Here is a 56,878-nt window from a genome sequence, read left to right as displayed (position 1 = left end):
GGGAACATCGCCCCAGACATTTTTTAACCCGTTCCCCGCCCAGGCATCTGCCTGCTCAGCCATGGTTGAACTTGGCGTAATTGGGTAGATGGCGATAACTTCGCTGGTACGGAACGCGACTGACGCGACAGCACCATTACCGTCAATAGTTTGCATAAGACGACACCCTTACATTGCGCAAAAAAGGGGACCCGTGAAACCGCTACGGATCCTGATAATTATTCCCTTATTTTAGCAAAGGTCGGGTTTTTCGATTTTCGCTTTTGTGTCCTCGGTATTCTCTGCATCAATGAGTAGATCAACTTTTTGGCAAAAAAAACGTGAGCATTTGTTTCCTGAATGCATAAATACGCATTCTGGCACTCGACGCAGCGCGGTGTGATGCCTATTATGCTTAGGTTTCGTTACTGTTGATGGGGAAAAAAGTATGCGTTTAGCGTTATGGGTGGGGTGTGCCGCATTATTGTTGTCGGCCTGTAGCAGTGAACCTGTGCAGCAAGCGACTGCCGCGCACGTTACGCCGGGGATGAAAGCGGCAATGACCAGCTCAGGTCAGGCCAATTGTGCGATGATTGGCGGCTCGCTATCCGTTGCCCGTCAACTTGACGGCTCCGCGATTGGGATGTGCGCACTGCCAAACGGCAAACGTTGCAGTGAACAGTCGCTTGCCGTAGGAACCTGCGGAAACTACTGATTACTCTGCCCGTTTAAAGGTCAGCGTTTTCTCCGCGGTTGCCAGCGTTAACTGGTCTTCAGTCAGGTCGACCTGCGCCCCTTTGCGCAGCATATTGCCGATCGCCTGATCCAGCTCGTTAAGCTGCGGCTCTGTACATAATTTGCGGGTCATGGCCAGCGTCTTAACCTTAAGCTCGCCTTCGGACAATTTCCCCTCGCCGCTAAAGCGATTACACATCACGCCGGAAACGGTAATGTTTTTGATCAGACTAATATCTGACTGCGCACCACTGAAGCTAATTTCAGGCCGCGTTGCGGTGGTCGTCACGGCTTTACCGTCCACATTTTCCAGAATGAAGCGATGGTTCTGGAGTTGATCTGCCTGAACGGACGCTTTACCGGGATTAACGCAGCCGGCGAGCACCAGGCTGAACAAACTTAACGCAACGAGCTTTTTCATATTTCTTCTCAAACTATAAATTCCGTGAATCAATTACAGTGTAACGATACTCCTGTGTGAGTTAATGGGGTTTATCTGAAAGTGCGAGAGAACACCGGGCCGCCTAATGCAGCCCGGTTTGTCGGTTAGTGAGATTTAAACCCAGCGGCAGCCATCAGCAGGCGAAAGACCATACTCACACCCGCCAGAGCCAGGACGCTGCTACCCCAGATGAGGGCCAGCCACATCAGGCGTTTCCAGACCGGTTGTTGCATCAGTGATAACCCTCCCCATGCTGTACTTTTCCGCGAAAGACGTAGTAGCTCCAGAATGTGTAGACCAAAATAACCGGAATAATCAGCAGCGCCCCCACCAGCATGAACCCCTGACTTTGCGCCGGGGCTGCGGCCTGCCACAGGGTAATCGACGGCGGAATAATATGTGGCCAGATGCTGATCCCAAGCCCGCTAAACCCGAGGAAAATCAGCCCCAGCGTCAGAACAAACGGCAGATTATGACTCGCTGGGTTATTCAGGCTGCGCCACTGGAACAGACTAAACACCACAACCAGCACCGGTACAGGCAACAGGAAGAACAGGTTCGGCAGCGTAAACCAGCGCGCGGCAATGGCGGAGTGCGTCAGTGGAGTCCAGGCACTGATCGCGGCGATAATCACCAGCAGCATCAGCAGCAGGCGCTTTGACACCTGGCGCATCCGCTGCTGAAGGGCGTTCTCACTTTTCATTACCAGCCACGTTGAACCGAGCAGGGCGTACGCCACCACCAGACCCACGCCGCAGAACAGATTAAACGCCGTAAACCAGTCGAATGGCCCGCCCGTGTAAGTGCGCCCGGTTACCGTAAATCCATTGATCACCGCACCCACCGTCACGCCCTGGGTGAAGGTGGCCAAAATCGACCCGCCAATAAAGGCTTTATCCCAGAAAGGACGGTGCGCCGGCGTAGCCTTAAAACGAAACTCAAAGGCAACGCCGCGGAATATAAGTCCGATCAGCATTAATGTCAGCGGAATGGTCAGGGCATCAATAATCACAGCATAGGCCAGCGGGAATGCGCCGAACAACGCTGCGCCGCCGAGCACCAGCCAGGTTTCGTTGCCATCCCAGACGGGCGCAACGCTGTTGACCATCACATCACGATCGTCGGCGTTTTGCGTTGCCGGGAACAGAATGCCAATCCCCAGATCAAAGCCGTCCATCACGATATACATCAGTGTGGCAAAGACGATGATGACAAACCAGATAACGGAAAGATCGATACCCATTATGGTTTCTCCTTCAGTTCAGTAACGGCAGAAAGCGGGCGCGCAGGGCGGCCATCGGATTCTGTGGCAAAAGTTTCGTGCGCCTGAGGGCCTTTCTTAATCAGCCGCACCATATAGCTGTATCCCACGCCAAAGACGGAGGTATAGACCACAAAGAACGCCAGCAAACTGACGCTCATATGCAAATCGCCGTGCGCCGATACGGCATCTTTTGTGCGTTGTAATCCATACACCACCCACGGCTGGCGACCTACTTCAGTGGTCACCCAGCCCGCCAGAATGGCAATCAGCCCGGATGGGCCCATCAGCAGGGCAAACCACAGGAAGGGACGTGAGGAATAAACGCGCTTCTTGTAACGCAGCCAGACGGCCACCACCCCGAGCAGCAGCATCAACATGCCCAGCCCGGCCATAATGCGGAATGACCAGAACACGATGGTGGAGTTTGGGCGATCTTCTTTCGGGAACTCTTTCAGCGCCGGAACTTGTTTATCCAGGCTGTGCGTGAGGATAAGGCTGCCCAGGGCCGGGATCTCAAGCCCAAAGCGCGTGCGCTCCTGCTCCATATCCGGCAGGCCAAACAGTAATAACGGTGTCGGCTCGCCAGGCGGATTTTCCCAGTGACCTTCAATGGCGGCGATTTTCGCTGGCTGATGCTTAAGGGTATTCAGACCGTGCATATCACCAATCATCGCCTGAATGGGGGCAACAATCAGGGTCATCCACAGCGCCATCGAGAACATGGCGCGGATAGCGGGCGTATTGTTGCCGCGCAGTAAATGCCAGGCCGCAGACGCGCCGACAAAGAGCGCGCTACTCAGGAATGCCGCTATCGACATGTGCAGCAGGCGATACGGGAAGGAGGGGTTAAACACCACGGCAAACCAGTCGACGGGCACAACCTGACCGTTGACGATTTCATAACCCTGCGGGGTCTGCATCCAGCTGTTCGAGGCCAGGATCCAGAAGGTTGAGATGATCGTGCCGAGCGCCACCATACAGGTTGAAAAGAAGTGCAATCCCGGCCCGACTTTGTTCCAGCCGAACAGCATTACCCCGAGGAAACCCGCTTCCAGGAAGAAGGCGGTTAATACTTCGTAGGTGAGCAGGGGGCCGGTAATACTCCCGGCGAACTGGGAGAATCCGCTCCAGTTGGTGCCGAACTGGTAGGCCATCACCAGGCCTGAAACCACCCCCATGCCAAAGTTAACGGCAAAGATTTTTGACCAGAAATGGTAAAGCGAACGCCATACCGGATTTTTCGTTTTCAACCACAACCCTTCCAGCACGGCGAGGTAGCTCGCCAGGCCGATGGTGATCGCCGGGAAAATAATGTGAAAGGATACGGTGAATGCGAATTGTATCCTCGCAAGATGAAAAGCATCTAAACCAAACATGCACAGCCTCAATGTCAAACGGTGTGCTGTTATGGTATGGGGTCGCGAAGCGCAGTATCAGACGCAGAAAAATGAAATTTATGTATAACAGTTTGCTAAAGGTATGTTTTTTTGGCATCTGATATAGCTGGTTTTGCCTGGAAGCATCAACAGAGAAGACATAATTCGATGGATTATAAAAAGATTATTCTTATGCATTTTATTTATTAATTCGCTTGCTTTATGGTCATCGCCGTGCGTTAATGTCCTTCTGGTTTTGATTTCAAATAAATATCTGACGTAGTTTTATAAAGCAGTTCTCATCACGTTGTGCCTCTCCGCAGCCTCTCTTGGGTCTTTTTCTACACTCCGATAAGTTTTGTTTCATACCACTATCGCCTGAATGGCCCATTAGCAATTTACGTTTTTTACGTTTACAGGAGAATCTTATGACTTCTTATATCCATTTCCGCTGCCCATGCTGTCATGGCTCGCAGTACCGCACTTCAGTTTTTGATGTGTCAGAAAAAAATCCACACGGTGCGAAATGCATTTTCTGCAAATCGTCGATGATTACGCTCGATCATTTAGCCGCTGCCCGCTTTGCCCAAAGCGCAGTGACTGAGTTCCGCAAGTAATCACACCGTTAAACCATAACAGTTAGCAAAATCTTCTCTTTTTCTTCTTCTGATATACACTATTGGTCAGCAAGGAGAATCTGATGAAAAAATACCAGCGTCTGGCGCAACAAATTATCTCGCAAATTGAGCTTGGCGCATGGCTGCCAGGCGATAAGCTGCCTTCCCTGCGTGAGCAGGTTGCGAGCAGCGGCATGAGTTTCATGACCGTTGGCCATGCCTATCAGATGCTGGAAAGCCAGGGAAGGATTGTCGCAAGACCGCAGTCGGGCTATTACGTTGCCTCGCGCCCGACCACACAACAGCCTTCGCCACCTGCCCAGGTGATGCGCGATGAAGTGGTGGATATCAACACCTATATCTTCGACGTGTTGCAGGCCAGCCGCGATCCTTCTGTGGTGCCTTTTGCTTCGGCGTTTCCTGATCCCCGGCTCTTCCCGCTCCAGCAGCTCAACCGCTCGCTTGCTAACGTCAGTAAAACAGCCACCGCCATGAGTGTGATTGAAAACCTGCCGCCGGGTAACGTCGATTTACGTCATGCCATTGCCCGCCGTTACGCCCAGCAGGGGATGAACATCTCGCCGGAAGAAATTGTCATCACCGCCGGGGCGCTTGAGGCGCTCAACCTCAGTTTGCAGGCGGTGACCGAGCCTGGCGACTGGGTTATTGTCGAAAACCCCTGTTTTTACGGCGCACTTCAGGCGCTCGAACGCCTGAAATTAAAAGCGCTGTCCATTGCCACTGACGTCCGCGACGGGATCGATCTGAACGCGCTTGAACATGCGCTGAATGAATATCCGGTCAAAGCCTGCTGGCTGATGACCAACAGCCAGAACCCGCTTGGATTTACGCTAAGCACCGAGAAAAAAACGCATTTGGTGGCGCTGTTGACCCGTTACAACGTCACTCTGATTGAAGATGATGTTTACAGCGAGCTCTATTTTGGCCGTGAAAAACCGCTTCCGGCCAAAGCGTGGGACACCCAGGACATGACGCTGCACTGCTCGTCATTTTCAAAATGTCTGGTGGCTGGCTTTCGTATCGGCTGGGTGGCCGCCGGGAAACATGCCCGTCGCATTCAGCAGTTACAGCTGATGAGCACGCTATCCACCAGTTCGCCCATGCAGCTGGCGCTGGTGGATTATCTGGCGACAAAACGCTATGACGCTCATCTTCGCCGCCTGCGGCGCACGCTGGCCGAACGTAAGCAGTTGGCGTGGCAGTCGCTTTTGCGCCATATGCCTGCGGGGGTGAAAATCCATCATAACGACAGCGGCTACTTCTTATGGCTGGAGCTGCCCGCGCCGCTGGATGCCGGGTTGCTGAGCGAAAAAGCGCTGGAGCACCACATCAGCATCGCGCCGGGCAAAATGTTTTCAACCTCTGACGCCTGGACACCGTTCTTCCGTTTTAATACCTCCTGGGCGTGGGGCGAGCGAGAGGAGCAGGCGGTCAGTCAGTTAGGGAAATTAATAAGCACGATGATGGAATAATAATTATCGCCAGATTTCCGGGGCGTAATGTCCCTTCAAAAATAAACAATCCTTATCTCAGATAAAGCACTGCGAATATCCCGCGGTGCTTTTTCTTTTGCATCATAGGAAATCTGCATACCGCCTCTCAGCGCTAACCCCTTGTCTATAATCCAGTTAACGGGGAATGCGCCCTCGGTCACAACCTGATGAAATTTCCTTAAGCCGCAGGGTGCGGCCCATTTGCGCGGTCTACGTTTAATTAGGGAGATATTTTTACGGCACGGCTGCCGCCAAATTTCATTGCGACAGGAGTAAATCTAATGAGCAAAAAATTTGCCCGCAGCAGCCTGTGCGCGCTCGGTATGACTATCATGACAGCGCAAGCCGCTGAGCCACCAAAGGCGATTGGCGAAGGGGAAGGTCGACTGGATATTATTGCCTGGCCGGGGTATATCGAGCGCGGTCAGACCGATAAAAACTATGACTGGGTAACGCAATTCGAAAAAGACACCGGATGCGCGGTAAATGTCAAAACCGCCGCCACTTCCGATGAAATGGTCAGCCTGATGGCAAAAGGCGGTTATGACCTGGTAACCGCCTCTGGTGATGCGTCCCTGCGTTTGATTGCGGGTAAACGCGTTCAGCCGATTAATCCTGATTTGATCCCCAACTGGAAAACCATCGATCCGCGCATCGTTAAAGGGGCGTGGTTTAACGTAGGCGGTAAGGTTTACGGCACGCCGTATCAGTGGGGGCCGAACCTGCTGATGTACAACACCAAAACCTTCCCGACGCCGCCTGACAGCTGGAAAGTGGTCTTTGTGAAACAAGACCTGCCGGACGGCAAAACTAACCAGGGCCGCGTTCAGGCCTATGATGGTCCGATTTACATTGCTGATGCGGCGCTGTTTGTGAAAGCCACCCAGCCGGCATTGGGGATCACCGACCCGTATCAGTTGACGGAAAAACAGTATGCTGCGGTCCTGAAAGTGCTGCGCGAACAACATGCGCTTATCCACCGCTACTGGCATGACACCACCGTTCAGATGAGCGACTTCAAAAACGAAGGCGTAGTGGCCTCCAGCGCCTGGCCATACCAGGCGAACGCCCTCAAAGCAGATAACCAGCCTATCGCCACCGTCTTCCCGAAAGAGGGTGTGACCGGATGGGCAGACACCACCATGCTTCATGCGGAAGCTAAACACCCGATGTGCGCCTACAAATGGATGAACTGGTCACTGACGCCAAAATTGCAGGGGGATCTGGCGGCATGGTTTGGCTCGTTACCGGTTGTTGCTGAAGGCTGTAAGGCCAGCACGCTGCTGGGCGACAAAGGCTGCGAAACCAACGGCTATAACTACTTCGACAAAATTATGTTCTGGAAAACGCCGATTGCAGAAGGGGGCAAATATGTTTCGTACAGCCGCTGGACGCAGGATTACATCGCCATCATGGGCGGCCGTTAATCGCCCGGGAGCAGAACATGACGTACGCAGTAGAGTTCAATGATGTTTCCCGTCTGTACGGTGACGTACGGGCGGTGGATGGTGTCACCATTGGTATCCGTGACGGGGAGTTTTTCTCCATGCTGGGGCCTTCGGGCTCCGGCAAAACCACCTGCCTGCGTCTGATCGCGGGGTTTGAGCAGTTAAGCGGTGGCGCGATAAAAATCTTCGGTAAAGAGGCCAGCGAACTGCCCCCGTGGGAGCGAGATGTGAACACGGTGTTCCAGGATTATGCGTTGTTCCCGCATATGTCTATTCTCGACAACGTCGCCTACGGCCTGATGGTCAAAGGAATCGATAAGAAAAAACGTCATGCTCAGGCGCGTGAAGCGCTGGACAAAGTCGGGTTGAGTTTTGCCGTCGCCCGTAAACCTTCGCAACTGTCCGGCGGGCAGCGTCAACGCGTGGCGATTGCGCGCGCGCTGGTCAATGAACCGCGCGTACTGCTGCTGGATGAACCCTTAGGCGCGCTCGATCTTAAATTGCGCGAACAGATGCAGTTCGAACTCAAAAAGCTCCAGCAAGAACTGGGTATCACCTTTATTTTCGTCACCCACGATCAGGGCGAAGCCCTGTCGATGTCTGACCGTGTGGCGGTCTTCAATAACGGCCGTATCGAGCAGGTCGATACCCCGCGTGAGCTGTACATGCGCCCGCGTACGCCATTCGTGGCGAGTTTTGTCGGCACCTCAAATGTATTTGATGCCGGGATCGCGCACCGCGTTTGCGGCATGGAAGGCATGTATTCGCTACGCCCGGAACATATTCGCCTGAATGAAAGCGGTGAAGTGCAGGTGCAGGGGGTGGTGCAGGCGGTGCAGTATCAGGGGGCGGCAACACGTTTTGAACTCAAACTGGCCGACGGTGAGAAACTGCTGGTGAGTCAGGCAAATCTTAGTGGTGCAACGGTGCCTGCGGGCGTGGAGCCGGGGCAGCAGGTACTGGCATCGTGGTCACGCGAGGCTATGGTCCTGCTGCATGAGGAGAGGTGAAATGGATATGAGCGTTTCACACACTCCGTCACACCACGGCAGGTTAAGTCGCATTACCGCGCTGTTCTGGCGCAAACCGTCGCTCGGGCTGTTCCTGCTGCTGATTGCGCCGTTAATGTGGTTTGGTATCGTCTATCTGGGATCGCTCCTGACGTTGCTGTGGCAGGGGTTTTATACCTTTGACGACTTCACCATGTCGGTCACGCCGGATCTCACTTTTGCGAACATCCAGGCACTTTTCAACCCGGCCAATTACGACATCATTGTGCGAACGCTGGTCATGGCGATCGCGGTCACCCTTGCCAGCGCCGTGCTGGCGTTCCCGATGGCCTGGTATATGGCCCGTTACACCAGCGGTAAGTGGAAGGCGTTTTTCTATATTGCCGTGATGCTGCCGATGTGGGCGAGCTACATCGTGAAGGCCTACGCGTGGACGCTGTTGCTGGCGAAAGACGGGGTGGCGCAGTGGTTTCTCAGCCATATGGGGCTGGAGCCGATTTTAACTTCGATCCTCATGCTGCCTGCAATTGGCGGAAATACGCTTTCGACCTCCGGGCTTGGGCGTTTTTTGGTGTTCGTCTACATCTGGCTGCCGTTTATGATCCTGCCGGTGCAGGCGGCGCTGGAACGGCTACCTGCTTCTTTATTGCAGGCGTCTGCCGATCTGGGTGCCCGGCCGCGCCAGACCTTCCGCTATGTGGTGTTGCCACTGGCGATCCCTGGCATCGCCGCAGGGTCGATTTTCACCTTCTCACTGACGCTGGGTGACTTTATCGTGCCGCAACTGGTGGGGCCTCCGGGCTACTTTATTGGCAATATGGTCTATTCCCAGCAAGGGGCGATCGGCAATATGCCAATGGCCGCCGCGTTCACGCTGGTTCCTATTGTTCTTATTTCACTCTATCTGGCGTTCGTGAAACGTCTGGGAGCGTTCGATGCACTCTGAACGCGCACCGTTGTTCCTGAAAGTGGCAGCCTGGGGCGGGGTTATTTTCCTGCACTTTCCGCTGCTGATTATCGCGACCTATGCGTTTAATACCGAAGATGCTGCGTTTAGCTTTCCCCCGAAAGGGCTAACGCTGAAGTGGTTTAGCATCGCGGCCGGGCGTGGGGATATCATCGATTCAGTGACGTTGTCACTTCAGATCGCGGCGTTATCGACGGGTATCGCGCTCATACTTGGCACGCTTGCTGCTGCGGCGTTATGGCGCAGTGAGTTTTTTGGCAAGAATGCCATCTCGCTGTTACTGCTGCTGCCAATAGCGCTGCCGGGGATCATCACCGGCCTGGCGCTGCTGACCGCATTTAAAACCATCAATCTTGAACCGGGCTTTTTCACCATTGTTGTCGGGCACGCCACTTTCTGTGTGGTGGTGGTCTTTAACAACGTGATTGCCCGTTTCCGTCGCACCTCCTGGAGCCTGGTGGAAGCGTCGATGGACTTAGGAGCAGATGGCTGGCAAACCTTCCGTTATGTGGTGCTGCCCAATCTTGGATCGGCGCTGCTGGCGGGGGGCATGTTGGCGTTTGCGCTGTCGTTTGACGAAATCATCGTCACGACATTTACGGCGGGACACGAGCGCACGTTACCGCTGTGGTTGTTGAACCAGCTTGGGCGTCCGCGTGACGTACCGGTTACCAACGTGGTAGCCCTGTTGGTGATGCTGGTGACAACCATTCCTATTCTGGGAGCCTGGTGGCTAACCCGCGACGGCGAAAATATTGCCGGCAGCGGGAAATAACTTCGATTTCAACAGGACAACGCTATGCAAAATCAACTGCTCATTAATGGTGAACTGATTACGGGCGAAGGCGAGAAACAACCCGTATTTAATCCTGCCACCGGAGAGGTACTGCTGGAAATCGCTGAAGCCTCTGCCGCACAGGTTGATGCTGCCGTGCAGGCGGCCGATCGTGCGTTTGCTGAATGGGGGCAAACCACGCCGAAAACCCGTTCAGAGTGTTTGCTGAAACTTGCTGACGTTATTGAAGAACATGCCGAAACCTTCGCTAAGCTGGAATCCCTTAACTGCGGGAAACCGCTGCACTGTGTGGCGGGGGATGAGATCCCGGCGGTGGTTGACGTGTTCCGCTTTTTTGCCGGTGCGGCGCGCTGCCTGAACGGGCTGGCCGCCGGAGAGTATCTTGATGGCCACACCTCAATGATCCGTCGTGACCCGGTGGGTGTCGTGGCGTCTATTGCACCGTGGAACTACCCGCTGATGATGGCCGCATGGAAACTGGCGCCTGCACTGGCGGCAGGGAACTGTGTGGTTATCAAACCCTCGGAAATCACCCCGCTGACGGCGCTTAAGCTGGCCGAACTGGCAAAAGATATCTTCCCGGCAGGCGTTCTGAACGTGCTGTTCGGGCGCGGTAAAACCGTGGGTGATCCGCTGACCGGGCATGAAAAGGTGCGCATGGTGTCACTGACCGGCTCAATTGCCACCGGGGAACATATCATCGGCCATACGGCATCGTCGATTAAGCGGACCCATATGGAGCTGGGTGGCAAAGCACCGGTTATCGTTTTTGATGATGCTGACCTGGATGCGGTCGTGGAGGGCGTGCGTACCTTTGGTTTTTACAACGCCGGTCAGGACTGCACTGCCGCCTGCCGCATCTATGCTCAGAAGGGAATTTACGCCGCGCTGGTGGAAAAACTCGGTGCCGCAGTTGCCACCCTGACTATGGGTGCCCCGGAGGATGAGTCCACAGAGCTTGGCCCGCTGAGCTCAGCTGCACACCTGTCACGCGTCTGTAAGGCGGTAGACGAGGCAAAATCCCAGAGCCATATCCGCGTAGTCACTGGCGGCAGTAAAAAAGAGGGGGCAGGATATTACTTCCAGCCAACGCTGTTGGCGGGGGCAAAACAGGACGATGCGATTGTTCAGCGCGAAGTTTTTGGCCCGGTCGTCAGCGTGACCGAATTTGACGACGAAGCGCAGGTGCTGGGCTGGGCGAACGACTCCCAGTATGGCCTGGCGTCATCCGTGTGGACCAAAGACGTGGGGTGCGCCCACCGTCTCAGCGCCCGTTTGCAGTATGGCTGCACCTGGGTCAACACCCACTTTATGCTGGTCAGCGAAATGCCGCACGGGGGAATGAAGCTGTCAGGCTACGGGAAAGATATGTCGGTGTATGGGCTGGAGGATTATACGGTCGTGCGGCATGTGATGATTAAACACTAAAAGTCTGATATTCGGGATTTTGCGTGTTACGTGGTGGCCGTGCTGTAGATGGGTGCCAGCTTGAATGATATGATTTTGGAAACTATCAGGCTGGCACTTTTTAATGAGAAACAACACCTTAGATTTCGCTAAATTTTTTGCGAGCTTTTTTGTTATCGTCGTGCATTCCGGGTCTTACCCTGAAATGTCACCGGCAAATGCTGACTTATTCCGAGCGGCGTCGCGCTGGGCTGTCCCGTTTTTCTTTTTGGCCTCCGGGTATTTAATGGGGGGGCTGGGAAACATCGATGTTGGTAAAAAACTGAATAAATTATTCGGAATTTTATTTTATTCATCATTGCTGTACGTTCCGATTATTTACCTCAGTGCTAATAGCGATATTACGACGCTATTTATCCGTGTTTTTTCGTTTGACACCTTACGGTCAGGAACCTTTTTCCATCTGTGGTTTATCACGGCGCTTATGTCAGGCGTAATGCTCACCAATTACATGGTTAAGAATGTAAAAACAGCAACGGGGCTGGTGATTGCGCTGTTGCTTTTAGCCGGGTACTGGCTCAGTGATATTGGGCAGGCGTTTAACATCCCGGCCGAGAGAAACTACGTGTTCTATGTGTTCAGAAGCCTGTTGGGTATTCCGCTGGTGTACATGGGATACCTTCTCGCAAAAGAGGGACTACTGAGTAAGATAAGCAACACAATGGCATGGACTCTGTTCATTGCGGGGATAATGCTGATGATGCTTGAGGTCCCACTGTGCCAATGGTTCATTGACGGGTATGCACGTGAAAGGCAATTCCCTCTGTTCAGCGTACCTGTAGCAGTGGCTCTGCTGGCGATTTGTGCGAATACCTCAACCAAAGAAAACCTGATTTCCAGAGCTGGGAGAGATTTTTCATTGGGTATTTATCTCATCCATCCATTCCTGCTTTATTTCATCGTTCCCTGGCTTGAATCGAAGGGGGTGAAAGTATCAACGGTGAATCTGGTTTCAGCTTTTATTTTGTCATGGTTCATTTTTGCCATCATGAAAAAAAGGCTGCCGGCGCTGTACGGTAAATTTAACGGCGCGGGTATTAAATAATGCGAAGAAAATCTGGCCGGGCTGTTCACCCGGCCAACAAACTACCAGCCACACACCTCGTGCTCATTTTCCGTATCGTAAGCACGTACGGTATTCACCAGGTCTTTAACCACGTCTGCGGCGACATCCGGAATTAACAGCTCCATCGGGGCTTGCGTTTCATAGTCCACCGAGACACCGTTGCTATTGTTGGTGACCGTGACGGTATAGGTTGCTTTGCCCATGATGTTACTCCTTATGCGTGTTAACCACTTTTCCGATGCCTGCGCCCTGGAGGGTGACATCCGGGTCGGCGAAAAAGTCGATATTAAACCAGGTATCGTCGGTCAACAGCTCAATACGATGCCATTTTTCTGGCGGGGAAATACCAAATGAACCGGCTTCAATCACCAGCTCCAGATCCGGTTCGGTGGCGTTACCATCCGGGAAGCCGAAATAGCGCACGGCACCCTGCATCACAGATAAACGGCCGTATACACCTGCTTTAGTATTGTGATGAGTAAAGAGCGCTTTTGGTGCTGTCTCGTGGTTCCAGAACGGCGTTGCGCGGGTATGAACAAAATTCTCAGGAATACGTAACATAATGGTTTCCTTATCAGTGTCAGACACTTAAAGAGACTTCAGCACATCAGGCTCGACAAAAAAGTCGATATTGAACAGGGTGTCGTCGCTCATCACCTCGATATGGTGCCAGCGTTCCGGGGGGAAGACACCGAAGTGGCCTGCGTGAATAATGAGTTCGCTATCCGGTTCTGGTGTGAATTCATCAGCATAGCCTAAATAACGTACTGCACCCTGCGAAACGGACAGGCGAGGGTAAATGCCCGGGCGTGTGCCCTTATCAAGATGACGCTGAAAAATCCCTGCGGGGGCAGTCTCTTTGTTCCAGAAAGGGGTGGAACGGGTATGAATACAACTTTGCGGAATGCGTAGCATGTTTCCTCCCTCTAAAGTCTGGCTTTATTAGAGCGCTTTCTGCGAGTGAGAATTTATCAAAAAATGCATTTATAATGCATGTTATCAAAAAAGGTGATCCCCCATCCTCATGAGATGTAACGCAAAGTACCTAATTGTTATTACCCGTTATTTTTAAGTGGTTATTGTGTAACGAAAAAACTTGATCTGTATCAACATATGACGCATATTGCGTGCGGTTATTTTTGACAGTTTGGGTAAGCAGGATGACGTTGTATCAAAAAATGTTGGTTTTTTACGCAATCATGGCAACCATCAGCGCGTTCATTACCTGGTTCCTGTCTAAAGACCGTAAACGCATCCGCCTGCTGAGCGCTTTCCTTGTGGGTTCTACCTGGCCGATGAGCTTTCCTGTCGCGTTGCTGATATCGCTTTTCTGAAGCACGCTTCCAGTTTTAAAAGATGAACATAGCATTCCGCCATTGATGCCTGTATAAATAAACAGTGCATCGAAAAAGGAGTGCTCATGAACAGTTTCTACTCTCGGCGCGCGGGTTGCAGTGTGCGCTGGCAAGACCTCCCTGGTTCTGGTGATCCCGTCGTGTTTATCCACGGCCTGGGGTGCGCCTCGTCCTATGAATATCCGCGTGTTGTCTGTGACCCGAATTTTGGTGCGCGCAGGGCCATTCTTATTGATCTCCCCGGCAGTGGATACAGCGACAAACCCGAGCACTACAGCTATAAAACGGGCGATCAGGCCCGGGTGGTTGCTGAATTGCTCGACAATATTGGCGTCAAAACCTTCTGGCTTTATGGGCACAGTATGGGCGGCAGCATTGCCATCGAAACTGCGGTGTTGATGCAGGCACGCCTCAACGGCTTAATCGTCTCTGAACCTAATTTTCATGCCGGTGGCGGCATGTTCAGCCGTAGCATTGCCGCGCAATCTGAACCGCAATTTATTGACCACGGCTATGCTCAGTTGCTTGCCGCTGAAACCTCTGCGTGGGCGGGTAGCCTGCAAAGTAACGCGCCTTTTGCGGTGTGGCGTGGTGCCACAAGCCTGGTTGAGGGCGCCAGCCCTGACTGGGAAGCGCAGTTCTTGTCATTAAGCTGCCCGATTACGCTTATTTTTGGGGAAATCTCACTGCCTGATAAGGATGTGGATTCGCTAAAAGGCAAAGGAGTTGCGGTGAAAATCATCCCTGCGGCGGGCCATTCGATGTCGTGGGAAAACCCTTCGGCACTGGCTCAGGCGTTATCTGATTGTATGACGGGTAAAAAGCAGCCCGCATGACTGCGGGCTGACATGGGCTAGCGCAAAATAGCCTGTAAGGCCTGGCGGGCGCTGGGCTGGACATCGTACGGGCCCTGGTAATCGATGTTCTCGGTAGCCCGGCTGTACAGCGCAACCAGCCAGTCGTAAACGTAGACGGTTGCAGCGTGAACAGGTTGTTCACCCAGATGCGTCAGACGCGGTGTCGCGCTATTAACCACCGGGGTGACAAAGATAGGCTGGCCTTTGCGCACTCGGCTGGCTGGGCGGTCTGTAACAGGTGTCTGTTCGTAACCCAGCCAGCCGATGAAATTCCCCATCACGGCATGTAACTGCGCCGCACTGCTTTTATCTGCTTCGACAATACGCTGAAGTTGTTGCGCCAGATCCAGACGATAGCTACTGGTGACCAGGACATCCGCAATTTGCTGTAACACCGCTGGCTCCAGGCCTAAGCGGGCGGCGGCGGCTTCATTCCGGCTCCACTGGCGCAGGTGATTGATCCACACCTTGTGTGCCAGCCTGGCTTTGTCTTTTGTCTGGAACGGGCTGCTATTCTCCTGGGCATTTTCCGCGAACAGGTCAATCACATCGGTAAACAACCCGTTGACCTGCTCCTCACGCGGTTGCTGAACGGCTAACAGCGTTTCGAAGGCTTTAAGAGGCGGCAGAAGGCCTTCCAGCAACTCGCCGTGTCGCGCAGCACTGGCCTGGAGCATTCGGACCATGTTTTCGGCCTGAGCACGTCTTGCGCCTGGTTCCAGCGTCGCAGGTGCCAGATAGCTTTGCATCAGGGCGGATAATTCCTTCTGCAACAACGTTTTCAGGGTACGAAGACGGGTCTGGCGCTGTGCTGACAGCGTTGCCTGAGACAACCACTCAACCACGCGCTGCATACTGTGGCTATCCAGTGCTTGTAATGTGCCCCAGCGCTGGCCGGGTTTGCCAAGCAATTGCTGGACTGCTTCGTCGAGGTTTTGTTTGGTGGTAAAGCGGGCATCATGTGGGGTAATCGCCCAGACCAGCCCCGGCAGGGCAGAATCAACGGACGGCTGCGTCTCCTTAACCCAGTTAAGAAGCACTTTTGCGATTTTTGCCGTCTGCTCATGTTGCGCTGTAGCGTTACAGATAACCAGCACATCCGGCTGAAGCTGCTGGCGATAATGCTCCAGCAGCCACAAACATTTTGCCTGGGTCAGCAGCGGACTACTGCTGTCTGAGAACGCCGGAATATCAATGATATCCACGTTATCCAGAACTGCGTTTTCAACCGGGAGCACCAGTTCGCGGGTCAGGAAGGCCAGCACATCCACAGGAATACTGATGGCGTTGAGCATCTCACCGTTGTTAAGCGGGTGAAGCAACGTTTCCTGTGACTCAGGTGACGTCAACGCGCCGTGAGTCAGAAAACCTTCGCTCGGCAGACCGAAGTTATCCACCAGCAGGCTGAGCGGTGCGGCAAGTTCGCTGGCATGGCTGGTCTGATGCAGGACATGAGCCAGCTTCAGCCACTGTTGGGTCAGTTCTTGTTGTTCTCCCCACAGCAATGACCAGACGCTTGCGCGGGTGCTTAAATCAAGAGATGGCACCAGAAGGGCAAACTGATGCCAGAGCGCATCATCCATTTGTTGTTTAGCGCCTGGCACCGTGCTTTGCCAGAAGCGTGCAATGGCACCGACTTCCTGAGCGGTAATGCCCGGCACGCCCTGAGGCTGGCGAAGTGCGCGCCATTTTTCCAGGCGCGTCTCAATCACGGATTTATCGACAGGGCGGATCTGCGGATGCAGCGTGGTGCGGGCAATAAACAGCTGTACCAGCTCTGCCTCTGTCACCAGACTCAGACGCAGCGGAAACGCCTCATCGGCGATATCGCGACTTTCTCGGGTGAAGCGCACGGCCATATTGGTCAGCGCGTGGCCAGGGTTGATATGTGAAAAATAATCAAAAGTGCGTTGTCCCGGGACGACATTCAGGCGGGCGTTGCCGCTACCGCACAGGGAGGCCAGCAGATGCGCTTTTGCCGCCTGAGAATGCCCGTAAAGCCCGATACTGCTGCGGCTTGCCAGTGCACGATCGATAGCCTGCTCGCGCGCCTGGGCGGCATTGACCCGTGCCAGCAGTGCGTCAGCGTCGTTATCCAGAACGGGAGCGTGCTGGCGCGTGTCGTTGATCCACTCGATTATGGCCTGAGTGGTGGCAGTCATCGCAGTCATTTCAGGTATACGCTCCCGCTGTCGATCCAGTAGTGGCTTCCGCTGTGACGGCGATCGGCCAGGGTATTCAGTTTAAACGTTAAGGCATCAGCCGGAACCGGGGTACCATCCTGGAGCCAGGCGTCGCTAAGCTCAAAGGATTCAGGCCCTTCGTGCTTACTCCCGCCGCGAAGTTTCAGACGCACATTCAGCACGCCATCTCCGGCAATGGCTTTTGCCAGCTCGGCAGAGTTGATGCTCAGGGTGTACAGCGGTGTCGCCGGCCAGCGTGCATTCGCCAGCTGACGGAAGCCCAGGGTCACATTTCCGCGCAACGGGAAGTGCAGGCGAGCGTCCAGTTTCGCCCCTGGTTTGTCGAGGTCGATATCCTGATACCAGACGTTTTCCTCGCGCAGCGTGTTCACTGTGTTATCCAGCACACCCAGATAACGCACGGTGGAGTACGCACCAATGTCCGCGGCTTTAAAATTAAAGCGCGGCAAGCGCAGGTCAAGCGCCAGGCTGCACAGCATCGCACCCACTGCGGCGGTGGATTTCGGGTTGCCAATACGCCCCTGCTGGCTGAACGGATACCATTCATGTACCTGATATTTATCCAGCCAGACTATGCGGTTGACCGGTACAGGTTGCAGGTGGCGAATCAACGCCTGAACGCCCGGCAGGCAGCCCGGGCGGCCCGTGATCAGCAAAATATCGCAGCTGTAATGTGAAATCGCTTCGCAAACGGCATGGAGCGGGGCCGCCAGCGTAAACTGGCCTGCCAGCATCGCGTCCTGCATTTCACGGAAATTCACGTGCAGCGGCACTGCGAACAGATCAAATTCCGCCGAGCCCGCAGGCAGGGCGTGGTCAATGGCCTGTTGCAGATAACCCATCACGTTACGGGTGGGTTTCTGGTTCAGCAAATCACCAAAGGTTGCGTGCAGTCCGGCAAGTGGATCGTCGATATCACTGCTCTCCCAGGCGGCAAGAATGGCGTGGCCGATTGGCATAAACAGCTGGAGCGCGGTTTGCTGGCGTAACACCGCCTGCGTGTCGATACGCCCGGAATCACCAAACAGCGACGCCATCAGCATTGATGCATCGGCAATGCCGGATTTCTGAAGCTGAGTTTGCAGGGCTGGTAAGACATAACGCTGGATCACGTCCAGCAGGGTGTCATCACCCGCTACCTTAAAGCCTTCGCGGAACAGCAGTTGTGGCGTGATTTTGACGTTGTTACCCGAGCCATCGTCCAGCGCATAATGCGTGATCGCCATATCCGTGGTGCCGCCGCCAATATCAATGGACGCAACGCGTAGGGAACGAGCGGGGTTCACCCCTGGCTCTGGCGCTCTGTCCGGGCGAGCAAGAGAGGCGAAGAACGCTTCAGTCTGCCCGCCGAAATGGGAGATAGCTTCGTTGTAAAGCCACACTAGCTGGCCGCAGCTGGCTTCGTCCCACTCCATCTGGATCTCAGGTACCGGAACGACGCTCTTTTCCTGCTGCTTACGGCTGGCAAAATCTTCATCCTGCGGGTGCCAGCCCATGGCTTTCCAGACAATCGCGATGGCTTCAAACATGCGGCGGCGGAAAATCTCGCGCTCCTGTTTTGGCATGGCGGAAGGCAGCGTCAGGATCAGGGTGCGCAGCTGGCGAGGTGAAGCAGGGAACCCCAGGCGCAGACGCGTTGCCACGCTGTTGATCTGCCCCAGAGCCTGGGCCAGCAGTTCGCACAGCATGTGCGTCATCAGGGTGCTGCGGCTGTACTGCGGTGAAAACACAGGCAAACGCTCATCCTGTGGCAGAGTAAAGAGCGGCTCGCCGTCGTCGTTCATCAGGTTCATCAGCGGGAAGGCAGTCGCTAACGGCTCACGCTGGGTTTTGCTGTTCATCTGGCTGAAACGCCAGTCCTGCACCACTGGGGTTTCGTCCCACAGGTAGCGACGTGGGCTGGAGATCCCACTATTGCCCTCGGTTCCCAGGCGCTGCATCGCCAGCTTGCGGGCTTCATCGCCCACTCGCACGATAGATGGCCAGACAAAAGCATCTTCACGGCCGCTTTCAACCGAGAAATGCTGCTTGCCAAAACGCGCTTCAGAAAACTCAAGGCGGCTGGTGAAAAGCGGCTCATTAAGGAACTGCGGTTCACTCAGGGAGCGCACCTGGAGCTCAGCCGTCTGACGCAGTCCGTCGTTGGCATCGCCGTGATCTTCGATGATCACGCCGCAGGTATGGGTGTTACCGACGTCGAGGATGAGGTCGACTGGAATGGCTGGCGTGCTGAGCGTGTGGGTAACAAACTTCACCTCTGGCACGGTGAGCTGCTCACCGAGCATGGTCAGCATGTTCAGCCAGTGGGCCTGGTATTCAAAGCCGCGCATCGCCTGTTGCAGGTCGCGTTCAGAACGGTTTTCCACGCCTGTCGCGAACTGGCTGAATGCTTCACGCAGCCAGCCGTCAATCCAGGTCTGGTCAAGGAAACTGTCCACTTCGTCATCGCGCCAGGCCAGCGCAAAGCGCGTGCCGTTCAGGATATCGTTCCCGACGGGCGAAAGGGCGGATGTGGCGTGTTCGGCAATCTGGCTGTCGAGTGCAAACGTTACCCGGTGGGTATTACCGGCGCTGTCTGGCTCATCAAGCTTACGTACCTGAACGCGAGCCCAGTTATCCGGGCCATCAACAAAGGTGCGCGGCGGGTTAAAACGCAGGAAAGGCACCGGAAGCCACACGCCATCCAGAACCGTCAGGGACTGATGCAGTGGGATCGTGCTTTCCGGCTTAACCACTTCGGGCTGCGCGCCCCCGGTGCCTGGCAGCGTGTAGCGCCCATTAACCAAATCGAAGTCCAGACGCAGCAGCGGGCCATTGGCCGTTTTTCGGACAAACCGACCATTGCTGGCGGTGTCCTGCGGGGTCAGACCAAAATCAAGGAATTGCACGCCGCTATTGGCAATAAGCGTAACGCTTTGTTTATAGTCGCAAAGATTTACCAGCATAGGGTCATGCACCTGCTTTCTTGAACGTCAATGGAACGATGGTTTTGGCATCGTAACGTGCGCTGCATTCCGCCACATCGCTGGTTCCGGCTTTACAGGCGATCTCAGGCATCGGATAGCGCGAGCCATCGGTGCAGCGCGCGTTGCCACGACTTTTGATCATCAGCTCGCCATTGCTGTGTAATCCGGAAAATACGTCGGTCCGACACACAATATTGTCGCCGTGTACCACGCGGGCAAAGCCCTTGTTGTTCTGGATCTGGAAGCGTAATGACGGTGGTTTGCCCGTGACCGGATCTTTCACATCCAGAATGGCGCGCCAGCTGCCGTTGAGGAAACGGGTTGAACCGGCTTTCACCTGGTTTGCGTCCATCACCATGGCATCTTTCGGGATAGCGGCAATCACCACCGTGGCTTGCACCGGAGCAGGCTCTGGCTCTTTAACCTTTGCCACCAGCACTTCAGCCTGATGCAGAGGCAGATTCATTGGCAACGGTTCAACAGTTTTCACCGGCTGTGGGGCAATAGCCACAGGCGTCGGCGCAGGAGCGGGGTCAACTGGTTGGGATGGCGCTTGTTTTGGCCACAGCAGCGGAGCGGCAACCGCGGCAACCAGCACCGCCGCAACAGGGAGGGACCACAGCGGGACACGACGCTTTTTGCGCACGATTTCCGGTGCCGGCTGGGCTTCCTCGACGGGAGGAATGACAACGGGTGCTGGCTCCGGCTCATACAGATCTTCTGGCGTAATACGCACCACCGTCGCCGGTGTCATCAGCGGTTCGTCGGCCTGTTCAAACGTGATGACCGGAGCGGGTTCCGGTTCGGGTTCTGGATCTTCAATCACCACGGGCGCAGGTTCAGGAATAAGCGACTCGCGCAGGCATTCAAGAACGTCATCGCGGGCGTTCTCGTTAAGATTCACAAAGCCCCAGAACGTGATAACCGGTTTGCCATCAAGCAAAAACAGGAAGTTTTCACCAGGAAACTGAAAGGCTTTAGATAGCAGGGAGCCAAAAAGTTGTTGCGCAGTTTTAGGCGACTGGAGGCACTTTTTACTCAGCGATTCAACGCTCGCGAGGGTGTTTTCCAGATAGCGCAGGGCGCGGAAGCGGGTATCTTCGTCGGCAGCTTTCCAGCTGGTGACCATCCCGTCAACCGGTGAATACCAGTCTACGCGGTCGCCACCATCATTGACCTGAGGGATAGCCAGACAATCGACAATGGCCTGCTGTTTTCGCAGGCGAAGTGCTTCACGGATTTGCAACGCTGATTCAAAAACGGCCTGTCCGCCGCCGCCAACGGCCTGAAAGTCATCCAGATTACCGCTGCGTAAAAGAGTTTTTGCCACGATTTGGTCCCATTTACTTCTTCACACCGTTACTTTAACGAAACTGCTCATCAAGCAAACGGAGGAAGAGAGGCTAAAAGGGGGGATTTCTTGCGGCATTGATCGTGACGGTTGTGCTTGACGAATAATGGCACTTAAGGCAAATCAATTTCAGAGTCACTGGCTGTAAAACCAGCGAAAAGCACTGCTTTAGAATAACCTGATAGTGTTTCGTTATTTGCCAGGCCATCCGGGCTGTGCTGTTATTACTATCCTATATAATAAAACCGAAAGGGTTATAACCATGTCTACAGGGAAAACGCTGCTCGCGCTTGCGCTGAGCACTCTTTTACCGGCAAGTGCCGCATGGGCGGCGAACAACGACACCATTATTTATTGTTCTGAAGCCTCGCCTGAGTCATTCAACCCACAGATTGCCAGCTCCGGTCCCTCATTTGTCGCCAGCTCTCAGGTACTGTACAACCGCCTGATTAACTTTGACCCGGTAAAAAATACCCCGGTTCCGTCGCTGGCGGAGTCATGGACCATTTCTCCGGACGGCAAGACCTATACCTTTACGCTGCGTAAAGGGGTCAAGTTCAACAGCAATAAATACTTCAAACCGACCCGTGATTTTAATGCCGATGACGTTATTTTCTCCGTTATGCGTCAGAAAGACCCTAAACACCCGTATCACGATGTGTCGAAGGGCAATTACGAATACTTTAACGACGTAGGCCTGGATAAGCTGATTCAGGACGTTAAAAAGATTGATGACTATCATGTCCAGTTCACCCTGAGCGAACCGAATGCCGCATTCCTGGCCGACTGGGGGATGGATTTTGCCTCTATTCTGTCTGCGGAATATGCGGATGTGATGCTGAAAAAGGGAACGCCAGAGAACGTGGATACCTGGCCGATTGGTACCGGGCCATACGTGCTCCAGCAGTACAAAGTGGATTCGCTGATCCGCTACATCGCGAACCCGAACTACTGGGATGGCGCGGTGCCGACCAAACACCTGATTTTCTCCATCACGCCGAACGTGGAAACGCGTCTGGCGAAGCTGCAAACCAACGAATGCCAGATTATCCCTGCGCCATCTCCGGTGCAGTTTGATGTTATCAAAAACAACAAAGATCTGACCCTGCATTCCGTGCATGCGCTGAACGTGGGCTATCTGGCGTTTAACACCGAGAAAAAACCGTTTGATAACGTGCTGGTACGCCAGGCACTCAACTATGCGACCGACAAAAAAGCGATCGTTAACGCGGTCTTTATGGGCTCCGGTACAGTGGCAAAATCACCTATTCCGCCAAATATGATGGGCTTTAATAAGGATCTGAAAGATTACAGCTACGATCCTGAGAAAGCGAAAGCTCTGCTGAAGCAGGCCGGACTGGAGAAGGGCGCAGAGGTGACGCTGTGGTCGATGCCGGTGCAGCGTCCGTATAACCCGAACTCTCGCCGTATTGCGGAGATGATCCAGGCCGACTGGGCGAAAGTGGGCGTGACGGCGAAAATCGTCTCTTACGAGTGGGGCGAGTACCTCTCCGGAATGCGTAAAGGCGAGCACGATTCTGCGCTGTTTGGCTGGATGTCGGATAACGGTGACCCGGATAATTTTGCCGACGTGCTGCTGGGTTGCAACAGCATCAAGACCGGTTCAAACGCCGCGCGCTGGTGCGACAAGGGTTATGATGGCCTGGTACAGAAAGCCAAGCTTACCAGCAACCCGGCCGACCGCGCGAAACTCTACAGCCAGGCGCAGGAGATCTTCTACCAGCAGGCGCCGTGGATTGCGCTGGCAAACGGGAAGACCTTCTATGCTACCCGTAGTAATATTACGGGATACAGCGTGAGCCTGATGGGAAGCGATTTCTCGAAAGCGAAGCTGAACTAAGCATTTTATCGCCCGGTAAGCGTAGCGCCGCCCGCCGGGCACATAACAAGGAGTGACAATGTCACATTTAAACGAAGTCATCGCCCGTGTGGATGCCGCGCTTGAAGAGAGCGTTATAACTCACATGAATGAGCTGCTTATCGAACTGAGCGATGATGCTGAGCTGGGCCGCGAAGATCGCTTTACCCAGCAGCAGCGGCTGCGTACCGCGATTGCGCATCACGGTAAGCAGCACAAAGAAGAAATGGAGGCGCGTCACGAGCACCTCACGAAGGGCGGCACTATCCTTTAAAACTGGCGCCTTGCCACCAGCCAGGCTCCCACGACCAGCATCACTGCGCCGCATCCTGGGCCAATCAGTGCGCGCAGTGGGATGCCGTTACTTCTCAGTACATCCATCACCAGCCCACCAATAAGCTGGCTTGCGACCAGTACCGCAATGGTGGTGGCAGCGCCCACGTTCTGATACCCACTGATACTGGCAAACACAAAAAACGAGCCCAGCAAACCGGGGATCAGCGTCCACCAGCGTACGGTAGATGCCAGCTCGCTAAATCCGGCTGTACCTTGCTTGATCAGTAAGATGCTGACGAACAGGACAATCCCTACCAGTGAGTTCAGCAACATCGCGATAAGGATCGTGGAGGTGGACTGAGTGATGCGCACCATTAAGGTGTTCTGCACCACCAGGCCAATACCCGCCGCCACCAGAAATGCCAGCGTCAGTGATTGATTCATGAAATGGCGTCCGGGTCGGTGCGCTCGTCCAGCTGCAACTGCATAAAGGTTAAATCCAGCCAGCGGCCAAACTTGGTGCCGACCTGCGGCATTTGCCCGGTAGTGACAAAGCCAAGTGTCTCGTGCAGATGAATAGATGCATGATTTTGCGCTTCAATCCCGGCCACCATCACATGCTTGCCAATGTTACGCGCCTCGACGATCAGGACTTTCATCAGCTGACGGCCAATACCTTTACCCTGGTGTTCCGGGTGAACGTAGACCGAGTGTTCAACCGTATGGCGGAAGCCATCGAAGGCGCGCCAGTCGCCGAATGAGGCATACCCTGTCACCACGCCGTTTTCTTCACTGACCAGCACCGGGTACCCCACCAGAATACGCGCTTCATACCAGGCGATACGGTTATCGGTATCTACGGTTTTATCGTTCCAGATTGCTGCGGTATGAACTACCGCGTGGTTGTAGATCTCACCGATGGCGGCGCAGTCTTCTTTGCTGGCGTGGCGAATTATCATGATTGAACCTCTGAATGTGTTGTTCACTATAGTAGTACGTGTTTAGCACAATATTACACAACTGCCTCACCAAATCGCTACGGTATAAGCCATATTTTTTTGTTATGAAAACACCATTGAATTGCCGTTCATACACTATAGTATGACGTCATGAATACTATTACAGACAATATGAATCAACGGATTAGCGCACGAATTCGCATTGAACGCGAGTCGCGCGGTTGGTCACTGAGCGAGCTTGCCGACCGGGCAGGCGTCTCACGCGCCATGATCCATAAGATTGAACGTGGGGACAGCAGCCCAACGGCGACCTTGCTTGCCCGTTTATCCGGCGCGTTTGGAATCAGTATGTCCACGCTGATTGCCAGAGCCGAAATGCAGGAAGGAAAACTGCTGCGCCTGGCGAATCAGCCGGTCTGGCGCGATCCGCAAAGCCACTATCTTCGCCGCCACGTTTCACCGAGAACCGATCTTCCTATCGACCTGGTCCAGGTGGAATTGCCTGCGGGCAGTGATGTACCCATGCCTGCGTCGTCCTATGCGCTGGCACGTCAGCTTATCTGGTTACAGGAAGGCGAACTGGTATTTCAGGAAGGCGATACCCGCCACGAAATGAAAGCCGGAGACTGCCTGGAGCTGGGGCCGCCCAACGACTGCCGTTTTATCAATGAAACCGAGAATTCCTGTATTTATCTGGTCGTTCGGCTTAATCAGTCCGGCTCGTAATGCTAAAGCGGCCTGCATCATAAGGGGCTAGTCTCTAATGACATTTGCACAATAAGGAACACGATATGAGTCAATCTCCACTGCAAAATCGTCGCTGGGTTCTGGCCTCTCGTCCACATGGCGCACCGGTCGCTGAGAATTTCCGTTCAGAAGCGCAGCCAGTCCCGACACCTGCTGCGGGGCAGATAGTGCTGCGCACCGAGTGGTTGTCTCTTGACCCCTATATGCGTGGTCGCATGAGCGATGCCCCGTCTTATTCGCCGCCGGTAGAAATTGGCGCGGTGATGGTGGGCGGCACCGTCAGCCGCGTTGAGCAGTCAAATCATCCGGATTTCAAACCGGGTGAGTGGGTGCTGGGTTACAGCGGCTGGCAGGAGTATGAGCTGTCCGATGGCAGCGGTCTGGTGAAACTGGGCGAAAACCCGGCGCATCCTTCCTGGGCACTTGGCGTGCTGGGGATGCCAGGTTTTACCGCGTATATGGGGTTACTGGACATCGGGCAGCCAAAAGCGGGAGAAACGCTGGTGGTTGCCGCGGCCACCGGGCCGGTGGGCGCCACGGTTGGGCAAATCGGTAAAATTAAAGGTTGCCGGGTCATTGGCGTTGCGGGTGGAGCAGAGAAATGCCGCTATGCCACCGAGATTTTAGGTTTTGATCTTTGCCTGGATCACTATGCGGACGACTTTGCGGCGCAGCTGGCGAAAGCTTGTCCGAACGGGATTGATGTGTATTACGAAAACGTCGGAGGCAAAGTCTTTGATGCCGTGCTGCCGTTACTGAATACCTCGGCGCGCGTGCCGGTGTGTGGCCTGGTGAGCGGTTATAACGCCACCGGATTGCCGGATGGCCCGGACCGTTTATCGCTGTTAATGGCGACGATCCTCAAAAAACGCATCCGGATGCAGGGTTTTATCATCGGGCAAGATTACGGTCACCGCGTCCAGGAGTTCCAGGCGGAAATGGGACGTTGGGTGCAGGAAGGTAAAATCCACTATCGTGAACAGGTTATTGACGGGCTGGAAAATGCGCCCCAGGCGCTGATTGGCCTGCTTGAAGGGAAAAACTTCGGCAAAGTCGTGATACGTGTCGCGACTGAAAACAAATAAATCCGATTATGGCGGGAATACCCGCCATAAATATTTGTGAAGATACGATATATTGTCTTTAATTAAACCAGCACATCCTCTTCACCGCCGGCATTGCTGAGCGGGGAGAGTAAAAAAACAAAATGTGTAATATTTGCGTTTTAAGCGCATTTCCCAATACCAGGCACCATGATACAGGATATATCTAGCGGCGTCGTATTTTCACGGACGCTGAAAATAGCATTTTGTTTTGGCTACGGGAATTAAACATGCTTGATTTGGATAATTTAGAAAAGGCACAGCGCGTCAGTCTTACCATGCAGGTCGAAATCAGTCTGAAAGGGGCATTAATTACCGGTTCGTTGAAACCGGGAGCCAGGCTGATTACTAAAGAGATCGCCGATAAATTAGGCACCAGTATTACTCCGGTTCGCGAGGCGCTGTTGCGACTGGTGTCAGCTGGCGCGCTTCATGCGACACCGGCTCAGGCGTTCCTTGTGCCTGAAGTGACGCTGGAACGCTATAACGAAATTAACGCCATCAGAAAACAACTTGAGCCTATGGCTGTCGCCGCAGCCTGTGAGCGCATGTCTGATGCGAAGCTTGCGGCATTGCGCGAGCTGTCGGATCTTTTCCATCAGGCCATGCGCAATGGAAATGTTCAGCAGGCGCTAAATGCCAACCGTATTTTCCGTTTCACACTTTATCAATATGCCGACATGCCAACGCTCAGCGCACTTATTGAGCAGTTGTGGGTGCGAATTGGGCCGTGTATCAACTACCTGCATGAGGGGCTGAACGACATCACCGCCTCGCCATATCACTATGCTGAACTGCTTTCTGCACTCGAAAGAAGAGATGTGGAAGCCAGCCAGGAAGCGATTGATACTCTGATTGATGAAGCGAATGTACTTTTACAACGGCAATATTTTAGTTAAGGAATTATTTACTACAGGTCGCATCTTTTAATTTCAAATATTCATTATATTAATAATTTCCTGGTGGCACGATGTCACCGGGAACGTTATTTCATTTTTCTACAGATAAGACCAACGCCGCTATGAAATAACCCCACATCCTGCCGATAACGGGTAAAGGCACATTTGCCTTTTAAGGAGCCCAGGATGTTTAGTATTAGCCTTCGATTACGTAATATAAAAATGAGCAAAAAGCTTTCAGCGGGTTTTGGTGTGGTATTGCTGCTGGTGGCGGTTTCAACCGCCATGAGCGTGCTGCGCTTCAAAGAAATCCGCGATGTATATCAACAGACCAACCTTATCTACAATATCAATATTGAAGTATTCCAGGCGAAGATTAACCGACTCAAGTACCTCTATAACGGGGATGAAAAATCGGGTCAGCTTCTGGCCGGGTATGTGAAACATGCCGAAGAATTAACGGCTGAAGCCAAAAAACTGAGCTGGACGGCAAAAGAAGCCCCAATCGTTGACGCGATTGCCGAACACCTGGCGCAGTTTGGCGCGGGTGTGCAAGACATGCAGACCGCAATGGCCGCTGTAAAAGCCAATAAGGGTGATGCGACGGCAGAGCAGGCGCTGAAAACAGCCGAAGATAACGTCAAAACCGCGGGCGATAACAGCAGTGCCGCCATCCGGGATATTATCGCTTTGGTAAAAGCCCACAATGATGCACTGGCCTACAGCTCCAGCACCATTACGGCGATTGTCGGCGTGATTGCCATCCTCTTTGGCATCCTGGTGTCATGGTGGGTGACTCGCCAAATCACCCGTCCGGTAAAACATAACCTGTTACTGGCTGAACGTATCGCCAGTGGCGACCTCAGTTCTGATATCCGCGCGCAGGGCAATGACGAGCTGGGCAAACTCACCGGGGCGATGGGGCGCATGAACGACACGCTGCGTTCGATGATTGGTGATGTGCGCAACAGCGTGGCGCAGGTTTCTCAGGCGGCGAGTGATATCGCCGAAGGAAATACCGATCTCTCTTCGCGCACTGAACAGCAGGCCGCCGCAGTAGTGGAAACGGCAGCCAGCATGGAAGAGTTAACCGCCACGGTGAAAAACAACGCCGATAACGCCCGTCATGCCAGCCAGCTGGCAGCGGAAGCCTCGCAGACCGCCACCCACGGCGGGCGCGTGATGCGCGATGTGGTCAACACCATGAACGATATCAACACCAGTTCGCAAAAAATTGCCGACATCACTGCGGTTATCAACAGCATCGCGTTCCAGACGAATATTCTGGCGCTGAATGCTGCGGTGGAAGCGGCGCGGGCGGGTGAGCAAGGGCGTGGATTTGCGGTGGTGGCCAGCGAAGTGCGTAGCCTTTCCCAGCGCAGCTCGCAGGCGGCGAAGGATATCGAATTGTTGATCAGTGAATCGGTTAACCGCATCACCACAGGCAGCGACCTGGTGGTGAAGGCCGGGCAGACGATGGAGCAGGTGGTGGAATCGGTCACCCGGGTGAATGACATCATGGGTGAAATCTCGTCCGCGTCTGAAGAACAGAGCCGCGGGATCGAACAGATTTCACGGGCGGTGATGGAGCTGGATACCACCACGCAACAAAATGCCTCGCTGGTGGGTGCATCGTCCACGGCGGCAGGGGCGCTGGAAGATCAGGCGCGCGTGCTGGAAGAGCTGGTGGCGGCGTTCCGTCTTGAACAGAGCGCGCAGGCGGCGTAATAAACAACCCGGCAGCAGGACGCTGCCGGGTGTTTGCTTACTCGAAGCGGTAGGAGACTGACATCCCTACACCGTAGTTACGGCCAGGAGCCGGTTCGTAATACCGCCCGTTAGATTCGTTCACAATCACTGAGCCGACATACTCTTTGTCGAACAGGTTATCAACGCGACCAAACACGTCCATTCCCCAGTTACCGTAATTGAATTTATACCCGGTATTCAGGCCTACAACCGTGTAAGACGGGGCTTTCGCCGTGTTTTCGTCGTCGGCCATGATATCGCTCATGTAGCGCACATCGGTACCAGCATACCAGCCTTCTTCAGGCTGCCAGCCAAAGGATGCGTAACCCATGTTGCGGGCAATGCCCGGCATCCGGTTACCGTTACAGTCGGCATCGCTACAGACGTTGGTGCGGTAGGTGGCGTCCAGATATGTCCACGCCATCTTCAGCTTCCAGTTCTCGGCAAACTGCTGGTCGAGGGAGAGTTCAACGCCCTGACGACGCGTTTTACCGGCGTTTTTATAGCTGGTGCGCCCGCCAGAGCTCGCATCCACCACAATTTCGTCATCCGTGTCGGTACGGAACAATGCGGCCGTCAGCAGGCCATTGCCGATACGCGTTTTGCTGCCCACTTCATAGGTGTTGTTGGTCGACGGCTTCAGGCCAATATTCAGCCCGCCTTTATCATCTGAACGGTAAGAAAGCTCGTTAATGGTCGGCGTTTCAAACCCACGTCCCGCTGCGGCATACAGATTCCATGCATCGGTCAGTGCATATTTAACTGAACCGGCCGGAAGCCACTTGTGATAGCTCGCATCACCGCTGTCGTCGCCATTCCCCGGGGTAACGTAATGGTCGTTAGAGTCAAACCACACGGAGCTGTAGCGCACACCCGCATCCACCGAGAGCTTCTGCGTCAGCTGCCAGCTGGTTTGCAGATAAGGGTCAACGTTCCACATCAGGTTACGTTCATCGCGGCGTTTTTCACCTTTGACGCCGTAGTCTGGCACGCCGTTATTCATGACGAAGTTCTGATAACCCCGGCGATCTTCGCTCATGTTTTCGTAGTTTAGCCCGGTGGTAAAGGTGACCGGAACCAGCAGCTCGCCTTTGTGCGTCCAGCGAGTATCAATGCCCTGATAATGGCGCTGCATGTCAATCACACCACCGGAGTGGGTGGCTTTTAGCTGCGGCTGATACGGAATGGACTGATACTGCGTCATTTCACGCTCACCCGCGTACATCATCGCGCTGAGGTCGTCCTGGGCGCTTAATTGACGGTCATAGCGCAGCCCGGCCTGCGTCTGCTTGATGGTTTTACGGGTTTTGTACTGATCCCCGCGCGGCGACTGACGCGGATTGTCTCGCCACTCCTGGTAGTCCAGGCCGCCCGGATCGTTGGCTTTCATGTCCACGCTGTTAAACATCAGCGTCAGCTTGCTGACATCATCAATACGCACGCCCAGTTTGGCGTTGGCGAGGTTTTTGCGCGCGCCGCTGTGGTCGCGGTAGCCTTTGGTGGTGAAGCGGGTAGTCGAAACGGTGTAATCCACATCGCCCGCGTGCGTGCCATCACCCATTGCGCCGGTGGCTTTCAGGCCATAGCGCCAGGTGCCGTAGCTGCCGTAATAACTGCTGGCTTCAATGGTGGGCGGTTGTTGCCCGGTCTGGGTGTTGATGTTGATCACGCCGCCAGAGGCATTGCCGTAGAGCGCAGAGAATGGCCCGCGCAACACTTCCACGGTGTCCACGCTGGTCAGATCAATGTTGGACGTCTGGCCCTGGCCGTCAGGCATGGTGGCCGGGATGCCGTCTACGTACATACGGATCCCGCGTACGCCAAAGGTTGAACGCGCGCCGAAGCCACGCATGGATAACTGTAAATCCTGCGCATAGTTCTGGCGGTTCTGAATTTGCAGACCCGGCACGCTGCCGAGGGATTCCGAAAGGTTAATGCGCGGGGCCGCCTGGCGCATATCGTCCCCGTTGACGACGCTGACCGCCGCCGGGGTATCGAGTTCCGATACGGTTTGTGGCGTGGCGCTGACGATCATGGTCTGTTCTTCTGCGGCCATCGAGACGGCAGGGGCGAAAACAACAGGAACCAGCAGCAGCGGAAAGGTTGCCTTAGAGGCAGAAAAGATTTTCATGGAGTAAACCGCTTGAGGAAAAAATACGAACCAAATGGAACATGTGCATACATGTTAAATCTTTTGTAAATCTTTTGAAAACTATAACCGCACATTGCGTTAATGAAAGGTGGCCAGGGAAAGAAAAACTCCACATTCAGCAGATTAATGATTACTATTCTCATTAAAATGACGGCGAAGCCATGACTTTGCCTGACGGAAGCGATGTCAGCAGTACACCACCTCTTTTAAAAAGGAATTGTTATGTCTTTACGTCACCTGTGCTCACCGCGCCTGCGGAATTCTCTGCTGTTAGGCTCCTTACTGTTTGCCGGAACTTTCCAGGTTCATGCCGCCGAAGAGATGCTGCGTAAAGCCGTCGGCAAGGGCGCATATGAGATGGCCGTAAGTCAGCAGGAGAATGCGCTGTGGGTTGCGACATCATTAAGCCGTAAAACCGATAAAGGCGGCGTGGTTTATCGCCTGGACCCGGTGACGCTGGAAGTGACGCAAGCGATCCATAACGATCTCAAGCCGTTTGGGGCAACGATCGATAACGCCACCCAGACGCTGTGGTTTGGCAATACCACCAACAGCGCGGTAACGGCCATTGACGCGAAAACAGGTGAGGTGAAAGGGCGCCTGGTGCTGGACGACCGCAAGCGCAGCGAAACGGTGAAACCGTTACAGCCACGTCAGCTGGTCGCGGATGACACCACTAATACCGTTTACATCACCGGCATTGGCAAAGAGAGTGTTATCTGGGTGGTTGATGGTGCAACGCTGAAGCTGAAAGATACCATTGCCAACACCGGTACGTTCAGCACCGGTCTGGCGCTTGATGCTCAGGCCAAACGCCTTTACACCACTAACGCAGATGGCGAACTGGTGGCGATTGATACGACCACCCATAAAATCCTCAGCCGTAAGAAAGTGCAGGATGACGGGAAAGAACATTTCTACCTGAATCTGAGCCTGGACACTGCCGGACAGCGCGCATTCCTGACCGATTCAAAACAGCCGGAAGTGTTGGTGGTTAGCCTGAAAGATGGCAGCGTTATCGAGAAAATTGCCGCGCCTGAATCGCTGGCCGTGCTGTTCAACCCGGCGCGTAACGAAGCCTACGTCACACATCGCGAAGCGGGCAAGGTGAGCGTAATTGACACGAAGACCTATAAAGTCACTAAAACGTACGATACCCCGGTCTATCCGAACAGCCTGGCGCTCTCTGCCGACGGCAAAACCCTGTACGTGACGGTGAAGCAGAAATCCACCCGCCAACAGGAAGCCACCCAGCCGGACGACGTGATCCGTATCGTTTTGTAACGCGGATGTCAAAGTAGGCCCGGGCAATCGTAGCGCCGCCGGGCAAAAAAAAGGGAAGGCAAAATGCCTTCCCTTTTTTCATGACTGCCGTGCGGTATTAACGCGATGTCTCTTCAATCAGCGGGCCGTCCTGTTTTTCATCATCAGGATGAACAGGTGCGGTGCTGTGAATTTCGTGAACGCGTTTACGCACGCCAAACCAGCCTGCAATCAGCAGCACAGCCAGCAGTGGAATGGTGGCGATGGTGTAAGTGCCGTTCGGGTAATCGAACGCCATCAGCACCAGCACGCTGAACAGGAACAGCAGGGTCAGCCAGGAGGTTACCGGCGCGCCAGGCAGCTTAAAGCTGACTTCTGCGGCTTTACCTTCTTTAATCGCTTTGCGCAGACGCATCTGGCAAACCACGATAAAGGCCCAGGAGGCGATAATGCCCAGTGCAGCCACGTTCAGGACGATCTCAAACACCTGAGACGGCACCAGATAGTTCAGGAACACGCCAAAGACATAGACCACCAGCGTGGCGAGAATACCCGCGTAAGGCACCTGCTGCTTACTCATTTTCGACATGAATTTCGGTGCAGAGCCACCCATCGACATCGAGCGCAAAATACGGCCGGTGGAGTACAGACCGGAGTTCAGGCTTGAGAGCGCCGCGGTCAGTACCACGATGTTCATAATGCTGCCGACATAAGGCACGCCGAGTTTAGAGAAGAAGGTCACGAACGGACTTTGACCTGCCTGGTATGCCGTCCACGGCAGAAGCAGTACCAGCAGTACCACAGAACCCACGTAGAACAGACCAATACGCCAGATAACGCTGTTAATCGCTTTTGGCACCATGGTCTGCGGATCTTTACATTCGCCCGCAGCCGTACCGACCAGCTCGATAGAGGCAAACGCGAACACCACACCCTGTACCAGCACCAGCGCAGGCAGCAGACCATGCGGGAAGAAACCGCCGTTATCGGTTATCAGGTGGAAGCCCGTGGCACTACCATCCAGCGGTTTACCGCTGCCGAGGAACACCGTACCGACCACCAGGAACACCACAATCGCCAGAACTTTTACCAACGCAAACCAGAATTCCATTTCGGCGAACCACTTCACGCCGATCATGTTCATGGTCCCGACAATGGCCAGGGCGCCAAGGGCAAACACCCACTGTGGTACATCACCAAACGCACCCCAGTAATGCATATACAGCGCAACGGCGGTGATATCGACAATACCGGTCATCGCCCAGTTGACGAAGTACATCCAGCCCGCAACGTAGGCTGCTTTTTCGCCGAGGAATTCACGGGCATAAGAGACAAAACTGCCGCTGGAAGGGCGATGTAAAACCAGTTCGCCGAGCGCGCGAAGAATAAAGAAAGAGAAGATGCCGCACACCAGATACACCAGTGCGAGAGCCGGACCCGCCATTTGCAGACGTGCGCCTGCACCTAAGAACAAACCCGTACCGATAGCGCCGCCGATGGCGATCATTTGAACCTGACGGTTGCCCATCGCTTTGTGGTAGCCCTCTTCATGAGAGTTCAACCAGCGACGTTTCGCAGCGTGATGATCGGCTGCGCTTTTATTGCTTGTTTTCATTGAGTTACCTGTTTGCCTGTCTGAACCATTGTCGTGATAGTCCCGTCTGGCAGCTGGCAATACAAACGATTGCCTATGCACAGACACATGTCGCCTTTCCAGTCTTTCTGCGTATGGATAAGGCGAACATGGCGACGCATCCTACCCGCAATTGATAAGCGACGCAAAATATAACCGCGCCGAAAGTGATGTCTGTCGAAGGAAATTGTGTGGTCAGAGCAGACGGGGATCACAACGCGCTGAATCGTGGCGAATTTCCAGGCAAACCAGTAAGTGTAGTGGCGATTTAATCATCAGATTTGCTTAATAGTTGCCGGTTGGTATTGATGAATTGAGTTCATAGGGACAAGCAGATATGCGCTGTAGTGCTCATAAAAAAATGCGCCTAGAGTAAAACACTCGAAAAGACGCGTGAGGTGAACGATGCAACAGCGACAATTAGGGCAAAATGGATTGACGGTTTCGGCATTAGGGCTGGGGTGCATGGGGCTAAGCTTCGGTTATGGCCCGGCGACGGATAAGCAGCAGGCCATTTCCCTTATCCGTGCAGCGGTAGAAAAAGGGGTGACGTTCTTCGATACCGCTGAGATCTATGGCCCTTTTGTGAATGAAGAAGTGGTTGGCGAAGCGTTAGCTCCCGTGCGTGATCAGGTTGTGATCGCCACGAAATTTGGTTTTGACTGCGAGCAACCCGGTCAGGTGCTCAACAGTCGCCCGGAACATATTCGGGCAGCGGTCGAAGGCTCACTGGCACGTCTGAAAACGGATTACATCGACCTTTATTATCAGCACCGCGTTGACCCGGACGTTCCCGTGGAGGACGTGGCAGGCACCGTTGCGGATTTAATTGCCGAAGGCAAGGTCAAACATTTTGGGCTGTCTGAAGCGGGTGTCGGGACTATCCGTCGCGCTCACGCCGTTTGCCCGGTGGCGGCTCTACAGAGTGAATATTCCCTGTGGTGGCGTCAGCCTGAGCAGGAGATCCTGCCGCTACTGGCAGAACTGAATATCGGTTTTGTCCCCTTTAGCCCACTGGGTAAAGGCTTTTTGACGGGGGCGATTGACGCCACAACCACTTTTGCAAGCGGTGATTTCCGCAATATTGTTCCGCGTTTCAGCGAAGAGTCTCGTCAGGCGAACCAGCAGCTTGTGGATATCGTAAAAGGTCTTGCCACAGAGCAGGGGGTAACACCTGCGCAAATCGCGCTCGCCTGGTTGTTGGCTAAAGCGCCGTGGATTGTCCCCATCCCGGGCACGACCAAACTTCACCGTCTGGAGGAGAATTTGGGTGCGGAAAGCGTGACGTTGTCACCTGTGGCGTTAAGCCACATCAACGCTGCTCTGGAACAAATTGATGTGGTGGGCGATCGTTATCCGAAGCATTTACAGGCGCGGGTCGGGAAGTAATTCACGCGCTGCGCAAGGCATCGACAAGTAATGCGAAAGCGGTGGTGTGCTGGCGGCGGCTGGGATAGTAAAGATGATAGCCGTCAAAGGCCGGGCACCACTCTTTAAGCACCTGAATCAACCGTCCCTGAGCGATGGCCTCCTGGACGGTATCGTCCGGTACATACGCCAGGCCAAGACCCGACTCTGCGGCATCGATGCGCTGTGGCAGGTTGTTCAGCGTCAGCTGGCCCTCAACGCGCACCCGCAACTCGCGACCGTCACGTTCAAATTCCCAGGCATATAAGCCTCCCCGCGTGGGCAGACGCATATTGATGCAGTTGTGCTGCGCAAGCTGCTCTGGCTCTTCCGGCACACCAAAGCGTGCAAGATAGTCCGGTGAACCGACCACCGCCATACGCATATCGGGCGCAATACGTACGGCAATCATATCTTTGGCGACCTGCTCACCCAGGCGCACACCGGCATCAAACCGCCCGTCAACAATGTCCGTGAGGCCGTTGTCCACGGTCACTTCAACATGGATGTCAGGATACTTCGCCATAAAGGGTTTTAGCACCGGCCACAGCACGCAGGTCATGGCGTGTTCTCCAGCGGTGATGCGAATATTTCCGGCGGGCGTGTCACGCGTGTCACGCAGGGCGGTAAGCTCCTGTTCAATTTCCAGCAAGTGTGGACTCAGACGCATGAAGAGTTGCTCACCGGCTTCAGTCGGTGCAACGCTGCGTGTGGTGCGGGTCAGCAGCCGCACATCCAGCCGCGCCTCCAGATTACGCATCGCGTGGCTCAATGCCGACTGTGAAACACCCAACTGGGCGGCCGCGCGGGTAAAACTGCGTTCACGGGCGACCACCATAAAAGAGAGCAAGTCGTTGAAATTGTCTTTTAACATCATCAGTTACCCGATTCATGAATTGCGTTCATGGTTCCTTTCTGATTATGCAGTCTAATGCTCCACACACCTTTGCGCTACTGTTAGCACAACAGCAAACGAGGAGTACAACATGAAAATTATCCGTAGCGGTTCGTTACCTTCCATCCGAGGTCCTGAGGACTGGTTTACCGGCACTGTTCGTATTGATGCGCCTTTCCAGGCGACTGAGCCCGCTGCCGTGGGTGGCGCAACGGTGACCTTTGAACCCGGCGCGCGTACCGCCTGGCACACGCATCCGCTGGGACAAACACTTATCGTGACTCAGGGGCGCGGCTGGTTACAGGAGTGGGATAAAGAGGCAGAGCCGCTGAATCAGGGCGATATCGCGTGGATCCCGCCAGGCGTGAAACACTGGCACGGGGCCAGCGCGCAAACGGCGATGACCCATATTGCCATCGCCGAATCGGTGAACGGTAGCCCGGTAGAGTGGATGGAAAAAGTCACCGACGAGCAGTACCAGAACAGCTAGCCGCCGAACACCGCTATCGCCTGTTGCAGACGCGTGGTGCGCTGTGTCAGGTGATTGGCGGCGTTGGCGACATTATCGACCATCCCGGTGTTGTTGCTGGTCATTACGCCAATACGAGAGATGGATTCGTTAATCAGCGAAAGCGCCTGCGTTTGTTCCTGTGTGGCATGGCCGATCTCTTTAATCAGGGAGGTCATCTGCAACACATTACCGATCATCACCGTCAGATGCGTTTCGGTCTGTTCCACCATTTCCACACCGTTGTTCACGCTGGCGACGTTCTTCTCGATCAGCGTTTTGATCTCTTTGGCCGCCGTGGCAGAGTGTTGCGCCAGGTTGCGCACCTCAGCCGCCACGACCGCAAAGCCGCGTCCGGCTTCACCTGCGCGTGCCGCTTCAACGGCGGCGTTCAGTGCCAGAATATTAGTCTGGAAGGCAATACGGTCAATCACGCCGATGATATCGACAATCTGGCTGTTATCCTGCGATACCGACTGCATCATGCCGATGGTCTGTTTCATCATCGCTTCGCCGCTGTGGGCGCTGGCGCTGGTCCGGTCCGCCATCTGAATGGCTTCTTTTGCAGTTTCTGCCGTCTGTTGCACAGCACTGGCAATTTCTTCTACCGCCGCAGCGGTTTGCTGCAAATCATCTGCCGTCTCTTCGGAACGCGCCTGTAAGGCCGCGCCTTCTTTGGCCACCTGCTGACTGATATTGCCGATACCGCCAATCTGGGTACCAACATCATCCACCAGCGAATTCAGGTTTAAACCCGACTGATTCACGAGTCGCATCATCAGGCCAATTTCGTCGACCCGATCAAAATGGCAATAGTCTGTTTTACGCCCGGAAACCACGCGCTGCATCTGGCTGACAATGGTTTTTAATGGCCGCGATATTTGTGCATTAAGGTATAACGCCAGGATAATTAACGGAAGAATTACGCCACCCAGTTGACTAATACCTTTGGGTAATATCAGGAAAAGTAAACAAGAGAACAGGGCGGTTAGGGTAATACCGATATTAACGCGCCGGGTAATGCTCAGTCGCTTAAAAACAGAGGTAAAAGAGAAAAGTCCGCGGCGAACTAACAACCCTTTATAAAAACGGTGATGTTTTAATTCGTTATTTCGCACTTTCTCATAGAGTCTTTCACTGGCTTCGATCTCTTCACGGGCGGGAATATTACGCACAGAGATATAACCGGTTAATGTGTCATTCTGGTAAACCGGCGTAACGTTGGCGCGCACCCAGTAGTGATCCCCGTTGTGGCGGCGGTTCTTGACAAGCCCTGTCCAGCTCTCTCCCTGCTGTAACGTAAACCACATGTCACCAAATGCCTCGGCCGGCATATCCGGGTGGCGAATAACATTATGGGGTTCACCCAGAAGATTTTCTTCTTTATATCCACTGGCTTCAATAAAGGCCGAATTCGCATAGGTAATATGGCTGTGCGTATTGGTTGTCGACATTAACGTCGAACCTTCGTTAAGTAAATACTCGTTTTGTGTAACGGGAGTGTTACGCCTCATGAGTAACTCCATAGTGATGTATATGTAAAAGAGAAGCCGCCCGATAAAGACACAGGCAAGAGATAAACTTTTATTCTTTGTTTTACAGCGAGCGTATTCTCCCTGAAAGTAAAGGTATTCGGAACACCCTAAGTTAACTATTTTTTACCTGTTTAATTTTGGCTATGTAATAAAAATGAAAATATTTACAGGTTCAGAATAACGTACCACTGCAAATAAATGACTTAAGCCAAATAAACAGCGATACGTAGACTCCCCGGGTAAACTGATAATCCGAAATAGCGTTTTATTAACAGGATTTAAACGCTATGATTTGCTCAGTTTTTCTTCTTACAGGCCAGGAGGGAGAGTGAAAATCAATATAATTGGTACCAGCGGGAGCGGAAAAAGCACGCTTGCCAGGCGGATCGCCGCCGAGCTTGCTATCCCGTACATCGAGATGGACCGGCTTTACTGGCGCCCAAACTGGCAAGGAACAGAGGACGACGCGCTGTGGTCCAGGCTTGAAAACACGTTAGCTGCCACTGAGGACTGGGTGCTAGACGGCAACTATAACCGTACGCGCCCTGTTAAGTGGCGCAATGTGGATCTGGTGGTGTGGGTGGATTACGGTTTTGGCCGTACCCTGTATCAGGCCGTGAGCCGGGCATTCAGGCGTGCGTGGCATAAACAGGAACTGTGGCCCGGCACGGGAAATTGCGAAAGCTTTCGTCGATCGTTTTTCAGCCGTGAGTCCATCATCATCTGGACAATCAAAACCTGGCGCAGTAACCGCGAACGTTATGAAGCTGATATGCGAAACCCGCAATATGACCATATCCGTTTTGTGCGCATCACCCGGCGGCAGGACGCAGAAACGCTGATTGCTTCGCTAAAGGCACAGTATGAAAAGGGTTTTGCATTCCCAGTTTCCGGCAATCCAAATGTAAATTAATTGTTTCTCAGTGGTGAAATCCGCCTTTAATAATGACGACATGTTAAGTCAAACGAGATTACAACATGTCCTGGCGAATCAGCATTCTGGATAAAAGCCCTATAGCCGAAAATGAAACGGCTGCCGATGCGCTGGCGCGCACCTTAAGCCTGGCCCAACAGGCAGAAACCCTGGGTTATCACCGCTTCTGGATTGCCGAACACCACAATACACCTCAACTGGCCAGCCCCTCGCCGGAGCTGCTGATTGCCTGGGTCCTCGGGCAAACAAAGCGCATCCGCGTCGGCTCTGGCGGCGTCATGCTCCAGCATTACAGCCCGTACAAAGTGGCGGAAAACTTCAACGTTCTGGCGGCCATTGCTCCCGGGCGTGTGGATCTGGGCGTGGGTAAAGCGCCCGGCGGTCTGCCGCTCTCCACACGTGCGTTACAGCAGGGTCAGAACCCGCAACAAAAGGGCAGTTTTGCCGATCAACTGACGCAGCTGGATGGCTGGTTACGCAATGAAAACCCGTCGCAGGACGATGCCGTGCGTGCCACGCCGCTGCCACAGGTTCCGGCTCAGGGATTCTTGCTGGGAGCGAGCACCGAAAGCGCGCTGTTGGCGGCAAAACTTGACTGGCATTTTGTCTTTGCCGCGCACCTGAACGGTGACCCCGACCTGCTGCGCGATGTGATTGCAACCTGGCGGGCTAACAGCGCCCGTGAAGTCATCGTTGCGGTACAGGTGATTGTTGCCTCTTCGCAGATCCAGGCCGATGCCCTGGCGCAAAAAGTGGAGGTGTGGGGTGTTGAGCTGGCAAACGGGCAACGCGTGACCGTGGCAAGCGAAGAGCAGGCCTATGCTTTTGCCCGCCAGGCCGGGAGCGAGCCGGTGCGTATTGCCCGTCGCGCGCAGTCTCTGCTGGCGGGGACGGCGGAATCGGTACTGGCACAACTTAACGCGCTGCACCAGCAGTGGGGCATTGACGAATTCATTATTGATACACCGGTTGCGGATGGCGCATCGCGTATTCAGTCCCTGCGTCTGCTGGCGCAGGCGCGACTCAACAAGGAGGTCACAGCATGAGTTTTGGTGAGCAACTGATAGCCTGGCGCCGTGAGCTGCACCAGAACCCGGAACTGTCAGGGCAGGAAGTGGAAACCACTGCCCGTTTACGTCAGTGGTTAACCCGTGCAGGCATCACGCCGCTGCCTTACGAGCTGTCGACGGGGCTGGTGGCGGAAATTGGTTCGGGTAAAAAGCTGGTTGCCCTGCGGGCAGATATTGATGCTTTGCCGATAGAGGAGCGCAGCGGTGTGCCGTTTAGCTCACAGCGAGTGGGCGTTATGCACGCCTGCGGACACGATATCCACACGAGCGTGATCCTGGGGGCCGCGCTGAAGCTGAAAGAGCGTGAAGACGCGCTGAACGGGCGCGTACGGATCCTGTTCCAGCCTGCGGAAGAGAATTTTGGTGGGGCAAAAAGCATGGTGCGCGCCGGGGCCTTACATGATGTCAGCGCCATCTTCGGGATGCATAACGAGCCAGGGCTGCCGGTCGGTGAATTCGCCACCCGCGGCGGGCCGTTTTATGCCAACGTCGACCGGTTTGTGATTCGCATTACCGGAAAAGGGGCGCACGCCGCACGTCCGCACGAAGGAAATGATGCCATTGTGCTGGCCAGCCAGCTGGTGACGGCGTTGCAAAGCGTGGCCAGCCGTAACGTCAATACGCTGGATTCCGTGGTACTCAGCGTCACGCGTATCGCCGGAGGGAATACCTGGAATGTCCTGCCGGAAAGCGTAGAGCTGGAAGGGACGCTGCGTACCCACCGCACTGAAGTGCAGCAGAATGTCAAAGCGCGGGTGGGCGAAATCGCGGCCGGGTTTGCCAGCGCCTTTAGCGCCCAGATTGATATTACCTGGTACGCCGGGCCAACGGCGCTGGTGAACGACGAACGCTGGGCGGAATTCGCCACTTCGGTTGCGCGGGAAGCGGGTTATGAAACCCGTCACGCAGAGCTGCATATGGGCGGGGAAGATTTTGCGGTTTATCTCCAGAATATTCCGGGCGCATTTGTCAGTATTGGCAGCGCCAGCCCCTTTGGTTTACACCATCCGGCATTTAACCCTGACGAAGCATTAATCGAGCCCGCTGCCCGCTATTTTGCACAGCTTGCGGAAAAAGCACTGCAACACGTTTAAAAAATAAGAGGTGAATATGTCTGCAACCCGACAATTGCGGCTGGGAACCATATTGCATGGTGCATCCGGGAATATGTCTGCGTGGCGTCATCCGGCGGCTGCCGCCGATGCCAGTATTAATTTTAACTTTGTTAAAGAAACGGCATTAAAAGCGGAGGAGGGTAAGCTCGACTTCTTATTTGTCGCCGATGGCCTTTATATTAATGAAAAATCCATTCCGCATTTTTTAAATCGCTTTGAACCGCTCACCGTATTATCCGCGCTGGCGAGCATCACCACGCGTCTGGGGCTGGTGGGAACATTATCCACCTCGTACAGTGAACCTTTTACCGTGGCACGCCAGTTTGCCAGTCTGGATCATCTGAGTAACGGCCGGGCGGGCTGGAACGTAGTAACCTCGCCACTGGAAGGCTCGGCGAAGAATTTCTCCCGCGAAAAACACCCGGAGCACGCGCTGCGCTACCGCATTGCCGATGAATATCTGGACGTGGTGAAAGGGTTGTGGGACTCCTGGGAAGGTGATGCCTTTGTGCGTAACAAAGAGACGGGGCAGTTCTTTGATTCTGAAAAGCTGCATACCCTGGATCACCACGGTGATTTCTTTAAGGTGGCTGGGCCGCTGAATATTGGCCGCACGCCACAAGGTCGACCGATTGTATTTCAGGCTGGCGCTTCCGATGACGGGAAAAAACTGGCGGCGAAACATGCCGACGCTATTTTTACCCACCACGAATCATTAGAAGAGGCGCAGGCTTTTTATCACGATGTGAAACAACAGCTGGAAAACCATGGTCGCCGCGCTGCGGACTTACATATATTCCAGGGCGTCAGTGTTATTGTCGGAAAAGATGCTGATGATGTGGAAAACCAATATCAAACCACCGCCGCGCTGGTTTCTGTTAAAGACGCCCTGAATTATCTCGGCCGTTATTTTGAACATCATGATTTCAGCCAATATCCGCTCGATGAATCTTTCCCCGATATTGGCGATTTAGGTAAAAACAGTTTCCGCAGTACCACGGATGAAATTAAGCGTAATGCCCGGGAGCGCAACTTAACCCTGCGCCAGGTGGCGCTGGAAGCCGCCTCGCCGCGCCCGCGCTTCTCCGGTACCCCGGAACAGGTGGCAGACGGGCTTCAGGCGTGGTTCGACGGTTTTGCTGCTGACGGATTCATCATTCAGGGCGGTACGCCGGATACCTTCCCACGCTTTGTTGAGCAGGTCGTGCCGGTACTCCAGGCGCGCGGTATTTTCCGCACGGAATACCCCGGCACCACGCTTCGCGAGAGCCTGGGATTAGCACAACCTGAAAATCAGTTTACACAACAATAAAAGAGAACCCGCTATGCAGAAAACATCGCTTATTCTGGCGCTTGCGCTGGCCTTGACCCCTGCCGTCTGGGCAGAAAATGTGAATATTAACGGCACGGGCGTGAGCCTGGAAGCCAATAAAGCCCCGGTCAATACGGCGAAAAACAGCGCTGCCGTGGCGCAGTTGCCAAAAGATTATCGCTTCGCCGTGCCGGGTAAATTTACCGTTGCGGTGGCTGCGCTTAACTCGCCGCCGCTGACGGTTTTCTCTGACGACAACAAAACCCTGCTCGGCAGCGAAGTGGACGTAGCGCGGCTGGTGGCCGACAGTCTGGGGCTGGAGCTGAACGTGGTGCCAACCTCCTGGGAAGACTGGCCGCTGGGTGTAGCGTCTGGAAAATACGATGCGGCAATCAGCAACATCACCGTCACTAAAGAGCGCAAAGAGAAGTTTGATTTTGCGACTTACCGGAAAGATTCGCTGGGCTTCTACGTGAAATCCACCAGCCCGATTAAGTCTATCGAGAAAGCGGAAGATATCGCCGGGCTGCGCATTATTGTCGGCTCTGGCACCAATCAGGAATCGATCCTGCTGGCATGGAACGCCGAAAACCTCAAAAAAGGCCTTAAGCCTTTCACCCCGGTGTACACCAAAGACGATGCGGCGCAAACCCTGGCGATTCAGTCCGGGCGGGCTGATGCCTTCTTCGGACCGAACGTGATTGGCGCCTGGAAAGCGGCATTAACCGGGAAAACCAAACTGGTGGGCAGCGTAGACGGTGGATGGCCTAAGGCCGCGCATATCGCGGTCACGCTGAAAAAAGGCAGTGGTCTGGCGGAGCCGGTGCAGACCGCGCTTAACGGCGTGATTAAAAACGGCGACTACGACAAAGTGCTGAACCGCTGGGGCGAAGGGGTTGAGCGTATCCCGCAATCAGAAGTGAACCCGGCAGGTCTGGGTGACTAAGGAGGCTGTATGAGCGAACAATTTCGCGATGTTTCGCCGGAAGACGCCGATCTTCAGCCCATCATTGATGGGTTGTTCGGTGAATACGCCGCCCGCTACGGGGACTATTTCTCAAAAGACGCGGAAGTGGAACTGACGGAGTGGTACTTAGCGCCGCAGGGGCTGTTTATCGTGCTGGAGCGTGACGGCGAGATCATCGCCACCGGGGCCTACAAACCCTTTGATGAACGCACCGCTGAGATCAAACGCATCTGGACCAATAAGGCGCTACGCCAGCAGGGACTCGCTGCCCGCGTAGTGCAAGAGCTGGAGCGCAGGGCGGTGCTGGCGGGGTATAGCCAGATTTACCTCACCACCGGTTTTCGTCAGCCGGAGGCTGTCAGGCTCTATATCAGCCAGGGCTATCAGCCGCAGTTCGATCTTAACCGTGACCCGGAAGAGTACAGCCAGCCCCCATTTGACGGGCGACTGCGATTCACCAAAACGCTGGTACGCGAAGCGTTCAGTAAAACCGCATGAGGAACGACGATGAGAAACGTTGAAAACATTAAGGTGGTCCCGGCGCGTTACCCGCTGCGCGCCGTCGGTGCTGTGGCGGCGCTGTTTGTGCTGGCCGTGGTTATTCAGTCCGTGGCTTTTAACCCGCGCTGGGAGTGGGCGGTGTTTGCCCGCTGGTTCTTTGATCCGGTTATCCTGGAAGGGTTAGGCCAGACGCTACTGCTGACGCTGATTGGCACCGTCTTAAGCGTAGTTATCGGCGGGATGCTGGCGCTGGCACGCCTGTCATCTTCATGGCTCTTGAGCAGCCTGGCCTGGGGCTATATCTGGCTGTTCCGTTCGCTGCCGCTGATTGTGGTGCTGATCATCCTTTATAACTTCTCGTATCTTTACGACACGCTTTCCCTCGGCGTGCCCTTTACTGGCATCACCTGGGGAAGCTTTGAAACCATCAACGTGCTCGGGCAATTTTCCACCGCCGTGGTGGGGCTCACGCTGGTCCAGAGTGCTTACACCGCTGAAATTATTCGCGGTGGCTTCCTCGGCGTCGATCACGGCCAGTATGAAGCGGCCGCCGCACTGGGATTACCCGCGTGGCGCCGTACCCTGCGCATTATCCTGCCTCAGGCGCTGCGCACCATTCTTCCTGCTGGGTTCAACGGAATCATCAGCCTCGCGAAGGGCACCGCAATGGTTTACGTGCTGGCGATGCCGGAGCTGTTCTACACCATTCAGATGATCTACAACCGCACCCAGGAGGTGATCCCACTGCTGATGGTTGGCGCAGTGTGGTATCTGGTGATTACCACGGTGTTGTCCGCCATTCAGCATTTAGTGGAACGCGGCCTTGCCCGTAGCGAACGCCGTTCGGCGGTGAATCAGAACCGTGCCAGTAGCCGTACCCGTTCCGTGACCACCACCCAAGTACAGGAGCCTGTCCATGCAAGCCTCTCCTGAAGGACACATTTCGATTACCGGCGTCAGTAAGTTCTTTGGCCGCCATAAAGCGCTGGATAACGTCTCGCTCGAGATCCCACCCGGTTCCGTCACGGTGATCCTCGGGCCATCCGGCTCCGGGAAATCCACGCTGCTGCGCACCATTAATCATCTGGAGCGGGTGGATGAGGGCTTTATCCAGATAGACGGGGACTACATTGGCTACCGCCGTCAGGGGGATAAGCTGTATGAACTCAAGGAAAAAGAGATCCTTAAGCAGCGCGTCAACGTAGGTTACGTGTTCCAGAACTTTAATCTGTTCCCGCATCTGACGGTGCTGGAAAACCTGATTGAAGCCCCGATTGCCCACAAACAATTAAGCAGCAAAGAGGCCATTGAAAGGGCGCACGGGCTGCTGGACGTGGTGGGACTGCGCGATAAAGCCGATGCCTGGTCGCGCCATCTCTCCGGCGGCCAGCAGCAGCGCATTGCCATTGCTCGCGCGCTGGCGCTGCGCCCACGGGTGATATTGTTTGATGAGCCCACTTCTGCGCTCGACCCGGAGCTGGTGGGCGAAGTGCTCGACGTTATCAAAAAGCTGGCCCGTTCCGGGACAACGCTGGTGGTGGTAACCCACGAGATCGGTTTTGCCCGCGAAGTGGCGGATCAGGTGGTGTTTATGGTCGATGGCAAAATTGTTGAGCAGGGCAGCAGCGACGAAGTATTAAACCACCCGTCCCACGCGCGAACGCGCCAGTTCCTGTCAAAAGTGCTGTAAGGAGTGCAGATGAAATATGGAGTTCTGGCCGGCCTGGTGCTGGCCACCGCAAGCCACGCCAGCATTGATTTAAAAGCCAATGAGCAGCCTCTGCCGGTCACGGTGGATCAACAGGCGGTGGCAAAGATCCCAAAAGGCTATAATTTTGTCGAGCCGGGCACGCTGACGGTGGCGATTTCCGCGCTCAATTCACCGCCGCTTGCGCTGCTTGCCAGTGATAACCGCACGCGTATCGGCAGCGACCCGGATATCGCACGGCTGCTGGCGGGCAGCCTGGGGCTAAAACTGAAGCTGGTGCCCACCGCCTGGGAAGACTGGCCGCTGGGGATCACTTCCGGGCGTTATGACGTGGCGCTGGTGAATATCGCCGTGACCGAACAGCGCAAAGAGAAGTTTGACTTTGCCACCTACCGTATTGACTCTCTGGCCTTTTCGGTGAAATCCACCAGTGATGTTCAGTCGATAAAAAGCGCTGGCGATCTGGCGGGCAAAAAGGTGATTGTCGGCTCCGGGACCAACCAGGAGCGTATTTTGCTCGGCTGGAATGAAGAGAACAAACGCGCCGGGCGTGAAACTGCGCTGCCGGTGTATCTGACCGATGATGCTTCGGGCAATCTGTACATTCAGTCTGGCAGAGCGGATGTCTTTTTTGGCCCGCAGTCCGTGTCGGCGTATAAAGCCGCGTTAACCGGCAAAACCCGCGTAGTGGGCTTAGGGCCGAAGAAAGCCTATGTCGCCACCACCACCAAAAAAGGCAACGAGCTGGTGTATGCGCTACAGGCGGCGCTGGACGGCGCCATTCAGCGCGGTGAGTACCAGAAGGTGCTGGCGCGCTGGGGCGAGCAGGGCGAAGCGGTGGCGCAATCAGAGGTGAATCCGCCGGGGATAACGTACTAATGCTGCTCTACACTTAGGGTTTTATTCCTGAGGGGCAACATGATGAAACTCTATGGCGTACCCGGCTGGGGCTCGGCAATCAGTGAAGTGATGCTGACCCTGGCCGACATTCCTTATCAGTTCGTCAATGTGGACGGTTTTGATGCACCCGGGCCTCAGCGTTCTTTACTCGAAACGCTTAACCCGTTGTGCCAGGTACCAACTCTGGTGCTGGAGCACGGGGAGGTAATGACGGAAACAGCGGCCATCGCCCTGATGGTGCTCGACAGATGTCCGGATCTCGCACCGCCTGTGGGCCAGCCTGAACGCCGCCAGTTTCAGCGCCTGCTTATCTGGCTGGTGGCCAATGTCTATCCCACCTTCACCTACGCCGATTATCCCGAACGCTGGGTTCCTGATGCGCCGGAACAGCTCAGGAAGAACTGCCTTGAATACCGAAAATCGCTCTGGCTGTGGCTGGAAGAACAGCTCAATCCTGCGCCCTATACCTTTGGCGAACAGCTGACGTTGATTGATGTTTATCTTGCGGTGATGCGCTCGTGGGGGCCGCGGCACGCGTGGTTTGCCGCCAACACGCCAAAGATCACCGCCGTTGCGGATGCCGTGTGTGCGCTGCCAGAACTGCACAAGGTGTTAAAGGCGAACGAAATTATCTGATAACGTGGAACGCTAACTCACAACTGGAAGCCTGCACATGCCACACGTAGATATCAAATGTTTCCCTCGCGATTTAAACGATGAACAAAAAGCCGCGCTGGCGGAGGATATTGCTCAGGTGATTATTCGCCATTTCGACAGCAAAGACAGCTCAGTGTCTGTGGCCCTGAATCAGGTACAGCCGGAAGACTGGAAAGCCCAGGTCTGGGACACGGAAATTGGCCCAAAGATGGATGAGTTGATTAAGAAACCCGGTTATTCGATGTAAGTTTTGTTGCCGGGCAGGCATGAGAGCCACCCGGCGATAACGTTACAGCGCCGAGCGACGATACGGGGCGTAATCCGCCTGCCACCAGGTCTTCTCAATACGCTTCATTAATTCGTCATCCGAGACGGCGGGTGCAACCCCCTGGTCAATAGCCGTGCGCGCAACGGCAAACGCAATGGTACGGGAAACCGACTCAATCTGATCTACTGGAGGCAGCAGACCCCCTTTTTCGGTGGTGACCAGCGGCGACTGCGCGGCCAGCGTGCGGCTGGCGGTCATCAGCATCTCTTCCGTAACCCGGCGGGCGTTACAGGCCATGATGCCTAAACCGAGGCCCGGGAAGATATACGCGTTGTTGCACTGGGCGATTTCATACTGCTCGTTTTGATAGAACACCGGTGCGAACGGACTACCGGTGGCAATCAGGGCGGCACCCTGCGTCCACTCAATCAGATCCTGCGGCTGTGCTTCTGCACGCGATGTCGGGTTAGACAGCGGCATAATAATCGGACGCGGGCAGTGGCGATGCATCTCTTTGACAATTTCTTCACTGAACAGCCCTGGCTGCCCTGAAACCCCAATCATCACCGTTGGTCTGGCATTTTTCACCACCTCCAGCAGCGAAATATTGTTCGATTCAACCTGCCAGCCCTGGATATTTTCCCGCGCCGTAAGCAGGTTTTTCTGGAAGTCGAGCAGGTTGGTCATGTCATCCGTCAACAGACCAAAACGATCGACCATAAAGATCCTGCTGCGGGCTTCGGTCTCGGTCAGGCCGTCTTCCACCATCAGCGCCACGATTTTTTCCGCGATGCCACATCCCGCCGAGCCGCTGCCTAAAAAGACGACGCGCTGATCGCGAATGCGGGTTCCCGCGGCGTGAGCGGCGGCAATCAGCGTGCCGGAAGTCACTGCTGCCGTGCCCTGGATGTCGTCATTGAAACAGCAAAGCTGGTCGCGATAGCGCTGGAGCAGTTTGGTCGCGTTCTTTTGGGCAAAATCCTCGAACTGGAGCAGCACATCCGGCCAGCGCGCTTTAACGGTGCTGATAAACATGTCCATAAATTCCGCGTACTGGTCATCGCTGATACGCGGATGGCGCCAGCCCATATACATCGGGTCATCAAGGTGCTGCTGATTGTTGGTGCCGACATCCAGCATAATCGGTAGCGTAGAGGCCGGGTGCACACCGCCACAGGCGGTATACAAAGACAGCTTGCCAATCGGGATCCCCATGCCGCCGATCCCCTGATCCCCAAGACCCAGAATACGTTCGCCGTCGGTGACCACAATGACGCGGATATCATTGCGGGAAAAACTCTGGAGCATCTCGTCAATACGGTGGCGGTTAGGCCATGAAATAAATAAACCACGCGCACGGCGATAAATGGTAGAGAAGTGTTCGCACGCTTCACCTACGGTTGGTGTATAGATAATGGGTAAGGTTTCTTTAAGGTGCGAGCGCAACAGGTTGTAAAATAATGTCTCGTTAGTGTCCTGGATATTTCTCAGATACACGTGGCGGGAAATATCACTCTTGAAATGACAGAATTGCACCCAGGCGCGTTCGGTCTGTTCCTCGATAGTTTCTACATTGTGCGGTAATAAACCGTGCAGGTTAAAATTGTCACGTTCTTCTTTAATAAATGCCAGCCCCTTGTTTAACAGCGGATTTTCCAGCAAAACGGCTCCGTTATACGGTGTGTAAAGCACTTCTTTGCGAGACATGGGTAACTCCTGAAAGAATGTAAATTAAAACAGATTAAGAAATTAAATAAATCATAATGCCTTCAGTCAGCACACCCACGGCAGTACCAATCAATATCGAAGAAGAGGCCGTATCAATATAGGTGTCGCTGCGCAATGCAAACATTCCCGCGGCTATTGCTGAAGGTGTGGCGCCAATAATAACGACCTGCTGCAATAACGTATGGCTGAGCCCAAATGCCAGACCGGCGGCTGCCATCATGGCTGGCTGAATAAGATTTTTAATGCTGATATTGGTAAAGGTCTGTACGTTAAGTTTTGGACGTTCACCGTAGAAAAGAAGCCCAAGGGCAAACAGAGAAAGCCCGCCAGACACTTTGCCAACCATTTCAATCGGCATACTGAGAATATGCGGTATTTGCACCCCGGCCAGGCTTAGCAATACGCCCGAAACAGGGATCCAGACGATGGGGTTGCGGGCTGCTTTGATGAGGTTTTGCAGCACCATCGCACCCGGATGCAGAGCGTTGAGGCTCTCATCACCACTTTTATCTCCCATACGAATCAATACGATAGTCAATGGGATCATGATGACGCTGGTAATGATGTTGCCAATCAGCACACCGATAAATCCTTCCGGGCCAATCAATACCGCCAGAACCGGGGCACCAAAATAGGCCATATCCGGGAAGGCGCACACCAGTGACTGAATGGCACTGGTTTTAATATCATGACGAAAAACAAAGCGTGAAATAAACAATGTCAACAAATAAGAACCCATCAGGCCAACAACCAGTACGGCCATAAATGTCAGGTTCTTAATTTTATTGGGGTCAGTATTTAACGCGCCAATAAAAAGATGAAAAGGAAGGGCGAAGCGAATGACTACGGTTGCCAGAACGTTAGCATCTTCACGCCGGGTATAACCAAGTTTTCCGCTTAACCACCCTAATAGCATAATAAAGACGAGTGGAAACAGGGACTGTAATAATAATGAGGGCATAAGATATCCTGTCGAGTACATTTTATGGGTATTGTTGATGCGCTAATCTAGCGGTTAGCAAACAGGGCAGGAGTGATAACGGTCACACTCTATCTGGTTTTATTAATTTCAAAATGGTTGTTTTAGTTTGATAAGGCTGTGTGCATTCATATATTGATGAATGACAAGAAAAACGCAGTAATTTATAAAAAACAGAATCGTCAGTAACTTTAGTTACGTAATGATGATTTAAGTTATTTAAAATGGAATTACCATGCTGCTCACATTTCCATCAATCATGTTGTCAGGCGATCTGTTTTACTGAATTTGCCCATGATATTTTCACCCTGAGCCTGGTTTATAAAAGGCCTTAATACATTTTTTCTTTTTAGAACGTTTTAAATCTGATGAATAACATCACGTTATTCTTTTTCTCTGTTTATCCGAACTGACTAATCAGGTGATTATATGAAAGATAATCCTGTACATCCTTCTCCGGCGGCATCACCGCGTTTTACCATCAGCCTGAACAATGCTGAGGTTGGGGCTGTGCCGTTGATCTTGTTTGTGGGCATAGCCTCTATCGTGGCCATTTCCGCGTGGGCGGGCCTGTTACCGAAAAATATGATTGGCGGGCTGGCGGTGATCATGACGCTCGGTTTTGCGTTTGCCAAAATCGGCCGGCAAATCCCGGTGCTGAAAGATATCGGTGGCCCGGCGATCCTGTGCCTGATGGTGCCATCGATACTGGTTTATTTCGGGGTGTTCCAGAAACATACGCTGGATACCGTACACCTGCTGATGAAAGAGGCGAACCTGCTCTATTTTGTGATCGCCTGTCTGGTGGTGGGCAGCATTCTGGGGATGAACCGTATTCTGCTGATCCAGGGGATGATCCGCATGTTCGTTCCGCTGGTGGTCGGCACACTGATGGCCGTGCTCAGTGGGTTAATCGTCGGCTCACTGTTCGGCTTTACGCCGTATCACACGTTCTTTTTCATTATCGTTCCGATTATCGGCGGTGGAATTGGCGAGGGGATTTTGCCGCTGTCACTGGCGTATTCGGCAATACTGGGGCAAACACCGGACGTCTATGTTGCGCAGCTGGCACCGGCCGCTGTGGTGGGGAATATCTTTGCGATTATCTGCGCAGGCGTCTTTGCGCGTCTGGGGGCGAAACGGCCCTCGCTTTCAGGGAATGGCATGTTAACCCGCGGCAAAAGTGAGGATAACCTGTTCGCGGGTGCGCAGCATGTGCAGCCGACCGATTTTCACCTGATGGGTGGCGGCCTGCTGATGGTATGCGCGTTCTTCATTGTGGGGGGATTGTTTGAAAAGCTGGTGCATATTCCAGGCCCGGTGCTGATGATCCTGATTGCCGTGCTGTGCAAGTACTTCCGGCTGATCCCGGACTCCATGGAGCAGGGGGCGCACAGTTGCTATAAGTTTGTGTCCGCAGCGCTGGTGTGGCCGCTGATGATTGGTCTGGGCATGTTGTATGTTCCGCTGGAAAGCGTGGTGTCGGTCTTTTCCGTGGGGTACGTGGTCGTGTGCGGCTCGATTGTGATAGCGATGGCGTTAAGCGGGTATTTTATTGCTTCGCGGCTGAACATGTACCCGGTTGAAGCGGCAATTGTGACCTGCTGCCACAGCGGCCTGGGCGGAACAGGGGATGTGGCGATTTTGTCCGCCTCTAACCGTATGTCGCTCATGCCGTTCGCGCAGATTGCCACCCGTATTGGCGGCGCATCGACGGTGATTTTCGCCACGCTGCTGCTGGGATGGATAATGTAGTGTTGACGGAGGTAAGCCGGGTAGACACCCGGCTTGCTGAACTGAATTCAACGATGGCGGATTTGCAGCGTCGCAGGCAGGTAGCGCTGTAGCGGCTCCGGCGTATTGCCATCAATCAACTGGGTTATCAGGTCGTAGCAGTGCCAGGCCAACTGACGGTTGTCCTGCTGCACGGTATCAATACGCAGCGACAGCGAATCATAGAGATAGTGATCGTCGAAGCTCGCCAGATGAATATCGGAATCGAGCAAATTGTGCTGGCTCATATAGCGCAGCACCCCTTCCAGCAGCCCACAGGCGGCGGTAAACAGCGCCTTTGGCGGTCGGCCGAGACGGGCGCAAAGGGCGGCGAACATCTCGTAGCCGGAGCTGGGATGATAGTTACCGTTGATCACCCATTCCGGGTGCAGTTCGATACCCGCCTGGGCCAGACCCTGCGTAAACCCGGCCAGTCGGTCGCGTGACGGCGATAGCCGCGGTTGGCCGCCTAAAAACCAGAACTCATCGCTATGGGAAGGCGCGATACGGGAAATCAGATCTGCCGTCGGAGTAATCGAATCGGTCATGACCAGTGGCAGGGCGCTTTCATTAGGGCAGCGGTCAAACAGCACCACCGGCAGCTGGTTGCTGAGCTTCAGATAGTCGGCATCATTATGCATACAGGAAGCAACGATCAGCCCGTCAACCTGACGGGCAATCATATTATTCACCACCATGTTCTCCTGACTGGGGTTTTCATCAGTACAGGAGATAAGCAGCTGAACACCGGCCTCGCGGCACAGCGTTTCAAGCTCGTGGGAAAAGACGGCAAAACCGTAGTTGGTGATCTCCGGCACCACCAGCCCGACGGTGTGGCTGCGGTTATCGCGCAACGAGCGGGCATGAATGCTCGGCTGATAATGATGCTCACGGGCAATCGCCAGCACGCGCTCACGAGTTTCCTGCGCCACGCGCAACTCCTTGCCACGCCCGCTCATCACCAGGCTGGCGGTTGCTTTGGACACGCCAGCCAGTTCGGCAATATCTTTAATGGTTACGCGTTTGGTTTTCATTACGACGCCATGAGCCTGAAATCAAAACGCTTATTCTACCATGCATCGTCGCAGCGGCCAGTAGCAGAATGCTTCAGGCGTGATCCCGGAGAGCATTAGCTGTGCCGGATAGTCCGGGAAGTAGCGGCTGCTCATGACACCTTCGCCGTCGTTGATGAAGATCTCCACGCTCGACTGGTCGATAAAAATCCGCAGCGAGCGAACCTCGCCGCGCCAGTAGCGATAGTGTGTTTCGTCTTTAGCAAGGCTGCGTCTCGCCAGGCGAATGCCGCTGGCATCGCGCTCGAGGGTGAGCGCGCCACCAAAATCGATGCGTAACGCGTTGTCACGGGCGGTTTCCAGGGATATCTCCATCGGTTCCAGCGGCAGGGCACTGTTCTGCCAGCTGTGCGCGTCGCCACGCAGGGCGGTGAGTTCACGCAGCGGGCGCTGCCAGAGCTGACCGTCGATAAACTCCAGCTCGCGCAGGCAGGTCATCTGATGGATCCAGCCGTTAGCCAGCGTCGGCTGAAGCATCTCTTCGCCGTCCGGCACGCCCATCCAGCCGACCAGCAGGCGGCGGCCGTCGCTGGTCTGCATGGTTTGTGGGGCGTAAAACTCAAACCCGGCGTCCAGTTCGTGCAGTTCGCCGTGTTTGAACGCTGCGCGTTCGTAGTCGAAATCGCCGCTCATCCACACTGCCGGGTAGGTGTTGAGATAGCGCTCTTTCTCACGAGGCACGCCCTGCGGGCAGCAAATCAGGATATGCTGGTCACCGAGCGCAAACAGGTCCGGGCACTCCCACATATAACCCGCGTCGACCAGGCCGTTGATAGCGTAACCCGCGATTTCGCCTTCATTATTCCACTGATGCAAGTCAGCAGAGCTGAATAACAGCACCTTGCCGCGCTTTTGCAAATCCTGTGCGCCAAGCACCATGTACCAGCGGCCTTCATGCTGCCAGACTTTCGGGTCGCGCACGTGGCCGGTATAGCCTTCCGGCAGCGGTAATACCGGGCCGAGTTTCGTAAATGTGCCGTCGGCATTTTCTGTCGCCAGGCACTGCCACGCGGTTCGGCTGCCGTCGTCAAATTTGACGTTACCGGTATAGCACAGGGTGAGCGTGCCCTGACTATCCACGGCGCTGCCGGAGTAGCAGCCTTTGCGGTCATACTCTTCATCCGGCATGAGTGCGATAGGCTCATGTTGCCAGTGCAGCAGGTCAGCAGAGCTCCAGTGCCCCCAGCACTTGAACTTATGATCGCAGGCGAGCGGGTTCCACTGATAGAACAGGTGATAACGTCCGGCAAATTCAACAAAGCCGTTGGGATCGTTCATCAGCCCGGTTACCGGCGCATGATGCCAGTGGGGATAGTGGCTGTCGGCCAGCGCGCGCGGCTGGCCCTGCATAACGGCCTGCAAAATCGCAGGCAGGCGTGATGGAAGTGACATTATTCAGCGTCCGTTTTGTATTTCAGTACCAGGGAGACGACAAAGGCCACGCCAAAGGCGATAACCATCCCGATAATGTAGTTCAGCAGCGAGCTGGCCTGAACGATAGCCATGCCAGGGATAGCCGTCAGGCCTACCGCTGTCATGTAAACATGCATGGATACCACCCACGCGCCGCCCACCGCACCGCCAATCAGGGCGGCGATAAACGGTTTTACAAAGCGTAAGTTAATACCAAAAATCGCCGCTTCGGTGATGCCCAGCATGGCAGAAAACGCTGAGGGCAGGGTAATGGCTTTGATTTTTGCATCTTTCGTTTTAAACCACACCGCCAGACAGGCTCCGCCCTGGGCAACGTTAGCCATCGCCCAAATCGGCAGCAGGAAGTTAACCCCGATGGACGGGTTACCCAGCAGTCCGGCCTCGATGGCATGGAAGCTGTGGTGAATACCGGTAATGACGATAACCGAATAGAGGCCGCCAAACAGCAGTCCGGCCAGCCAACCGGCGTGGGTTATCAGGGTGCTAAGGACGAACGAAATACCGTCGCCAAGCGCGCGACCGGCCGGGCCGATAATCAGCAGGGCGATAAAACCGGAAATGATCACCGTCAGGAATGGCGTCAGGATCAGATCCAGCGCATCGGGGATCACACGACGCAGCTGTTTCTCAACGATGCTCATAAACCACACTGCCAGCAGCACCGGGAACACCGTGCCCTGATAGCCGATCATCGCAATCTCAAGGCCGAAAAAGTTCATGGTGTGGAAACCCGCGGCCACACCCCAGGCGTTGGTGAGCGCCGGGTGAGTCAGGATGCCGCCAAGCGTCGCACCAAGATAAGGATTACCGCCGAATTCACGGGCAGCGGTGAAGCCAATCAGGATCGGCAGAATAATAAACGCCGCCGAGCTGCACATATCCAGCATGATGTAGATGGCGTTACCCGGGTCGACCCAGCCGTATGTTTTGACCATCCCCAGCAGGCCCATCAACAGGCCGGAGGCGACGATAGCCGGGATGATTGGCACAAAGATGTTCGATAACAGGCGGGCGATGCGCTGGAAAGGATTCAGTTTTTTCGCCGCAATGTCGGCAGCTTCCGATTTGCTGGATTCTCCAATCCCTGCAGCCTGGATAAAGGCGGCGTAGACTTTGTTCACCACCCCGGTGCCGAAGATAATCTGCATCTGTCCGGCGTTACGGAAACAGCCCTTAACCCCATCAATTTTGCCGATGGCCTGCTGATCGGCCAGTGAATCATCGACCAGTACCAGGCGCAGGCGTGTGGCGCAGTGTGCGGCGCTGGCGATATTTTCCTTGCCTCCCAAAAGCGGAAGTAGCGAGTGGGAAATTTGTTCAAAATCCATAGTACCCTCTGAATGCGTATTGTTTTTCGAGTTGTCGTCCCGTGATAAGGGGGCGCAGTCTCTTCATCGTTATTGTGTCCGGGGCGACGAAAGGCACGTAGTCGCCCCGGTGGTTACTGTCGTCAGATATTAACCGTCAAAACCAGGTTTCCATCTGCATACCGAACGACCATTCGCCGCCCGATTTAAAACCACTGCTGCCCAGCGCGTCATCGCTGGCGTAGTTATTCAGTTTTTTGCTCCAGTCCATCCATGAGGTGTAAAGACGGATTTCAGGACGACTGAAGAAATCACCGATGTCGCCAACCTTAAAGGTCGGGGCGAAGGTAAGCTTGTAGAAGCTACCGTTTACTGCATGACGATCGTTATAACCTTCGGGTTTGAGATCCATATACTGGTAGCTGCCTTCATAAGCGAGGGCGAAGTTCTGATTGATCTCCTGGATCAGGCGCATGTTGAGCGTTGCCCACTGATAGCTGTCGCCATCGACATAACGGTCTTTACTGGTTTGCGCCAGTATCGCCGGGGCAATGAACCAGTTTTTGCTAAGCGGCGTGGTGCCGTAGCTGGCGAAACGCCAGGTGTTGGCTCCCGAGCGAAGTGCGCCGTCAGACCCGATACCTTTAACTTCTGCACCCAGGCCGTGACCGTAGAGCAGGGCGGTTTTGCTGCTACCCTCACGCAGGCCGTAGAAACTGTCGTTGTGTAAACC

Annotated in this window: 53 protein-coding genes and 1 pseudogene (2 of these 54 only partly in view); 31 read left to right on the top strand and 23 right to left on the bottom strand. The window is 54.4% G+C overall.

Features of this window, described 5'->3' with window-relative positions; genetic code table 11:
* A protein-coding gene (nifJ, locus tag M987_RS17560) for a pyruvate:ferredoxin (flavodoxin) oxidoreductase (RefSeq protein ID WP_014070452.1) crosses the window boundary here: on the bottom strand, positions 1-156 show its beginning. 3,369 nt of this gene lie to the left of the window's left edge; the window shows 156 of its 3,525 coding nt (coding positions 1-156); it begins with the start codon at positions 154-156; the stop codon falls past the left edge of the window.
* A gap of 271 nt (positions 157-427) precedes the next feature.
* On the opposite strand from nifJ, the gene M987_RS17555 reads away from it, so the two are divergent.
* Positions 428-694, top strand: coding sequence for a putative hemolysin (locus M987_RS17555; protein WP_014070451.1), 267 nt, complete (start codon positions 428-430; stop codon positions 692-694).
* Here the strand turns inward: M987_RS17555 and hslJ are convergent, their stop codons facing one another.
* The 4 genes from hslJ to M987_RS17535 form a co-directional block, all read right to left on the bottom strand.
* Positions 695-1,135 carry a heat shock protein HslJ gene (hslJ, locus tag M987_RS17550; RefSeq protein ID WP_014070450.1) on the bottom strand — a complete coding sequence of 147 codons (441 nt, stop codon included), beginning with the start codon at positions 1,133-1,135 and terminating at the stop codon, positions 695-697. It lies immediately after the preceding gene.
* A 125-nt stretch (positions 1,136-1,260) separates the two neighbouring features.
* Entirely contained in the window at positions 1,261-1,389 is a 129-nt protein-coding gene (locus M987_RS17545) for a DUF2474 domain-containing protein (RefSeq protein ID WP_014070449.1), read from the bottom strand.
* Complete coding sequence (gene cydB, locus M987_RS17540) at positions 1,389-2,399, bottom strand: cytochrome d ubiquinol oxidase subunit II (RefSeq protein WP_014070448.1); 1,011 nt, start codon at positions 2,397-2,399, stop codon at positions 1,389-1,391. Before cydB ends, M987_RS17545 begins: the two co-directional genes overlap by 1 nt.
* Entirely contained in the window at positions 2,399-3,796 is a 1,398-nt protein-coding gene (locus M987_RS17535) for a cytochrome ubiquinol oxidase subunit I (protein WP_014070447.1), read from the bottom strand. Before M987_RS17535 ends, cydB begins: the two co-directional genes overlap by 1 nt.
* 428 nt (positions 3,797-4,224) lie before the next feature.
* Here M987_RS17535 and ymcF point away from each other — a divergent pair, with 428 nt between their 5' ends.
* The 8 genes from ymcF to M987_RS17495 all read left to right on the top strand — a co-directional run bounded on the left by ymcF (position 4,225) and on the right by M987_RS17495 (position 12,660).
* Positions 4,225-4,413, top strand: a complete 189-nt coding sequence (gene ymcF, locus M987_RS17530; RefSeq protein WP_064555888.1) for a cold shock small protein YmcF — start codon at positions 4,225-4,227, stop codon at positions 4,411-4,413.
* An 83-nt stretch (positions 4,414-4,496) separates the two neighbouring features.
* On the top strand, positions 4,497-5,906 hold the full coding sequence (locus M987_RS17525; protein ID WP_014070446.1) for an aminotransferase-like domain-containing protein: 1,410 nt from the start codon (positions 4,497-4,499) through the stop codon (positions 5,904-5,906).
* Positions 5,907-6,208: 302 nt separating this feature from the next.
* A complete protein-coding gene (ydcS, locus tag M987_RS17520; RefSeq protein WP_014070445.1) occupies positions 6,209-7,354 on the top strand; it encodes a putative ABC transporter substrate-binding protein YdcS in 1,146 nt (381 codons plus the stop codon).
* Positions 7,355-7,371: 17 nt separating this feature from the next.
* Positions 7,372-8,385: an ABC transporter ATP-binding protein gene (locus M987_RS17515; protein ID WP_014070444.1), complete on the top strand. Its 1,014-nt coding sequence runs from the start codon at positions 7,372-7,374 to the stop codon at positions 8,383-8,385.
* Between the two features lies 1 nt (position 8,386).
* Positions 8,387-9,331 carry an ABC transporter permease gene (locus M987_RS17510; protein ID WP_014070443.1) on the top strand — a complete coding sequence of 315 codons (945 nt, stop codon included), beginning with the start codon at positions 8,387-8,389 and terminating at the stop codon, positions 9,329-9,331.
* Positions 9,321-10,127 (top strand): ABC transporter permease, encoded by an 807-nt coding sequence (locus tag M987_RS17505; protein WP_014070442.1) that lies wholly within the window; start codon positions 9,321-9,323, stop codon positions 10,125-10,127. Before M987_RS17510 ends, M987_RS17505 begins: the two co-directional genes overlap by 11 nt.
* Before the next feature lie 24 nt (positions 10,128-10,151).
* A complete protein-coding gene (gene patD / locus M987_RS17500; protein ID WP_014070441.1) occupies positions 10,152-11,576 on the top strand; it encodes an aminobutyraldehyde dehydrogenase in 1,425 nt (474 codons plus the stop codon).
* A gap of 103 nt (positions 11,577-11,679) precedes the next feature.
* The gene (locus M987_RS17495) at positions 11,680-12,660 is read left to right on the top strand and encodes an acyltransferase (RefSeq protein WP_014070440.1); all 981 of its coding nucleotides are present in this window, start codon (positions 11,680-11,682) and stop codon (positions 12,658-12,660) included.
* Positions 12,661-12,701: 41 nt separating this feature from the next.
* On the opposite strand, the gene M987_RS17490 is transcribed toward M987_RS17495, so the two are convergent.
* From M987_RS17490 to M987_RS17480, 3 genes are read right to left on the bottom strand one after another with little or no spacing between them, the layout of a single operon-like run.
* On the bottom strand, positions 12,702-12,884 hold the full coding sequence (locus M987_RS17490) for a DUF1869 domain-containing protein (RefSeq protein WP_014070439.1): 183 nt from the start codon (positions 12,882-12,884) through the stop codon (positions 12,702-12,704).
* Positions 12,885-12,888: 4 nt separating this feature from the next.
* The gene (locus tag M987_RS17485; protein ID WP_014070438.1) at positions 12,889-13,242 is read right to left on the bottom strand and encodes a TehB family protein; all 354 of its coding nucleotides are present in this window, start codon (positions 13,240-13,242) and stop codon (positions 12,889-12,891) included.
* 27 nt (positions 13,243-13,269) lie between these two features.
* Complete coding sequence (locus M987_RS17480; protein WP_014070437.1) at positions 13,270-13,596, bottom strand: TehB family protein; 327 nt, start codon at positions 13,594-13,596, stop codon at positions 13,270-13,272.
* A 245-nt stretch (positions 13,597-13,841) separates the two neighbouring features.
* Here M987_RS17480 and M987_RS17475 point away from each other — a divergent pair, with 245 nt between their 5' ends.
* Positions 13,842-14,015, top strand: coding sequence for a GhoT/OrtT family toxin (locus M987_RS17475; RefSeq protein ID WP_014070436.1), 174 nt, complete (start codon positions 13,842-13,844; stop codon positions 14,013-14,015).
* 86 nt (positions 14,016-14,101) lie between these two features.
* A complete protein-coding gene (locus tag M987_RS17470) occupies positions 14,102-14,872 on the top strand; it encodes an alpha/beta fold hydrolase (RefSeq protein ID WP_014070435.1) in 771 nt (256 codons plus the stop codon).
* Between the two features lie 17 nt (positions 14,873-14,889).
* Here the strand turns inward: M987_RS17470 and M987_RS17465 are convergent, their stop codons facing one another.
* From M987_RS17465 to M987_RS17455, 3 genes are read right to left on the bottom strand one after another with little or no spacing between them, the layout of a single operon-like run.
* Entirely contained in the window at positions 14,890-17,064 is a 2,175-nt protein-coding gene (locus tag M987_RS17465; RefSeq protein WP_014070434.1) for a virulence factor SrfC family protein, read from the bottom strand.
* Entirely contained in the window at positions 17,061-20,042 is a 2,982-nt protein-coding gene (locus M987_RS17460) for a virulence factor SrfB (RefSeq protein ID WP_014070433.1), read from the bottom strand. The genes M987_RS17465 and M987_RS17460 overlap by 4 nt, the downstream gene beginning before the upstream one ends.
* Positions 20,043-20,046: 4 nt before the next feature.
* Positions 20,047-21,393, bottom strand: coding sequence for an SrfA family protein (locus M987_RS17455; RefSeq protein ID WP_014070432.1), 1,347 nt, complete (start codon positions 21,391-21,393; stop codon positions 20,047-20,049).
* Positions 21,394-21,676: 283 nt separating this feature from the next.
* Between M987_RS17455 and M987_RS17450 the strand changes: the two genes are divergently transcribed.
* Together M987_RS17450 and M987_RS17445 are read left to right on the top strand one after the other, a co-directional pair.
* Entirely contained in the window at positions 21,677-23,275 is a 1,599-nt protein-coding gene (locus M987_RS17450; RefSeq protein ID WP_014070431.1) for an ABC transporter substrate-binding protein, read from the top strand.
* Between the two features lie 58 nt (positions 23,276-23,333).
* On the top strand, positions 23,334-23,567 hold the full coding sequence (locus M987_RS17445) for a YdcY family protein (RefSeq protein WP_014070430.1): 234 nt from the start codon (positions 23,334-23,336) through the stop codon (positions 23,565-23,567).
* Here the strand turns inward: M987_RS17445 and M987_RS17440 are convergent.
* A complete protein-coding gene (locus tag M987_RS17440; RefSeq protein WP_014070429.1) occupies positions 23,564-24,013 on the bottom strand; it encodes a DMT family transporter in 450 nt (149 codons plus the stop codon). The genes M987_RS17445 and M987_RS17440 overlap by 4 nt on opposite strands.
* Positions 24,010-24,528 carry a GNAT family N-acetyltransferase gene (locus tag M987_RS17435; protein WP_014070428.1) on the bottom strand — a complete coding sequence of 173 codons (519 nt, stop codon included), beginning with the start codon at positions 24,526-24,528 and terminating at the stop codon, positions 24,010-24,012. Before M987_RS17435 ends, M987_RS17440 begins: the two co-directional genes overlap by 4 nt.
* 150 nt (positions 24,529-24,678) lie before the next feature.
* On the opposite strand from M987_RS17435, the gene M987_RS17430 reads away from it, so the two are divergent.
* The 4 genes from M987_RS17430 (at position 24,679) to M987_RS17415 (ending at position 29,005) form a co-directional block, all read left to right on the top strand.
* Positions 24,679-25,254: a helix-turn-helix domain-containing protein gene (locus tag M987_RS17430; protein ID WP_014070427.1), complete on the top strand. Its 576-nt coding sequence runs from the start codon at positions 24,679-24,681 to the stop codon at positions 25,252-25,254.
* A gap of 65 nt (positions 25,255-25,319) precedes the next feature.
* Positions 25,320-26,360 carry an NADP-dependent oxidoreductase gene (locus tag M987_RS17425; protein WP_014070426.1) on the top strand — a complete coding sequence of 347 codons (1,041 nt, stop codon included), beginning with the start codon at positions 25,320-25,322 and terminating at the stop codon, positions 26,358-26,360.
* A 248-nt stretch (positions 26,361-26,608) separates the two neighbouring features.
* Positions 26,609-27,277: a GntR family transcriptional regulator gene (locus tag M987_RS17420; protein WP_014070425.1), complete on the top strand. Its 669-nt coding sequence runs from the start codon at positions 26,609-26,611 to the stop codon at positions 27,275-27,277.
* A 186-nt stretch (positions 27,278-27,463) separates the two neighbouring features.
* Positions 27,464-29,005, top strand: a complete 1,542-nt coding sequence (locus M987_RS17415; RefSeq protein ID WP_014070424.1) for a methyl-accepting chemotaxis protein — start codon at positions 27,464-27,466, stop codon at positions 29,003-29,005.
* A gap of 37 nt (positions 29,006-29,042) precedes the next feature.
* On the opposite strand, the gene pqqU is transcribed toward M987_RS17415, so the two are convergent.
* Positions 29,043-31,157, bottom strand: a complete 2,115-nt coding sequence (pqqU, locus tag M987_RS17410; protein ID WP_014070423.1) for a TonB-dependent receptor PqqU — start codon at positions 31,155-31,157, stop codon at positions 29,043-29,045.
* A gap of 243 nt (positions 31,158-31,400) precedes the next feature.
* Here pqqU and yncE point away from each other — a divergent pair, with 243 nt between their 5' ends.
* Positions 31,401-32,462 carry a 7-bladed beta-propeller protein YncE gene (gene yncE, locus M987_RS17405; RefSeq protein WP_014070422.1) on the top strand — a complete coding sequence of 354 codons (1,062 nt, stop codon included), beginning with the start codon at positions 31,401-31,403 and terminating at the stop codon, positions 32,460-32,462.
* A gap of 97 nt (positions 32,463-32,559) precedes the next feature.
* Here the strand turns inward: yncE and ansP are convergent, their stop codons facing one another.
* Positions 32,560-34,056, bottom strand: a complete 1,497-nt coding sequence (gene ansP / locus M987_RS17400; protein ID WP_014070421.1) for an L-asparagine permease — start codon at positions 34,054-34,056, stop codon at positions 32,560-32,562.
* Positions 34,057-34,479: 423 nt separating this feature from the next.
* Between ansP and M987_RS17395 the strand changes: the two genes are divergently transcribed.
* Complete coding sequence (locus M987_RS17395; protein WP_014070420.1) at positions 34,480-35,463, top strand: aldo/keto reductase; 984 nt, start codon at positions 34,480-34,482, stop codon at positions 35,461-35,463.
* Between the two features lies 1 nt (position 35,464).
* Here the strand turns inward: M987_RS17395 and M987_RS17390 are convergent, their stop codons facing one another.
* Positions 35,465-36,355, bottom strand: coding sequence for a LysR family transcriptional regulator (locus M987_RS17390; RefSeq protein WP_041162231.1), 891 nt, complete (start codon positions 36,353-36,355; stop codon positions 35,465-35,467).
* Positions 36,356-36,467: 112 nt separating this feature from the next.
* Here M987_RS17390 and M987_RS17385 point away from each other — a divergent pair, with 112 nt between their 5' ends.
* A complete protein-coding gene (locus M987_RS17385) occupies positions 36,468-36,866 on the top strand; it encodes a (R)-mandelonitrile lyase (RefSeq protein WP_014070418.1) in 399 nt (132 codons plus the stop codon).
* On the opposite strand, the gene M987_RS17380 is transcribed toward M987_RS17385, so the two are convergent.
* Entirely contained in the window at positions 36,863-38,398 is a 1,536-nt protein-coding gene (locus tag M987_RS17380; protein ID WP_014070417.1) for a methyl-accepting chemotaxis protein, read from the bottom strand. The two genes, M987_RS17385 and M987_RS17380, sit on opposite strands and share 4 nt — an antisense overlap.
* Positions 38,399-38,747: 349 nt before the next feature.
* On the opposite strand from M987_RS17380, the gene M987_RS17375 reads away from it, so the two are divergent.
* The 10 genes and pseudogenes from M987_RS17375 to pptA all read left to right on the top strand — a co-directional run bounded on the left by M987_RS17375 (position 38,748) and on the right by pptA (position 47,830).
* Entirely contained in the window at positions 38,748-39,332 is a 585-nt protein-coding gene (locus tag M987_RS17375) for an AAA family ATPase (protein WP_014070416.1), read from the top strand.
* A 65-nt stretch (positions 39,333-39,397) separates the two neighbouring features.
* Positions 39,398-40,399, top strand: coding sequence for an MsnO8 family LLM class oxidoreductase (locus tag M987_RS17370; RefSeq protein ID WP_014070415.1), 1,002 nt, complete (start codon positions 39,398-39,400; stop codon positions 40,397-40,399).
* On the top strand, positions 40,396-41,517 hold the full coding sequence (locus M987_RS17365) for an amidohydrolase (RefSeq protein WP_014070414.1): 1,122 nt from the start codon (positions 40,396-40,398) through the stop codon (positions 41,515-41,517). Before M987_RS17370 ends, M987_RS17365 begins: the two co-directional genes overlap by 4 nt.
* 16 nt (positions 41,518-41,533) lie before the next feature.
* A pseudogene (locus M987_RS25075) lies at positions 41,534-43,796 on the top strand (NtaA/DmoA family FMN-dependent monooxygenase).
* A gap of 9 nt (positions 43,797-43,805) precedes the next feature.
* The gene (locus M987_RS17350; protein ID WP_014070411.1) at positions 43,806-44,315 is read left to right on the top strand and encodes a GNAT family N-acetyltransferase; all 510 of its coding nucleotides are present in this window, start codon (positions 43,806-43,808) and stop codon (positions 44,313-44,315) included.
* 9 nt (positions 44,316-44,324) lie between these two features.
* Positions 44,325-45,251 (top strand): amino acid ABC transporter permease, encoded by a 927-nt coding sequence (locus M987_RS17345; RefSeq protein ID WP_014070410.1) that lies wholly within the window; start codon positions 44,325-44,327, stop codon positions 45,249-45,251.
* The gene (locus M987_RS17340; RefSeq protein WP_014070409.1) at positions 45,235-46,008 is read left to right on the top strand and encodes an amino acid ABC transporter ATP-binding protein; all 774 of its coding nucleotides are present in this window, start codon (positions 45,235-45,237) and stop codon (positions 46,006-46,008) included. The genes M987_RS17345 and M987_RS17340 overlap by 17 nt, the downstream gene beginning before the upstream one ends.
* Before the next feature lie 9 nt (positions 46,009-46,017).
* Complete coding sequence (locus M987_RS17335) at positions 46,018-46,905, top strand: transporter substrate-binding domain-containing protein (protein WP_014070408.1); 888 nt, start codon at positions 46,018-46,020, stop codon at positions 46,903-46,905.
* A 39-nt stretch (positions 46,906-46,944) separates the two neighbouring features.
* Complete coding sequence (locus tag M987_RS17330) at positions 46,945-47,562, top strand: glutathione S-transferase family protein (RefSeq protein ID WP_014070407.1); 618 nt, start codon at positions 46,945-46,947, stop codon at positions 47,560-47,562.
* A 37-nt stretch (positions 47,563-47,599) separates the two neighbouring features.
* Positions 47,600-47,830 carry a tautomerase PptA gene (pptA, locus tag M987_RS17325; RefSeq protein WP_014070406.1) on the top strand — a complete coding sequence of 77 codons (231 nt, stop codon included), beginning with the start codon at positions 47,600-47,602 and terminating at the stop codon, positions 47,828-47,830.
* Positions 47,831-47,872: 42 nt separating this feature from the next.
* On the opposite strand, the gene M987_RS17320 is transcribed toward pptA, so the two are convergent.
* On the bottom strand, positions 47,873-49,558 hold the full coding sequence (locus M987_RS17320; RefSeq protein WP_014070405.1) for an NAD-dependent malic enzyme: 1,686 nt from the start codon (positions 49,556-49,558) through the stop codon (positions 47,873-47,875).
* Positions 49,559-49,592: 34 nt separating this feature from the next.
* The gene (locus tag M987_RS17315) at positions 49,593-50,540 is read right to left on the bottom strand and encodes an AEC family transporter (protein WP_014070404.1); all 948 of its coding nucleotides are present in this window, start codon (positions 50,538-50,540) and stop codon (positions 49,593-49,595) included.
* Positions 50,541-50,987: 447 nt separating this feature from the next.
* Between M987_RS17315 and M987_RS17310 the strand changes: the two genes are divergently transcribed.
* The gene (locus tag M987_RS17310; protein WP_014070403.1) at positions 50,988-52,313 is read left to right on the top strand and encodes a 2-hydroxycarboxylate transporter family protein; all 1,326 of its coding nucleotides are present in this window, start codon (positions 50,988-50,990) and stop codon (positions 52,311-52,313) included.
* A 47-nt stretch (positions 52,314-52,360) separates the two neighbouring features.
* Here M987_RS17310 and M987_RS17305 read toward each other — a convergent pair whose 3' ends face one another.
* The 4 genes from M987_RS17305 to M987_RS17290 all read right to left on the bottom strand — a co-directional run.
* On the bottom strand, positions 52,361-53,365 hold the full coding sequence (locus M987_RS17305; protein ID WP_014070402.1) for a LacI family DNA-binding transcriptional regulator: 1,005 nt from the start codon (positions 53,363-53,365) through the stop codon (positions 52,361-52,363).
* 30 nt (positions 53,366-53,395) lie between these two features.
* Positions 53,396-54,796: a sucrose-6-phosphate hydrolase gene (locus tag M987_RS17300; RefSeq protein WP_014070401.1), complete on the bottom strand. Its 1,401-nt coding sequence runs from the start codon at positions 54,794-54,796 to the stop codon at positions 53,396-53,398.
* Positions 54,796-56,166 carry a sucrose-specific PTS transporter subunit IIBC gene (locus M987_RS17295; RefSeq protein WP_014070400.1) on the bottom strand — a complete coding sequence of 457 codons (1,371 nt, stop codon included), beginning with the start codon at positions 56,164-56,166 and terminating at the stop codon, positions 54,796-54,798. The genes M987_RS17300 and M987_RS17295 overlap by 1 nt, the downstream gene beginning before the upstream one ends.
* A 136-nt stretch (positions 56,167-56,302) precedes the next feature.
* Positions 56,303-56,878 carry the 3' portion of a carbohydrate porin gene (locus M987_RS17290; protein WP_014070399.1) on the bottom strand. It continues 942 nt past the right edge of the window, so 576 of the gene's 1,518 nt are visible here — the last part of the coding sequence; the start codon falls outside the window, past its right edge — the gene reads right to left on this strand; the stop codon is at positions 56,303-56,305.

This window comes from Enterobacter soli ATCC BAA-2102, from assembly GCF_001654845.1.
Classification (GTDB): Bacteria; Pseudomonadota; Gammaproteobacteria; order Enterobacterales; family Enterobacteriaceae; genus Enterobacter; species Enterobacter soli.
The sequence above is the reverse complement of the archived record's forward strand: the minus strand, read 5'-3'. Positions and strand labels throughout refer to the sequence as shown.

What these genes read in the sequence shown, in the direction of transcription:
- M987_RS17415 (WP_014070424.1), top strand. Translation starts at nt 27,464, where the DNA reads ATGTTTAGTATTAGCCTTCGATTACGTAATATAAAAATGAGCAAAAAG.
- M987_RS17440 (WP_014070429.1), bottom strand. Translation starts at nt 24,013, where the DNA reads ATGAATCAATCACTGACGCTGGCATTTCTGGTGGCGGCGGGTATTGGC.
- M987_RS17555 (WP_014070451.1), top strand. Translation starts at nt 428, where the DNA reads ATGCGTTTAGCGTTATGGGTGGGGTGTGCCGCATTATTGTTGTCGGCC.
- hslJ (WP_014070450.1), bottom strand. Translation starts at nt 1,135, where the DNA reads ATGAAAAAGCTCGTTGCGTTAAGTTTGTTCAGCCTGGTGCTCGCCGGC.
- M987_RS17295 (WP_014070400.1), bottom strand. Translation starts at nt 56,166, where the DNA reads ATGGATTTTGAACAAATTTCCCACTCGCTACTTCCGCTTTTGGGAGGC.
- M987_RS17345 (WP_014070410.1), top strand. Translation starts at nt 44,325, where the DNA reads ATGAGAAACGTTGAAAACATTAAGGTGGTCCCGGCGCGTTACCCGCTG.
- M987_RS17535 (WP_014070447.1), bottom strand. Translation starts at nt 3,796, where the DNA reads ATGTTTGGTTTAGATGCTTTTCATCTTGCGAGGATACAATTCGCATTC.
- M987_RS17330 (WP_014070407.1), top strand. Translation starts at nt 46,945, where the DNA reads ATGATGAAACTCTATGGCGTACCCGGCTGGGGCTCGGCAATCAGTGAA.
- M987_RS17350 (WP_014070411.1), top strand. Translation starts at nt 43,806, where the DNA reads ATGAGCGAACAATTTCGCGATGTTTCGCCGGAAGACGCCGATCTTCAG.
- yncE (WP_014070422.1), top strand. Translation starts at nt 31,401, where the DNA reads ATGTCTTTACGTCACCTGTGCTCACCGCGCCTGCGGAATTCTCTGCTG.
- M987_RS17395 (WP_014070420.1), top strand. Translation starts at nt 34,480, where the DNA reads ATGCAACAGCGACAATTAGGGCAAAATGGATTGACGGTTTCGGCATTA.
- M987_RS17490 (WP_014070439.1), bottom strand. Translation starts at nt 12,884, where the DNA reads ATGGGCAAAGCAACCTATACCGTCACGGTCACCAACAATAGCAACGGT.
- M987_RS17545 (WP_014070449.1), bottom strand. Translation starts at nt 1,389, where the DNA reads ATGCAACAACCGGTCTGGAAACGCCTGATGTGGCTGGCCCTCATCTGG.
- pptA (WP_014070406.1), top strand. Translation starts at nt 47,600, where the DNA reads ATGCCACACGTAGATATCAAATGTTTCCCTCGCGATTTAAACGATGAA.
- M987_RS17315 (WP_014070404.1), bottom strand. Translation starts at nt 50,540, where the DNA reads ATGCCCTCATTATTATTACAGTCCCTGTTTCCACTCGTCTTTATTATG.
- M987_RS17310 (WP_014070403.1), top strand. Translation starts at nt 50,988, where the DNA reads ATGAAAGATAATCCTGTACATCCTTCTCCGGCGGCATCACCGCGTTTT.
- M987_RS17445 (WP_014070430.1), top strand. Translation starts at nt 23,334, where the DNA reads ATGTCACATTTAAACGAAGTCATCGCCCGTGTGGATGCCGCGCTTGAA.
- M987_RS17390 (WP_041162231.1), bottom strand. Translation starts at nt 36,355, where the DNA reads ATGTTAAAAGACAATTTCAACGACTTGCTCTCTTTTATGGTGGTCGCC.
- M987_RS17370 (WP_014070415.1), top strand. Translation starts at nt 39,398, where the DNA reads ATGTCCTGGCGAATCAGCATTCTGGATAAAAGCCCTATAGCCGAAAAT.
- M987_RS17510 (WP_014070443.1), top strand. Translation starts at nt 8,387, where the DNA reads ATGGATATGAGCGTTTCACACACTCCGTCACACCACGGCAGGTTAAGT.
- M987_RS17425 (WP_014070426.1), top strand. Translation starts at nt 25,320, where the DNA reads ATGAGTCAATCTCCACTGCAAAATCGTCGCTGGGTTCTGGCCTCTCGT.
- cydB (WP_014070448.1), bottom strand. Translation starts at nt 2,399, where the DNA reads ATGGGTATCGATCTTTCCGTTATCTGGTTTGTCATCATCGTCTTTGCC.
- M987_RS17495 (WP_014070440.1), top strand. Translation starts at nt 11,680, where the DNA reads ATGAGAAACAACACCTTAGATTTCGCTAAATTTTTTGCGAGCTTTTTT.
- M987_RS17525 (WP_014070446.1), top strand. Translation starts at nt 4,497, where the DNA reads ATGAAAAAATACCAGCGTCTGGCGCAACAAATTATCTCGCAAATTGAG.
- M987_RS17465 (WP_014070434.1), bottom strand. Translation starts at nt 17,064, where the DNA reads ATGACTGCGATGACTGCCACCACTCAGGCCATAATCGAGTGGATCAAC.
- M987_RS17485 (WP_014070438.1), bottom strand. Translation starts at nt 13,242, where the DNA reads ATGTTACGTATTCCTGAGAATTTTGTTCATACCCGCGCAACGCCGTTC.
- M987_RS17335 (WP_014070408.1), top strand. Translation starts at nt 46,018, where the DNA reads ATGAAATATGGAGTTCTGGCCGGCCTGGTGCTGGCCACCGCAAGCCAC.
- patD (WP_014070441.1), top strand. Translation starts at nt 10,152, where the DNA reads ATGCAAAATCAACTGCTCATTAATGGTGAACTGATTACGGGCGAAGGC.
- M987_RS17365 (WP_014070414.1), top strand. Translation starts at nt 40,396, where the DNA reads ATGAGTTTTGGTGAGCAACTGATAGCCTGGCGCCGTGAGCTGCACCAG.
- M987_RS17480 (WP_014070437.1), bottom strand. Translation starts at nt 13,596, where the DNA reads ATGCTACGCATTCCGCAAAGTTGTATTCATACCCGTTCCACCCCTTTC.
- M987_RS17450 (WP_014070431.1), top strand. Translation starts at nt 21,677, where the DNA reads ATGTCTACAGGGAAAACGCTGCTCGCGCTTGCGCTGAGCACTCTTTTA.
- M987_RS17385 (WP_014070418.1), top strand. Translation starts at nt 36,468, where the DNA reads ATGAAAATTATCCGTAGCGGTTCGTTACCTTCCATCCGAGGTCCTGAG.
- M987_RS17380 (WP_014070417.1), bottom strand. Translation starts at nt 38,398, where the DNA reads ATGAGGCGTAACACTCCCGTTACACAAAACGAGTATTTACTTAACGAA.
- M987_RS17340 (WP_014070409.1), top strand. Translation starts at nt 45,235, where the DNA reads ATGCAAGCCTCTCCTGAAGGACACATTTCGATTACCGGCGTCAGTAAG.
- ydcS (WP_014070445.1), top strand. Translation starts at nt 6,209, where the DNA reads ATGAGCAAAAAATTTGCCCGCAGCAGCCTGTGCGCGCTCGGTATGACT.
- M987_RS17320 (WP_014070405.1), bottom strand. Translation starts at nt 49,558, where the DNA reads ATGTCTCGCAAAGAAGTGCTTTACACACCGTATAACGGAGCCGTTTTG.
- M987_RS17420 (WP_014070425.1), top strand. Translation starts at nt 26,609, where the DNA reads ATGCTTGATTTGGATAATTTAGAAAAGGCACAGCGCGTCAGTCTTACC.
- M987_RS17515 (WP_014070444.1), top strand. Translation starts at nt 7,372, where the DNA reads ATGACGTACGCAGTAGAGTTCAATGATGTTTCCCGTCTGTACGGTGAC.
- ansP (WP_014070421.1), bottom strand. Translation starts at nt 34,056, where the DNA reads ATGAAAACAAGCAATAAAAGCGCAGCCGATCATCACGCTGCGAAACGT.
- M987_RS17305 (WP_014070402.1), bottom strand. Translation starts at nt 53,365, where the DNA reads ATGAAAACCAAACGCGTAACCATTAAAGATATTGCCGAACTGGCTGGC.
- ymcF (WP_064555888.1), top strand. Translation starts at nt 4,225, where the DNA reads ATGACTTCTTATATCCATTTCCGCTGCCCATGCTGTCATGGCTCGCAG.
- M987_RS17460 (WP_014070433.1), bottom strand. Translation starts at nt 20,042, where the DNA reads ATGCTGGTAAATCTTTGCGACTATAAACAAAGCGTTACGCTTATTGCC.
- M987_RS17430 (WP_014070427.1), top strand. Translation starts at nt 24,679, where the DNA reads ATGAATACTATTACAGACAATATGAATCAACGGATTAGCGCACGAATT.
- pqqU (WP_014070423.1), bottom strand. Translation starts at nt 31,157, where the DNA reads ATGAAAATCTTTTCTGCCTCTAAGGCAACCTTTCCGCTGCTGCTGGTT.
- M987_RS17470 (WP_014070435.1), top strand. Translation starts at nt 14,102, where the DNA reads ATGAACAGTTTCTACTCTCGGCGCGCGGGTTGCAGTGTGCGCTGGCAA.
- M987_RS17475 (WP_014070436.1), top strand. Translation starts at nt 13,842, where the DNA reads ATGACGTTGTATCAAAAAATGTTGGTTTTTTACGCAATCATGGCAACC.
- M987_RS17505 (WP_014070442.1), top strand. Translation starts at nt 9,321, where the DNA reads ATGCACTCTGAACGCGCACCGTTGTTCCTGAAAGTGGCAGCCTGGGGC.
- M987_RS17435 (WP_014070428.1), bottom strand. Translation starts at nt 24,528, where the DNA reads ATGATAATTCGCCACGCCAGCAAAGAAGACTGCGCCGCCATCGGTGAG.
- M987_RS17300 (WP_014070401.1), bottom strand. Translation starts at nt 54,796, where the DNA reads ATGTCACTTCCATCACGCCTGCCTGCGATTTTGCAGGCCGTTATGCAG.